We start from the raw sequence: 44,458 nt of genomic DNA on the forward strand, positions 1-44,458 counted from the left end.
CCGGCCTCCGCTGCCGGCTCCGCGACACAAGCCCTCCCGGGCGTGTGCGTGGGAGCTGCGGATTGCCCGCACAGACAGGGCTCCCGGCAAGGGCTGGGGTGAGATCGTGCACCCGAAGAGGACGCTCCACGTTTCCCCAGGCCCCGCACAACGGTCCGGACCACCGCGGGCGTCGCGGTAGCCCAAAACTTCTTTCGGCGTCGGATCGCTCGAGACGGCCAGCGGCCATCGCCCAGGTCTGCGCAGACCCGCGCGGGGTTTCCTAGACCTGGCGGGCGGCGAGCGCGTGAGCGATGTCGACGGTGTCGTGGTAGAGGCGGCGGTAGAGGGCGTAACCCTCGTCGTAGACGGCGGCGTGGGCCGGGTCGGGCTCGACCAGTGTGACCACGGGGTTCCACGCGTCGATGTCCACGTCGGCGCCGGCGGTGAGTGCGGCCAGGTATGCGGCGCCCAGGCAGGCGCCGATCGGCGTGGCGCACAGCGACTGCGGCCGCTGGAGGACGTCGGAGACGATCCGCGTCCAGAGGCCGCCGGTGGTGCCGCCGCCGACCGCGACGAGCCGCCGCGGCTCGGCGCCCGCCTCGGCGAAGGATTCGAGGTTGTGCCGTACGCCGTACGCGGTGGCCTCCAGCGCGGCCCGGTAGACGTCGCCGCGGCCGTGCCGCAGGGTGAGGCCGGCCAGGATGCCACGCGCGTCGGGGTCGAAGAGCGGGCTGCGCTCGCCGGCCAGGTAGGGCAGCATGAGCAGCCCGTTGGCGCCCGGCGGTGACTGGCCGGCCTCCGCGGCGAGACCGGCGAAGTCGGGCTGGCCGGCCAGCCGCCGCACCCAGTCGGCGGTCGCGCCGGAGGTGGCCATGCCGGCCGCCAGGCTGAACGTCCCGGGAAACGTGCCGACCGTGCCCCACAGCGGCGGGCTGACCCGGCGGGCGTCAAGCGCGGCGATGATGAACATCGTGGTGCCGTACATCAGCATCACGTCGCCAGGTCGGCGCACGCCGACGCTGAGCGCCTCGGTCCAGGCGTCGATCGTGCCGGTGGTGACCGGCGTACCGGCCGGGATGCCGGTCTCGGCCGCCGCCGTGGCGGTCACGAGGCCCGCGGTCTCGGCTGGCCAGGCGAGGCGGGGCAGTTCGATGTGCTCGGCGATCGCGGCGGCCCAGCCGTCCGCCCAGTCCAGCTTGCGGCTGTCGTAGAGGGGTATGGCCTGGCTGGCCGAGTGGTGGTCCAGCACGTACTCGCCGGTGAGTCGCCGCACCAGGTAGGAGTTGGCCATGTGGATCCGGCGGGTACGGCGCCAGACCTCGGGCTCGTGGCGGCGCAGCCAGCGCAGCTTGGGGCCGATCGCCTGGGAGGTCAGCGGGGCGCCGGCCCGCTCGGCGATGGCGTCGGCGCCGAGCTCGGCGTTGAGTTCGTCGATCTCCTGTCCGGCGCGGGTGTCGATGCCGTAGAGGATGGCCGGGCGGAGCGGGCGGTCGCGCTCGTCGGTCGGCTGCAGGACCGGCCCGATCCCGCTGACGCCGACGGCGGTGACCGGCTCGGCGAGGGGCGCGGTGAGCGATCTGGCGATCGCGACGAAATCGCCCCACCAGATCTGGTCGGCGTCGTGCTCGGCCCAGCCGGGGCGGGGCAGGTCGAACTCGTGCGCCCGGCTCGCGCTGGCGACGATCTCTCCGTCGGGGCGCACGAGGACACCCTTCGTGCTCGACGTGCCGACGTCGATGCCCAGGAAGAGTGCGCTCATCGTGCCTCCGCTCACGCGCCGTGGCCAGGCTTGACGTTGCCCGCCGCTCTCGGTCTACGATCACAGAAACCGATTTCAGTAGCAAGACCGCGGAGGCAACGAATGATCGACGGCGTGGTGGTCGCCGCCCTGACCCCGTTCGACGAGCAGGGCGCGCTCGACGCCCGCCGCATCCCGCCCTACGTCGACTACCTGCTCGACGCGAGCGTCGGCGGCCTCATGGTCGGCGGCACGACGGGCGAGTTCGTGACGATGACCAGCGACGAGCGGATCGAGGCGGTCGGCGCCTTCGCCCGCGCGGTCGCCGGCCGAGTGCCGGTGATCGCCCACGTCGGCCACGCGGCACCGGCGGAGGCGTGCCGCCTGGCGGCCCGTGCGGCCGAGGCCGGCGCGGACGCGCTCACCGCGATCACGCCCTACTTCCATCCGGTCCAGCCGGCCGCGGTGGAGGCGTACTTCCGGGACGTGGCCGCCGCCGTGCCGACCCTGCCGTTCCACGTCTACAACTACCCGGAAGCGTCCGGCACCCGGATCGCGCCGGCGACCTTCCGCGGGCTGCTCGACGTGCCCAACCTGGCCGGCGTGAAGCTTAGCGTCGCCACGTTCGCCGAGGTGGAGCCCTATCTCGACCTGCTCGGCAAGCTCACCGTGATGAGCGGCAACGACGCGCTGATCGTCCCGTTCGCCGAGGCCGGCGGCACGGCGGTCGTCTCCGGCAACGCCTCGGTCCGCCCGGCGCTGCTGGTCGACCTCTTCGCGGCTGCCCAGGGCGGCCACACGGCCGCCGTCGAGCGCCTGGTGGCCGAGCTCGACCAGCTGCGCGAGCTGACCGCGGCCGCCCCCGACCGCCTGAAGGCCGCACTCCGTGGCAGCGGCGTGGACATCGGCGAGGCCCGCATAAGGACTGTCTAGGAGAGCTTCCGGATCAGGGTCGGGCGTGTCTCAACGTCTCTTTCAGACATGATTTGCCCCGGTCCGCGCCAGCTGCGGACCGTTTGCGCGGGGTCCCCGGGGAAACGTGGAGCGCAGCGGAGCGTTTTCTTGGGGTGCTTTCCCGCGGGCACCGCTGCGGCCGGCGGCGAGCTGGCGCTCGCCGAGATCCCCGGCCTCCGCTGCCGGCTCCGCGGGGCAAGCCCACCCCGGCGCTCGCCGGCTGCCGGGGTGTGCACGCACAGACGGGGCAGCTCGAGAGCTTCCCGCGCGCACACATCCGCCCCGGCGACGGCGCTGTGGAGAGGGGGTCACGGCCGCCGGCTCCCCGCCAGGGGCCGGGGGAGATCGTGGGCTTCCGGACCACCGCGGACGTCGCGGTAGCCCAGATTCTCCTGGACGAGGGCGTCAGGACGGGCGGCGGGAGCTGTCACGGATCTCGAGGCGGGTGGGGAGCACTACGGTCTGAGGGTCGAGGTCGGGGTTTCCGCGGCGCTTGAGCACGAGCTCGGCAGCGGAGCGCCCGATGTCGTAGGCGGGCTGGTGCACGCTGCTCAGCGACGGCCGCACCAGGTGTGACCAGAAGGCGTCGCCGAAGGCCGCCACGCCGATCGCCGGCGGGCGCAGCTCCCGGTCGTACATCGCCTCGAGCGCGCCCGCCGCCATCAGGTTGTTGGTCACCATCACCGCGTCCGGCGGGTTTGCCGAGTCCAGTAGCTCGGCCATCGCCCGGTAGCCGCCGCGGACGCGGAAGTCCGCGTACTTCACGGCGGGGCGCCGGCGCGGCGGGTCGGACTCGCGGTGGGCGCGCAGGAAGCCGCGCAGCCGCTGCACCGCCGCCCACGACTCGCGCGGGCCGGTGATGCAGGCGATCCGGCGGTAGCCTTCGTCGATCAGGTGGCTGGTGGCCGCGTACGCCCCGCGCTCGTCGTCCGAGGCGACGGTGTCGACCTGCGCGGACTCGGGTGAGTGGTCGATGGCCACGACTGGGATGCCCTTGCCGATCAGCTGGGTGACATCGGTTTCGGTCATCGAGGCGGGCGAGATGATCACACCGGCCATGTGCTCCGCCAGGGCCACGTCGAGGTACGCCGCCTCCTTCTCCGGGTCGTCGTCGGCGTTGCACAGCACGACCGACAGCGCCGCCGTGCGGGCCACGTCCTCGACGCCCCGGGCGAGCGCGGTGAAGAACGGGTTTTCGATGTCGGCGATGATCAACCCGAGCACGTCGCTGCTCTGCCGGCGCAGGCCACGGGCCACCCGGTTAGGCTTGAACCCCAGCTCAGCGCAGGCGGCCCGGACGCGAGCCTCGCGGTCGGGGGTGACCCGCGCGCCGTTGAGCACGCGGGACACGGTCGCCGGCGACACACCGGCCGCCTTCGCGACGTCGTAGATGTTGGCCACCGAGAAGCTCCCGGACTCAAGGGGTTGACAGATGTGGCGCCACCAGCGTTAGCATTTGCGAAACCGATCTGAAATCGATTTCAGCAAATCATACCGCCGGTGCACCAGGAGGTACACCCTATGGCCACGATCTCCCTGCTGACGTTCTCCGACGGGCGCGACTTCGTCGCCGCCGACATCGATGACTTCTGCCGGCAGAAGGAGGGCCTGCTGCGGCAGGCGTTCGAGACGGCCGGGCACACGGTCGTCGCCGGCGCGCAGCCGGTGACCAGCAACGAGATCGCGGTCGCGGAAGCGCGGCGGGTCGCGGCGGCCGGCCCCGATCTGACCGTCTTCCACTACCCGGTGTGGGCGTTCCCCCACTTCACGATGCTCGCGGCGACCGCGACGACGGGCCCGCTGCTGCTCGCCTCGACCATCGACCCGGTGCAGCCCGGCATGGTGGGCCTGCTCGCCGCCGGCGGCGCCCTCGACCAGATCGGCCGCCAGCACACCCGGATCACCGGCGACGCGACCGACCCGGCGGTACGCCGGCGCCTCCAGACGACGGTGACCGCCGCGGCCGCCGTCAGCGGACTGCGCGGCAGCACCTTCGGCCGGATCGGCGGCCGACCCATGGGCATGTACACGGCGGCCAGCTCTCCCGAGGTCTGGATCGACACGTTCGGTGTCGACGTCGAGGAGATCGACCAGTGGGAGATCGTCCGGCGGGCCGAGCTCGTCGACGAGAGCAGGGTCGCCACCGCGCGCGCCTGGCTGGAGAAGCACGCCGCCGGCGTGCACTACGACGGTGACAAGCTCACCCCCGAGACGCTCGGCCGGCAGATCCGGTCGTACTACGCGGTCCGCGAGCTGATCGACGAGTGGCACCTCGACTTCGCCGGCATCAAGGGCCAGCCCGAGCTCACCAACCACTTCGCCACCATGGACGTCACCGAGGCTTTCCTCAACGACCCGTACGACTGGGACGGGCCCAAGGAGACCTTCGTCTGCAGCACCGAGTCCGATATGGACGGCGCGCTGACCATGCAGATCATGAAGCTGCTCTCCGGGCTGCCGGTGCTCTTCGCCGACGTCCGGCACTACCACGGCGACCTCGACGTCTGGGACCTGGCCAATTCTGGGCAGCACGCCACCTGGTACGCGGCGCGCAGCGACGACCCGCTGGAAAACCTCGCGAAGACCCACCTCTACCCCGAGGTGTTCTTCTTCCCGGCCGGCGGCGCGTCCGTGCACCACATCGCGGCTGCCGGCGAGGCCACGTTCGCGCGGCTGAGCCGGCTCGACCACCGGTACCGGTTGCAGCTGACCAAGGGCCGCTTCGTCGACCTCGGCCACGAGACGCACGAGCGGCTGGCGCGCGCCTCCACGTACGAGTGGCCGCACGCGTTCAGCCGGTTCGACGCGCCGGCGGAGGCATTCCTCGACCGCTTCGGTGCCAACCACATCCACGCCATTCCCGGCGACTGGACCGAGGAGCTGCGCGCGGTGTGCCGGCTGCTCGACGTCGACGTCGACGACCTGGAATCGACGCGATGACGGTGACCGCTCCGCCGCCGGTACGCGCCGCGCCGCCCGAGGCACCTCCACGGCCGCGGAAGGGCCGCCGCCGCTACGGCCCGGTCGGGCTGTACGTGCCGGCCCTGGTGCTGGTCGCGCTCGTCTCGGTGATCCCGATCGCCTGGGCGGTACGGCTCAGCCTCTACCGGACGCGAGGCCTGCGCACGGTCGAGTTCGTCGGCTGGGACAACTTCGCCACGGTACTCGGTCCGGACGGCTGGGGCGACATCGCCCGCACCTTCGCGTACGTGGTCATTTCTCTCGTCGTGGCGGTGCCGCTCGGTCTCGGCCTGGCCGTGCTGCTCAACAAGCCGGTCCGCTACATACGGGCGTTCCGCGTGGTGATCCTGCTGCCCTGGGTGGTTTCGCAGACGGTCGCGGCGCTGCTGTGGAAGTGGCTGCTCAACGGCCAGTACGGCCCGCTGCACAGCCTCTTCGGCGGGCGCGAGCCGCTAGCCGACCCGATCGGTTCGATGGCGGCCCTGATCCTCGTCAACGTCTGGATCAGCTACCCGCTGGCGACCATCCTCTGTCTGGCGGCACTGCAGACGGTTCCACAGGAGACGGTGGAAGCCTCCAGAGTGGACGGCTGTTCCCCCACCCAGTCGTTCTACCGGATCGTGGTGCCGACGATCAGGTCGACGCTGCTGATCTTGGTGATCATGCTGACGCTGCTCTACTTCAACATGGTCACGCTGGTCTACACGCTCACCGGCGGCGGCCCCTTCTCCGGCACCCAGGTGCTGAGCCTCGACGCGTTCCTGCAGTCGTTCCAGTTCTTCAAGATCGGCGTCGGCGCCGCCTACTCGGTCGTGCTCTTCGCTCTCAACATCGTCTTCGGCATCGCCTACATCCGGGTACTGAGGGGGAGCAGTGACAGCTGACGCGACCCGGGTCAAGCGCCCGGCCAGGCTGCGCCAAGCCGGCATCTACGCCGGGCTGGTGGCGGGCGCGGTGTTCGCCGTCTTCCCGCTCCTATGGGGACTGTCCACATCGTTCAAACCGGAGGCCACCGTACTGGCCACACCGGTGCGGTGGATCCCGGAGCACTTCACGTTCGACAACTACCACGCGGTCCTCTTCGACTCGCAGATCCCGCGCAACCTGCTCAACAGCGTCATCGTCAGCATCATCACGGTCGCCGTCACGCTGCTCATCGCGGTGCCGGCGGCGTACTCGGCCGCGCGCTACCGCTTCCGCGGCAAGGGCGGCCTGCTCTTCTTCATCCTGATGACCTCGATGGTGCCGGGCATCGCGGTCCTCGTCCCGCTCTACTACCTCGCCGTGAAGCTGAGCGTGTACGACACGTTCTTCGTCATGATCGTCATCTACGCGGCCTGGCAGGTCCCGACGATCATCTGGATCCTCCGCGGCTTCTTCGAGTCCATCCCGGCGGACATCGAGGAGGCCGGCCGCGTCGACGGCACCACCACGTTCGGCGCGTTCGTGCGGCTGATCCTGCCGCTGGCCAAGCCGGGCATCGGCGCGGCCGCCATCATCACGTTCGTCTACGTCTGGAACGACTACCTCATCGCCAGCACCTTCGTCAGCGACTCGGACCTGCGGCTCATCTCGGTCGGCCTCTACACCTACCTCACCCAGTACGGGACGGTGTGGGGTCAGCTGACCGCCGCGGTCATGGTCACCCTGCTGCCGATGATCATCGCCTTCGTCCTCTTCGAACGCCGCCTTGTCGCCGGCCTCTCCGCCGGCGCCAGCAAGGGCTGACGTTCCGTCCACTCTGGAGATAGAGCCATGGCCACGAACATGAACAGGCGCCACCTGCTGCGGTTAGGTGCCTTCGCCGCGATCGGCGTGACGACCGGCGGTGCCCTCACCGCCTGCGGTGACGGGGACTCCGGCGGCGACGGCGTCGCGGAGCTGAGCATGTGGACATTCCTCGACCCGGCCGGCACCGACCCGCGCGGCAAGGCGCTCAAGGAGATCGTCGACGGCTTCAACGCCAGCCAGAGTGCCGCCAAGGTCACCGTTACCAGCATGAACTACGCCAAGATCGACGGCGAGGTGATCCGCGCCGCGAACACCGGCGGCGGCCCGGACATCGTCAACATCTACACGCCGCAGCTCGCCCAGCACGTCGAGGGCGGCAGCATCCAGGAGATCGACGAGTACGCCAACGACTGGCTGAGCGAGGCCGGTGCCGACTACCTCTTCCCGATCGACAGCGCCAAGGTCGACGGCAAGCTGATGGCCCTGCCGTGGGAGTCGCGGGTCTGGCTGCTCTGGTACCGCAAGGACATCCTCGACAAGTACAAGGTGAGCGCGCCCACGACGCTCGACGAGGCGATCGCCGCCGGCGCCGCGATCCGCAAGGCGTCCGGCAACAAGATCACCGGATTCGCGATCGGCCTGTCCGAGCAGTCGCTCGGCGCCGACTTCATGGAGAAGTTCGACCCGTTCACCGCCGGCTTCGGCGGCGAGATCATCGGCGCCGACGGCAAGGCGGCGTTCGCCAGCGCGGCCGGCGAGCAGGCCATGGCCCTGATCAAGAAGGCCGCGGACGCCGGGGCGATGGGGCGCGAGGTGCTCACCATGGGCGCCGACGAGGTCGTGAACGGCGTCAAGGCCGGGACGGTCGCGATGGCGATCGAGGGCAGCTACCGGGTCGCCTCCGCCCGGTCCGCCGAGGGCGTCGGCGACAACCTCGTCACGCTGCCGGTGCCGAGCACCACCGCCGGCAAGAACATGCCGACCGCCGTCGCCGGACAGACCCTCGCCATGGGCGCGAACACCGACCACCCCGAGCAGGTCTGGGCGTTCATGAGGTACTACCTGAGCGCCGAGTCGCAGGCGAAGTTCGCCGCCGCCGGCGTGCTGCCGGTACTCAAGAGCGTCTACGACAGCGACGCGATCGCCAAGGCGGCCAACGCCACGGAGCTGCTGCAGTGGCGCGACTACCTCGCCACCGACGGCAAGGTCTCCCGCTTCCCGGCCGACTACAGCGAGCTGAGCACCAACCTCGTCAAGGCCGCCCAAAACATGATCTTCAACGGCGCGGCCGTCCCGGCCGCCCTCAGCGAAGTGCAGACGCAGTACAACCAGAAGGGAAAGTGAGCTCGTGAGCCGATTCGACGTCATCGTGGTGGGCGGCGGCCCATCCGGCTTCATCGCCGCCATCGCCGCCGCCCGGCAGGGAGCCCGCACGCTCGTCATCGAGAAGTACGGCTTCCTCGGCGGCATGGCGACGAGCGCGGCACTCGGCCCGATATCCCCCTTCCACTTCGGCGACGAGCAGGTCATCACCGGCATCCCGCAGGAGTTCGTGGACCGCATGATGGACCTCGGCGGCAGCACCGGGCACCTGCGCACCACCAACCCGCATGGCAGCGGCGCCTACCTGTGCTTCTACGACCGCGAGGCGTACAAGTGGGCGGCGCTGACCCTGGCCCTGGAGGCCGGCGTGACCCCGCTGTTCCACTCCTTCGCCAGCGGTGTCGAGATGGACGGCGACAAGGTCACCGGCGTCCGGGTCACCAACAAGAGCGGCACCCAGCTGTACGAGGCGAGGGTGGTCGTCGACGCCACCGGCGACGGTGACGTGGCCTCGCTGGCCGGCGCCGAGTTCGTCATGGGCCGTGGCGGCGACGACCGGGCCGCCCAGCCCAGCACGATGATGTTCGACATGGCCGGTGTCGACACCGAGGCGGTCAAGTCCTACATGGACAAACACCCCGAAGACTTCGAGTGGGCCTCCGAGCTCGTCGCCGTCCGCCCGTACGCGAAGCATCTGCCGCAGCGACACTTCGTCGGGCAGGGCTTCAAGGCGCTGGTGCGAAGTGGCCTCGACTCCGGCGAGCTCTACCTCGGCCGCGACTCGGTGCTGTTTCTGACCACCACCCACCCGGGCGTGCTGCACTTCAACTCCACCCGGATCAAGGGCGTCGACGGCACCGACGCCGAGAGCCTGACCCAGGGGGAAATCGACGGCCGCAAGCAGGTCATGTCGCTGTCCAGCTTCCTGACAAAGCACATGCCGGGCATGCGCGACGCCCGGCTGATCGCCACCGGCACGCAGATCGGCATCCGCGAGTCGCGGCACATCCTCGGCGAGTACATCCTGACCGGCGAAGACGTGCTGCACGGAGTGAAGCAGGCGGACGCGGTGTCACGCGGCTACTTCCCGATCGACATCCACAACCTCAAGGGCAAGGAGGGGTACGGCGACGACCCCGACGCGGGCAAGTGGACCGACCTGGACGACTCCTACGACATCCCGTACCGCGCGCTCGTGCCCAAGCGCGTCGACGGCCTGATCATCGCCGGCCGCACCATTTCGGCGACCCACGAGGCGCACGGCTCGTTCCGTACCCAGGGCGGGGTCATGGGAATCGGGCAGGCCGCCGGCGTCGCGGCGGCCGTGGCGGCCCTCGGCGGTGTGGAGCCGCGAAAGGTCGACGTGCCGCGCCTGCAGGAGGCGATCGTGGCGACCGGCGGGTCGATCCGCCGGGATCCCGCGCGAGTGGCCCGCGAACGCCAAGCGGCGATCGACGCGGTCAGGCGCGACCTCGCCGCCGGCAAGATCTCCGAGCAGTACCTGGCGGACGCCGGGACCTTCACCGGTAAGGCGCCACGCCTCTGACATAGCTGGGTCACACCGTGCACATCGACTGGTCGACGTGGGCTTCGCTGTGCCGGCCCGGCGGATATCCGCCTTCCACGACGACGTAGCAGGTCTGAAGTGGCGGCGATGGTGGCGGTGACGGGTGTGGACCCGGCCCCACGGCAGAGCGTCCGGATACGACGCGGAGATCGCCAGCACACGCTCGTAGTGGGCCCTGCGGCTCCGCGTCGGCCCGGTCGAGCACCCGGGCGCCGACGCGCAGCGAGTCGGCGCCGCGGCCATCGAACATCGCGACGAGGCCGCGGTACGCCTCGGCCGCCCGCCGACCGGGGTGCGCTGCCCGCCTCGCCACGTGGATACCTCCCCAGGACGGTCAACGACACCAACCACACGTCATTCGCGCGAGCGGAGCGAGTGGATGGGTCACCTCGCCGACAGGGGTCGCTTCGAACGTCGGCCCGGTCAGCCGACGTCGTGGCCGCGTACCCAGCTCTCGGTCCACATCGGAGCCATCGCGGACCCGCTCCTCGTGCGCGCGGGGAGCACTCTCGACGTCCGACCTTGCGGCGAAGCGGTGTGGCGAGGCGATGGGTTGGATATTGGCAAGAGTCGATGTAAGCTGGGAACGCTCCCAGGTTGCGTAGTCCACTCCACTTGCTCGAGGAGCTGAAACATGTCGCGACGGCGTTGTCGCCCAGCCACCATGCTGGCCGGGCTGGTCGTTCTGGCCCTGTCTGCGTTCCTGTTGCCACCGGCGTCGGTGGCCGGCACCGCCGTGGCCGGCGCATCCCGCACCAGCGCGGTGCCACTGGCTGAGCTGACCGTGGTATCCGAACAGGTGGCTTCCGGTCTGCGGCGTCCGATCGCGCTCACCGGGCTGCCGGACGGCCGGATGCTGATCGCGGAGAAGAACGGCACCGTCCGCGCCTACCACCCCGACACCGGCCTGGCGGCTGAGCCGGTGCTCGACCTGACCGCCCGGATCGACACGTCGGACAACGAGCGCGGCCTCCTCGGCATCACGCCCGCGCCGAACTTCGCGCGGACCGGGATCCTCTACATTGCCTACACGAGCCTGCCGGCCGGCGCGCTGACCCTGGCGCGAGTGCCCATCGGCGCTCCTGACCGGGTGCAGGTGCTGCTCACCCAGGAGCACGCCGAGTACGGCAACCACAACGGCGGACAGGTGGCGTTCGGCCGCGACGGCTATCTCTACTGGTCCCTGGGCGACGGCGGCCACGCGAACGACCCGTTCAAGGCCGGTCAGGACCTCGGCACCCTGCTCGGCAAGATCGTGCGGATCGACGTCAACCGCGCCTGCGGGGCGAAGCCCTACTGCGTGCCCTCCGACAACCCGTTCGTCCGCACGCGCGGCGCGCGGCCAGAGATCTGGCTCTACGGGCTGCGCAACCCGTGGCGGTTCTCCGTCGACCCGGTCGACGGCTCGCTGTGGATCGGTGACGTCGGCCAGGGCCTGGTCGAGGAGATCAACCACATCCGCCCGTGGCAGCGTGGGGCGAACCTCGGCTGGTCCTGCCGGGAGGGCACCCCGGTCTTCGACCCGGAGCAATGCCGGTCGGGCGTGCGGTACACCGACCCGGTCTTCGAGTACGAACATTTCCTCACCGAAAACTGCTCGGTGACGGGCGGCGTGGTGTACCGAGGGTCCGCGACCCCGGAGGCATGGGGGACCTACGTCGCGAGCGACTACTGCTCGACCCTCGCGTTCGCCGTGCGCCCCAAACCCACGGGCGGCTACGAGTCCGCCACGATCGGCAACTTCCCCACCCAGCCGACCGCGATCGACGTCGATGTGCACGGCGAGCTCTACGTGCTCAGTGACCTCCCGGGCTGGCTGAGCCGGGTTCGGTTCGAGCGGGTCCAGCCAGCCCCTGACGGCGCGACCGCAAACCGCTGACCCGAAGAGAGTTTCTTGGGCTACCGCGAGTCCGTGGTGGTCCGGCCCCAATGCCACTCAGCCTAAGTCGATCGCGGGGCGATCGTGGTATTTCGGTGCCCCTCCGAGGGCACCTGGATACCACGATCTCAACAACCGCCCGGTGCCCGCCGGCCAAGCCGACCGCGCCCCGTTCGATCGACAACTCCCGCGGGAAAGCTCCCCGGGGACCCCGCGCAAACGGTCCCCAGCTGGCGCGGACCGGGGCAGATCCCGTCTGAAGAAACGCCGGGACGCGCCGCACCCGCCCTCCCCAGAGCCCACCACCCCACTCCGAAAGCCCTCCGGCGGCGCCAGAGTGGCTTCGGGTCCGGCGCGCTGTGGGTTTGGCAGACTGCTTCGCGTGCCGCAGCCAGTGTTCCGCAGCCGACGTCAGCGTTGGGTGACGCCAATGAGGTCACCAAGCCACCCGTTGGCCGCAGCCACGGCGGACGCTCCGTCTATGTGAGGACGAGGATTCCTCTTAGGGTGAGAGCGCTCTCGGGTCTATCGTCCAGGGCACGCGGCGGCGGGTGATCGCCGTGGAGAGTGCAGGCGCCCGATGAGCAAGGTCAAGCCGACGATCGAGGACGTCGCGCGGGTGGCAGGCGTGTCGCGCGCGACGGCGTCCCGCGTGATCAACAATGTTCCAGGCGCGTCGGGTCCGCTGCGCGCGCGTGTCCACGCGGCGGTGGCCGAGCTGGGCTACCAGCCGAACGAGGCGGCCAGGGCGTTGGCTTCCGGTCGGTTGCGGGCCGTGGACGTCATCGCGGTCACCTATGGTCCGGGCGTCGGGTGGCTCGGTACCCATCCGTACTTCAGCCGGGTCCTGGCCGGCATGATGCCGGTCCTGGAGGGTGCCCGCGTGCAGTTGCGGTTGCACGCGGTCGGCCTCGCGGCGGCTGGCGACGCCATCGACGAGATCACTGCCGATGCCACCGTCGGAGCGGTCCTCGCCGACATCACCCCGGATCTCGCTGCCCGGTTCCACCGCCGGTGCCGCCGGGTGGTGTCGATGGTGCCGACCGCGGCGTCGGTCCCGGCGATGCAGGCCGACAACGTCGGCGGTGCGTACGCCGCGGTCGAAGAACTCCATCGGCTCGGCCGCCGCCGCATCGCCGCCATCCACGGACCCGCCTCCAACCCCTGTGCCATCGACCGGCGTATCGGCTACCAGCGTGCCGTCCACGACCTCGCACTACCGCGAGCCAGCGCCGACGGCGACTTCCACCGCGACGGCGGTCACCACGCCGCGCAGCGCCTTCTGCGGGAAGACCCGGACATCGACGCGATGTTCGTCGCCTGCGACCTGATGGCCGCCGGGGCCGTACAGGCCATCACCGCCACCGGGCGGCGCATCCCCGACGACGTGAGCATCGTCGGCTTCGACGACAGCATCGCCGCCGTCTGCACCAACCCGCCGTTGACCACGATGCGGCTGCCGGTCGAGGACATGGCCGCCGCCGCCACCCGCCTGCTCCTCGACGGCGTCCCCGCCGCCGGTCACCGCCAGCGGTTTCCGGTCGAACTCGTCACCCGCGACAGCACCCCCACACCGGCTCGCGCTAAACCGGCTCGATGAGCCTGCCCGATCAGGTCGAGGCCACCGGGCCGGCGCTCGACGCACCCGTAGCGCACCCGTCGGCGCTGCGCGTGACGCTCACCTCGCCGCTTTACCGTGGCGCGACCATCGCGGTGTTTCTCGGCGCCGTCGGGTTTTCGGCCGCCGCACCACAGATCGCCTCCTTCCTCGTCAACGACCTCGGTGCCTCCCTGCGCGCCGCGGGCCTGTTCTACCTCACGAGCCTGACCGCACCGGTCGCCGGCTACGTCGTCGGCCGCCGATCCGACCGCACCGGGCGCCGGCTTGGCCTGTTTCGGTTATGCGCGGTCCTGGGCTTCGTCGGCTGGATCGGCATCGCCTACTCGACACAGCTGTGGATGCCATACCTCATCAGTGCCGTCATCGGCGCGTTCGGCGGCGCCGCCACCTCCCAGCTGTTCGCCGCGATACACGACCAGCTCAAGGCACACCCCAACCCGAACAACGACGGCGTCGTTGCCGTGGTGCGGATGGCCTTGACCGGCGGCTGGGTCATCGGTCCCGTCGCCGGGGCCTTCCTCGCCGCTCACACCTCGCCGCGCACGATGCTGGTCGCCACAGCCTTCTGCACCCTCGCCCAGATCATCCCCCTGGGAACCAGGCGCAGCGCACCCGGCGAGGTCAGCACGCCGCAGTCGCCGAAGCCGCGGCCAGATGCTCCGACCACCACAGCGATGCTGCCTCTGCTCGCGTTCACCGGACTCTTCGCCACCAGCGGCACCGCCGCCGGTCTGTTCATCGGCCAGGTCCTCATGGGCGCGGTGTGGGGCGTGTTCGCCGCTCTCGGAATCATCGTCGCCCAGCGGCTGCTCCCGACGGCCGTCGCAACCGCCTCAGCCATATTCATCAGCTCCACCGCCCTCGCCTCCGCACTGGGCGGCGCCGCCGGAGGACTCGCGGCAGCGGCCATCGGCCTTCCCCTCGTCTTCCTCATCCCCGCCGCGGCCGGACTCCTCGCCACCATCGGCCTCGCCCTGATGGTCCGAACAGACTCGGCCTCGGCCGCCGGCCACTGACCGGCCGGTCAGGCGTTGGCGAGTGCCGCGTGGACGGAGGAGACCGCGCTCGCGCCGTCGCCGACGGCGGTGGCTACCCGTTTGGTCGAGCCTGAGCGGAGGTCGCCGGCGGCGAAGACGCGGGGTGCGCTGGTCTGGAACGGCAGGGGTGTGCCGGACGTGCCGGTGGGCAGCCGGCTGTCGGTGAGGACGAAGCCGTCGCTGTCCTTGGCCAAGCCCGACAGCCAGCCCGACGCGGGGCGGGCGCCGACGAAGCAGAACAGCGCGCGGCAGTCCAGCCGGTCCTGGCGGCCATCGGACCTCTCGGTGACGATCGAGGTGAGGGTGTCGTCGCCGGCCAGTTCGCGGACGGTGCTGCTGGTGTGGACCTGGATCCGCGAGTGCGCGCGGATCCGGTCGGTCAGGTAGGACGACATCCGGGCGCCCAGATCGGGGCCGCGGATGATCAAGTCCACTGTGGCGCCGCGGGTGGCGAGGGACAGTGCCGCTTGCCCGGCCGAGTTGGCGCCTCCGATGACGGCCACGGGCTGATTCTCGTAGCCACGGACGTCCAGTTCGGTCGCGGCGTACCGGACGCAGCCGGACCGCTCGAAGCTTGTCCATTGTGGAATGTCGAGGCGCCGGTAGTGTGCGCCGGTGGCGGCGATCACCGCGCGGCATGGGATGCGTGCGCCGTCTTCGAGCAGGACGGCGGGCTGCCGGTCGTCGGAGAGGTCCAGGCCGGCCACCGCAGCGGGCGCGTGGATCCGTACGCCGAACTTGAGCGCCTGGACCATGGCCAGCCGGGTCAGGTTTTCGCCGCTGATCCCGTGCGGGAAGCCCAGGTAGTTTTCGATGCGGGCGCTCTTGGCGGCCTGGCCGCCGAGTCCGGTGCGGTCCAGCAGGACGGTGGCGAGCCCCTCGGAGGCGCCGTACACGGCGGCGGCCAGACCCGCCGGCCCGGCGCCTACCACGACGAGATCGACCGGGCGGCCGTCGGCGCGGTAGCTGAGTCCGAGCGCCTCGGCGACGGCTTTGGGCGTCGCCCGCCGCAGTACCGAACCGTTGACGGTCGCCGCCGGAAGCTCCCCGTCGTCGAGCCCGGCCAGTGCCATCAGCGAGCGGCCGGGATGAGAGGCCGCGTCGAGCCAGGTGTGCGGCAGGAGCATCTGCGCCACGTAGGTGCGCAGTTCGAGCGTCTGCGCGGCGTCCGGCCGGCCGACGAGTTCCAGGGCATTGCCGGCCGCCGCCCGGATGACCTCCCGCCGCTCCCGGAACGCCTCGATGAGTATGTCGGCGATGTCGACCTGCTCGGCGAGGGCGCGGCGCAGCATCGTCGCGCCGATCCGGACGACTGTCCCGGCGGACACCACCCGGGCGGTCAGGTAGACGTGCTGACCGGTCAGCAGGTTGAGCTCGCCGAGGAAATCGCCGGGGCCGCCCTGGTAGATCAGACGTTCCGGCTCGATCGCCGTCGCGTCCCGGATGATGTCGACGGTCGCCGTTCGGAGCAGGAAGAAGTCGTAGCGGTGGTCTCCCGAGGTGTAGAGGTCGCGGCCGGCCTCGGCGTGTTCCACCTCGCCGTAGTCGGCGAGCCGGCCGAACTGTTCGCCGTCCAGGACCGGTCCGCGCTGCCCGACGCCGTCGTTCACGTGGTACTCAACCGCGGTACGGGGGCCGCCTTCACCCGGGCGACGGTCGCGATGTAGAGGAGCAGGCCGGCGGTGGTGAGGACGAAGCCGGCCCAGACGGTGGAGAGGGTGCCCCAGCCGGCGTCGAGGGTGATCGCGCCGCCGATCGCGCCGAGCGAGTTGGCGAGGTTGAGGGCGGCGAGGTTGAGCGCGCCCATCAGGGTCGGGGCGTCCGGGGCGAAGCCGGTGAGCCGGACCTGGATGGTGGGGATGGCCAGCATCGTGGTCGCGCCGACGCCGAACAGGCAGGGCAGCAGGATCGCCAGGTCGTCGCCGGCCACGCCGATCAGCACCAGCAGGGCCAGGGCGCCGCCGTAGCCCCAGATCAGGCCGCGGTGTTCGTGCCGGTCGGCGATGCGTCCGCCGAGGTGGTTGCCGGCGGCCATGCCGAGGCCGAAGACGGCGAGCGCGATCGGGATGAGGGAGGCGTCGCGCCGGGCGGCGTCGGTGACGAACGGGCCGATGAAGGTGTAGACGGCGAAGATGCTCGAGATGCCGAGCGCCGCGACGGTGACCATCAGCCAGACGTTGACCCGGCGCAGCGCGGCGAGTTCGTTGGTGATGGAGCCGCCGCGCAGGTGGTCGGTGCGGGGCAGCCAGGTCATCAGGGCGGCGCCGGCGAGCAGGCCGACCGCGACCACGGTCCAGTACATGGCGCGCCAGCCGGCGTTCTGGCCGATGTAGGTGCCCAGCGGCGACCCGAAGATGGTGGCGACGGTCAGTCCGCCCATGACGGTGGCGAACGCCTTGCCGCCCTTGCCGGGCCCGTACACGTAGGCGGCGACGACGGCCCCGGCGCCGAAGAACGCTCCCTGCACGCTGCCGGCGACGAACCGGAAGACGACCAGCAGCGCGATGTTCGGCGCCAGCGCGGAGAGCCCGTTGCCGGCCAGGAACAGCGCGATGAGGCCGAGCAGCAGGGTGCGCCGGTTGAGGCGGGCGGCGAGCAGGGTGATGGCCGGAGAGCCGACCATCACCCCGAAGGCGTACGCGGTGATCGCGTACGTGGCGGTCGGGATCGACACGTCCAGATCGGCGGCGAACAGCTGGATGATGCCGTTGCTGCCGAACTCACCGGTGCCGATCGCGAAGGTGCCCAGCGCCAGCGCGAACAACGCCAGTTTCGGGTTTCGGATGAGCGCGGTGTGCCGCTTCTGCTCCGCGCTGCACAGGCCTTCGTACGCGCGCTGGTGCATCAGCCGGACACCGTTCGAGCCGGTGTTGGGTCTGGCGCGGGAGCCGGTGGCGGGTCCGCGCCCTCGCGGAGGCCGTGGCGGGCGTAGAAGCGTCGCAGTGGCGCCGGTGCCCACCAGTTCACGTGCCCGAGCAGGCGCATGGTGGCCGGGACCAGCAGCGCCCGGACGATCGTCGCGTCCACCAGGACGGCGATGAGCATCGCCACCCCGATCAGCTTGATGAACGTGATGCCGGAGATGGAGAACAGTCCGATCACGACCAGGATGAGCAGCGCGGCGCTGGTGATGATCCGGCCGCTGCGCTGCAGCCCGACCGCGACCGCCGCGGTGTTGTCGCCGGTCCGGTCGTACTCTTCGCGGATCCGGGACATCAGGAAGACCTCGTAGTCCATCGACAGCCCGAACACGACCGCGAGCACCAGGATCGGCTGGGTCGCCTCCAGCGTCCCGGTGGAGGTGAAGTCGAGCAGGCCGGACAGGTGGCCGTCCTGGAAGATCAGGACCAGCGCGCCGAACGAGGCGCCGAGCGACAGGACGTTCATCACGATCGCCTTGATCGGCAGCACGAGCGAGCCGAAGGCGAGGAACAGCAGGACGAACGTCGCGCCGACGATGATCAGCGCCATCCAGGGCAGCAGGTCGCCCACGGCGTCGAGTTGGTCGGCCAGCCGCGCGGTCAGGCCGCCGACCAGCACCTCACCGCCGGGCGGCGGCGGTACGGCGCGGATCCGGCTCACGAGGTCGCGGGTGTCCGCGGACATCGGGTCGCCCTGGTAGGTGATCGTGACCCGGGCGACGTCACCGGACATGCCCGTGATGTCGGCTCCGGTCACCCCGTCGAGGGCCCGGACGGCGGTGACGTACCGATCGAGGCCGGCCGGGTCGGGCGTGGTCACGATCGCCTCGATCGGCAGCTGGCTGTTCCGCACGAAGTCGCGGTCGACGGCTTCGGAGACCACCCGGCTCTCGGCGCCCGCCGGGAGCACCCTCGGGTCGATACCGCCGAACTCGACGCGCAGGAACGGCGCTGCCGCCACGAGCAGGACCGCGAGCACCCCGACCGCGTAGAGGACCGGGCGGCGCATGATGCTGTGCGCGAGGCGGTACCAGAACCCGTGCGCGACCTCGCGCCGCGCGATAGCGGGCGGCGGGCGGCGCAGCAGCCGCCGCACCGACAGCGCCTCCACCCGGGGGCCGAGGATGCCGAGCAGGGCAGGCAGCACGGTCAGCGCCGCCACCATCGCCACCACGACCGCGCAGAGGCCGCCGAAGCCCATCGAGCGGAGGAACGTCATCGGGAAGATCAGCAGTCCGGCCAGCGAGACCGCGACGGTGACGCCGGAGACGGCGACGGTACGACCCGCGGTGGCCATGGTGCGGGCGACCGCGTCCTCGACGCCGTGGCCGCGGGCGATCTCCTCGCGGAACCGCCCGACCATGAACAGGCCGTAGTCGATCGCCAGCCCCAGCCCCAGGATCGTCACCACGTTGATCGAGAAGACCGATACGTCGGTCAGGTAGCTCATCACGCGCAACGCGGTGAACGCCCCGAGGATGGCCAGGCCGCCGATCGCGAGCGGCAGGCTCGCCGAGGCCACGCTGCCGAAGACCACCACCAGGAGCAGGAGCAGCACCGGTATGGAGATCGTCTCGGCGAGGGCGATGTCGGCCGCGACCCGCTCTCGGATGTCGCGGCTGACCGTGGTGATGCCGCCGACCTGGGTGGTGAGACCCGGCGCGGCCAGGTCGTCCTCGATCTGTTCGAGTCCTTCGCCGCGCTCGGTCTCGTCGTCGCCGGCCAGGGTCAGCACCGCGTACGTGGCGTGCCGGTCGTGGCTGACCAGGGCCGGGCTGTTGGTGCTCCAGTAGGTGACGGTCCCGGTCACCACGCCGTCGGGGAGCGCGTCGAGCGTGCCGGTGACCGCCCGCTGGAACGCCGGGTCGTCGACGGTCATGCCGGCGCTGGTGTAGAGCACGACCACGTCGTTGCCGGTCCGGCCCAGTGTCGCCTCGGCACGCTCGACCGCGCGGGAGCTCTCGCTGGCCGGGTCGTCGAACCCCTCGGTGGTCAAGGCCCCGAAGACCTGGGTACCCCAGATGCCACCGACGGCCATGAAGGCCGCGGCCACGCCGATCACCCACCACCGCCGGCGGAACACCGTCCGCCCCAACCGCTCGAACATCGCTACCCCTCCGTGGCTTCGTCAGCGCGCGGCGCGCTTGATGAGGTCGGCCGTCGTGTCCGGCCGGGCGATCATCGCGACGTGCGAGGTGCCGGCCTCCCGGACCTGCGCGCCGGCCCGCCGCGCCATGAATCGCTGCGCTGCGGCGGGCAGCACCTGGTCGTCGCGGGCCACGAGATACCAGGAGGGAACGGTCTTCCAGGCCGGGGCGCCGGACGGCTCCTGCAGCGCGCGCACGTCGCTCGGCCGCTGGCCGGCCCACATCAGGTCGGTGGTCGCCCTGGGCACGTCGCCGGCGAAGACGTCGCGGAAGACCGCTTTCTTGATGTATCCGTCGACCCCCTCGCCGTAGGGACGGAAGTCGAGCGCCGCCTCGTCGAGCCGGCTTCCCGGGTACTTCGTCTGCAGACCCAGCAACGTCTCACCCTGATCGGGTACGAACGCGGCCACGTAGACCAGCGCCTTCACGTTCGGGTTGCCGGTCGCGGCGTTCGTGACGACGATCCCGCCGTACGAGTGCGCGGCGAGCACGAGCGGGCCGCTGAGGGTGGCGAGGATGCTGGCCAGGTAGGCGGAGTCGGTGGCCACGCCGCGCAGCGGGTTCGCCGGCGCGAGGACGGGGTAGCCGTCGCGGACGAGCCGGCCCGCGACGCCGTTCCAGCCCGAGGCGTCGGCGAACGCGCCGTGCACGAGTACCACAGTGGGCTTTTGCCGGTCGTGTGCCTGCGCGGCGGGCGCTCCCAGCACGGCCCCGGTCGTGACCGCCGCGGATCCGGCCAGCAGCGTTCGGCGAGTTGTCGTCATCGATATGTGCCCTTCGATCCCGATCTCGAACAGTGATCGCCGGTCAGCGTAGAGACGGGCACTTGACGAGCACTGAACGAAGCCGGAAGCGCATCACGGGCGGGATTCCGTGGTTGTCAAGTGCGCCCACCTAGCGTGCGGGCATGACGTCCAAGAAAAGCGAAACCGCCAAGAAGTGGGGCCTGCGGGTCCATCTTCTCTGCTATGTCCTGGCCAATCTGGCCCAGGTCGTAACGTGGTGGCTCTTCACCCCGGAGCACTTCTTCTGGCCACTGTGGTCGATCGTGGCTTGGGGCATCGGCCTGGTATTCCACGTCTGGGCGGTCTACTCACCGTCCAAAGTGAACGCCCGGTACTGAACTGTCGGTCTTCCCGGAGTCCGCGCGCCGGTGCCGTCACGCCAGGCCGTCCAGCAGCTCCTCGGCGCGGCGGGCGAACAGGTGGGCCTCGCGCTCGACGGAGAGCGCCCGGGCGCGCTCGGCGGCGGCCCGGACGGCGGCGACCGGCTCGCCGCGGGCCCGCATCAGCCGCGCCCGCAGCAGGAGCAGCAGTCCCTCGGGGTAGCGCTGGCCGTACTTGTGGAGGAACGAGTCGGCCCGGTCGAGGGCGGTGGCGGCCTCCTCCAAGTCCCCGGCCGCCAGCCACATCTCGCCGAGCAGCCCGTACCAGGTGGCAAGGCCCGAGCGCGGTGGGTCGGTCAGCGCCGCTGTGATGATCTCTTGAGCCTCGGCCGCGGCGCCGGCCGGGTCGTCGCCGGTCACGGCGCGTGCCCAGCACCGAGCCAGCCGTTGGTAGCTGCCGAGGAAGGCGAAGGAGAACTCGGGGTCCAGGGCGATCCCTCGCTTCGCCGCGCGCAGCGTCCGCGCCGGGTCGCCGGCCACCGCCTCGACCGTTACGGCGAAGGCGGCCCAGACCGTGATCACATAAGGGTCGTCGCCCGCGGCCGCCTCGATCGTGTCGAGCCGCGCCCGGGCGGTGTCGAGGTCACCGTGCAGCGCGGTCATCAGCGCGAGCATCACGGGCCAGAGCAGCCGCAGGTCACGCCGGAGCTGGCCCTCACCACCGTGCGCCGGGTCGTCGAGCACGGTCGAGCTGGCGTGGCTCAGGTACCTGAACGCCTCGCCGACGTTGCCGACGTCCCACTGGTGGATGCCCCAGGCGTGCCGGCCGTACGCGCGGACGATCGGGTCGGCGGACGCTTCGCCCTGCTCCAGCAGCCGGCGTGCCAGGCGGCCGGCGGGGTCGAGCTGAATGCCCTGGGAGTACGCGGCCCAGCGGGAAAAGAGGAAGTCGGCGGCCTCCCGCTCCCGGCCGAGCTCACGTGCCAGGTGCTCGGCCCGCTCCAGCAGGTCAAGCGCCGAGCCGACGTACCCCGCCCGCATCCCGTCCACCGCGGTGAACAGCGACAGGGCGGACAGTTCCAGCTCCACCAGGCCCGCTGTGCGCGCCACCTGAGCAGCCGTGTGCAACTGCCGCGCGGCGGCGTCGAGCGCCGACTTTCCCGCCGCGCAGCGACCCGCGCGTACCAGGGTGGCCGCGGTCCGGGCCGGGTCGGCGAGTGGGCCGGCGGCCCACAGGTGATGGGCGAGGCGCTCGACCACCGGCTCGTCGTCTTCGGCCGTGCCCTCCAGCCCGTCCGCCACCAGAAGGTGCAGGCGGGCCGCGCGACGCGGCGGCGTGGTCTCGGCGACCGACTCGCGGACCAGGTCGTGCGGGAAGCGGAACGAGTACGGATCGCCGGGCGAGGGCTCGAACAGTCCGAGCTCCTCCAGCGGCTCGAGGCCCTCCAGACAGGCCTGCGCGTCGAGGCCGGCGGTGCGCGCGAGCAGCGCGAGGTCGACGTCACGGCCGATCAGCGCGGCGGCCTGCAGCAGGCCCCTGGCATCGTCGTCCAGTCCCGCCATCCGGTCCCGAACCACGTCCCGGACCGTCGACGGCACGGCGGTCCGCGCCGCGGCGTCCACGGTGAGGACGCCGCCATCGGCGAGGAGCCGGGACAGCTCCCGGACGAAGAACGGGTTGCCGGCGGTGCGGGCATGGATGCTCCGGGCCGCACCGGGGCTCGGGTCCTGGCCGGTCTCGCGGCGGACCAGCTCGGCCACCTCGTCCGGGCCGAGCGGACCGAGCCGGATCCGGCGGTGACGGGGCACCCGGCTGGCCGCGGCGAGCATCCGCGCCAACTCCGAGCCAGGCACCGGCGCGCGGTCGCGGAGCGCGCCGATGACCGCGGTGCCGGCCGGGAGCCGGGCCGCCAGGTGACTGAACAGATCCAGCGAGGCCGTGTCCGCCCACTGGAGGTCGTCGACGAAGAGCACCACCGGCCGCCGCACCGACACCGTCCCCACGAGCGCGACCGCCTGCTCGAACAGCCGGAACCGGGTGCCGCTGTCCGGCAGTACCGGCGTCGCCGGCACGCCGCCGTGCGATCCGACGAGGCGGCCGAGCTCGCTGGCGTGCCACTGCTCCCGCGCCGGGGCCGGTAGGCCGCCGAGGATCGCGCCGACCGCCTGCACCCACGGCCACATCGACGGCGTGCCGTCCCCCTCCAGGCAGCGGCCCCAGACGACGAGCGCGCCGCGCCGGCCCGCGCCGGCGGCCGCCTCTTCGAGCAGGCGCGTCTTGCCCACCCCGGGTTCTCCCTCGATGACGACGAGCCCCGTACCCCCGGCGAACGCCGACGCCACCGCCTGCCGCAGCACCCCGAGCTCCTCGGCCCGGCCGACCAGGGCGTCGGCGGCCGGCGTCCCGGCGGGTATGTCCTCGGCCGGTTGTCGGGCCAGCACGTGCCGGAGCGCGGCCACCAGCGTCGGGCCGGGATCGATGCCCAGCTCCTCGGCGAGCCGGGCCCGGACGGTCTGGAACACCGACAGCGCCTCCGCCTGCCGGCCGGCAGCCGCCAAGGTGCGGACGAGACTCGCCTGCACGCCTTCGTGCAACGGCGCCATCCGGGCGGCCAGGTACAGCGCGTGCAGCACGCGCTCAGGCTGCCCGCGCGAGACCGCGAGCTCGGCCGCCGCCACGCAGGCGTCGAAGAACTCACCGTCCAGCGCGGCGAAGATCGCCATCGCGGTCGAGCCGTGGGCGAGTCCCTCACCGGCCGGGCCGTGCCAAAGACCCAGCGCCCGGACGTAGCGGTCGAGCGCCGCATCGGGCCGCTGCTCGGCGACGCCGCCCTTCGCCGCGGCCACGAGCTCCCGGAAGGTCACGACGTCCACCAGGTCGGGATCGGCGGCGAAGAGGTAGCCGTTTCGGTGGCGTTGCAGGTACGAGCCGGTTTCACGCGCCGGAACCGCCGGCTCCAGCAAGCGTCGCAGCGCGCCGACGTACTTCTGGAGAATGTTGACCGCGGACTCCGGAGCGTCGTCGCCCCAGATCAGATCGATCAGCTCGCTCGTGCTGATCGGCTCGCCCGCCCGGGCCAGCAGCACCGCCAGCAGGTACGCTTGCTGCCGGGGCCCTGGGGCGAGCTCGACGCCGTCCCGCCAGATCCGCAGAGGACCGAGGATCTGCAGTCGCGGAGGGGCGGCGGCACTCATCGCGGGCTCCTTCGCGCGAGGACAAGGCACAGAGCATCGCCGGACAGCCGGTGCCCGCTGGTCCGTTGGATGTTTTAGGCTACCGGTCGACGAGCGTGGAATTGGTCGGCATAGCGGGTCGATTCGCCCGGCGGGGAGGTCAGACCGGCCTTGGGCAGACCCGTGACGATCCGCATCCTCGGCCCGTTGCGGCTCTGGCGAGGCGACACCGAGCTGGACCCGGGTCCGCCGCAGCAGGCCTACCTGCTCGCCCTGCTGCTGGCCAGGGCGGGGCAGCCGGTCAGCGCCGGTGACCTCATCGAGCTGATCTGGGGCGAGGACGCTCCCGCCACCGCGCTCAACGTCGTCCAGAAGTACGTCGGCGCGCTGCGGCGGCTCCTGGAGCCCGACCTTCGCGCTCGGGAAACGGGCTCGTACCTGCGCCGACAAGGCAGCGGCTACCTGTTTGTGGCCGGTGCCGGCACGCTCGACCTGGTCGCCTTCCGGGAGCTTGCCGGAGCTGCCCGAGCCGCCGCCGCGGATCAACGCCGCGAAGCGGCTCTGGCCCGGTACCTGGAGGCACTGGAACTCTGGCGCGGTGCCGCGGGTGACGGGTTCGCGAACGGCCCCGCGGCGATGGCGGTCTTCGCCGGCGTGAATGGCGAGTTCTTCGACTCGTGCGTGGCGGCCGCGGAGCTCGCGATGTCGCTGGGCCGGCCGGAACGGGTCCTGCCACCCCTGCGACTGGCCGCCGCGATGGCGCCGCTGCACGAGCCCGTACAGGCATGCCTCGTCCGCGTGCTCGGCGCGGTCGGGCGGCAGGTGGAGGCGGTGGCGGTCTTCCAGACCGTTCGGGCCCGGCTCGCCGAGGAGCTGGGCATCGACCCCGGTCCAGCCCTGGAAGCCGCGCACCGGCAGGTCCTGGATCAGACCGGCGTGCCGCCGGCCGCCGGTCTGGTCGGTCGGATCGAGGAGCTCGGGGTGCTGCGGCAGGCGGTCACACCGGCGCTCGCCGGTGGTACCGGCCTCGTGCTCGTCGAAGGCGAACCGGGGGTGGGCAAGACCCGCTTGCTGGAGGAGATCGCCGCCGAGGCGGATCGGCGTGGCGCGTTCGTCGTGTGGGGCCGCTGCCTGGAGGGGGACGGCACGCCGTCGATGTGGCCGTGGGTGCAGGTGGTCGGCGCGCTCCTGGATGACCTGCCCGCCGTGGCGCGCGACAGTTGGCTCACCGGCGAGCTGAGCCGTCTCGTCGAGCCGCTCAGCGGCGTCCCCGTACGGCCCACGCTGCCCGACCGTGGCGCCCAGTTCCGCATGTTCGAGCGGGTCGTCGACATCGTCGGTCAGACCTCGGCGCGGCGTCCGCTCGTACTCGTGATCGACGACCTGCAGTGGGCGGACGTCGCTTCGCTGCATCTGGCCGGTCACGTGGCCGCTCGCCTGCCCGCGGGCACCGCGATCGTCGGTGCGCTGCGCGACCGCGCGCCAACCCCCGGTTCGGAGCTGTCGCGGATGCTCGCCGCCGCCAGCCGGGTGCCCGGACACCGGCGAATCCAGCTCGGCCCGCTCAGCCAGGCCGAGGTGGCCACGCTCGTGCGGCATGAGATCGGCGAGGTTCTCGCTTCCGGCACCGTCCACAGTATCCACGCCCGCACCGCCGGCAACCCGTTCTTCGTCCGGGAGCTGGCCCGGCTGCTGGCCCACAGCGGCGTGCTCTCCGAGGATGCCGCGCGGCGAGCCGGGGTGCCGTCCACCGTGCGTGACGTCGTCCGCGACCGGATGGCCGACCTCGACGACAGATCCCAGGGCCTGCTGCAGGTCGCCGCGATCATCGGCCGTGACGTCGACCTCGGCCTGCTCGCCCGTGCCGCCGGTCTGGACGGCGACGCCATTCTCGACCGCCTCGAACCCTTGCAGGCGCTCGGACTCCTCGGGCCGGTGCCCGGAGATCCGTACTCAGTCCGCTTCGCGCACGACCTGGTCCGCGAGTCGGTCGCCGAATCCACGTCGCGATCGCAGGCGACCCGGCTGCATCTGCGCGTCGCGAACGCGTTGGAGAGCGACCCCTCCGACGGAGAGTCCGTCGCCGAGAGCCTGGCCCACCACCTCTGGGCAGCCGGCCCGCTCGCGGACCCGGCCCGCACCACACAGGCGCTGGTGCGGGCCGCCCGGCGCGCGGCGAACATGGCCGCGTTCGAAGCCGCCAACCGGCAGCTGGAGTCAGCCGTGCACCTGGCGCGCTCGGCGGGGTTGGCGGCGCTGGAACTCTCCGCCCTCTCGCTGCTCGCCATCGTCATCAGGAGACACGCTCAGTACCGCGGCTCGTCGTTCGACGTGCTGGAGCGCGCCGAGCACCTGGCCCGCCGCCTCGGGCGCGACGCGCAGGCCGCCGACTTCCTCTACACCCGCTGGATCGCGGCCGCCCACGCCGCCAAGGCGGAGCGCGACCAGTTGGCTCACCGGCTACGTGCCCAAGGCGATGAATCCGCTGACCCGGTCGTGCGTGCGTACGGCCGGCAAGCCTGGGGCCTGTATCAGTGGGAAGCCGGCAACATCGGCGAGGCGTTCCGGTACATGGACGGCAACGACCGGACCACGAGCGACGCCTCCTCCCGACCAGACGAGGACGAGCACCGACGGGACGTGCAGTTTCCCTGGCCGTACCTGCACGCGATGGTGACCACGCTGCACGTTGGCGCCGAAGCGGGACGGGCGCTGCTCGACACGCTGGAGGCCGCCGCGGGCGACGACCCCTACGCGATCTCGGTCTGGGCCTACTACACGGGCATCGTCGCGTCGATGGTCGGCGAGCCGGCCTGGGGGCAGCGGGCGGTGAAGCGGTGGCTCGCCGCCGACCCCGAGCATTTCTTCGTCCACGTCGACCCGTACCTGCGCCAGACCCGATGCTGGACGCGGGCCCTGACCGGCGACGACCCGGCCGGCGCCGCGGCAGAGGCCGAACAGCTCCTGACCACGACGCTCCTCGACCCGCCACGATGGGGCGTCGCCTTCTACTGTGGACTGATCGGTGAAATGCTGCTGGCGGCCGGGAAGCCGGCCGAGGCCAGCGCCGCCCTCGACCGCGCCGACCGGTTTCTGGACAGCCACGGCCAGCGCTACGCCGAGGGCCTGCTCCTGCTGCTCCGGGCACAGGTGCTGCACGCTGGCGGCGAGCCCGTGACCGCTGTTCGGGCCGCCGCCGAGCGGGCTCGGCAACTGTCCGTCGAGCGCGAGGCACACCTGTTTGCCCACCGGGCCGAACGATTCCTGGCGGAGTTCTGAGCATGCCGGGTCGGGTCGGGGAGAACGTCGCCAAGGATGCCCCGCTCGGCTCCCGGATGACGTCGACGTCGCACCTGGTGTTGTCCGTGGTCAGTCTGCCTTCGCGGCGCGGCCGAGGCGGATGGCCGAGATGAGGAAGAAGATGGCGCCCGGGATGGCGTAGCCGATCGCGCTGGTCAGCACCGGGTCGTCGGCGGAGGCACCGGCGATGAACGACCCGCCGGCGAGGACGGAGATGCCACCGCTGATGATCATCGGCCACTGGCCGCCCATCCCGCGGCGGGTGACGCCCACGATCAGCTGAACCAGCCCGGCCACGACCGCCCACGCACCCCACACCCGCAGGACCGCCGGGATGCCGGACGCGCAGGCGAAGGCCAAGCCGACCGCGGCGAGCAGGCTGACCGCGACGTTCACGTACAGCAGGGTGGGCGATCCGGTAGCGCGCGACGCGCGGGCGTCGACGACGGCGGCGGCCACGTCGAACAGCGGGTAGAGCACGAACAGCGTCGCGGCGAGCGGACCGAGGTGCTCGGCGGTCGTGAACGCCACGAGCGCCCAGACGATGGCGAACGCGAAGCGGACGAAATACAGCCGCCGCAGGGTGGACGCCGTGGTCGAGATGCCGGGTGCGGTAACGGCGGTCATGGTGAACCTTCCGGTGGTTGGTGAGGCAACCGCGACCAGTGGGGAGTCGCGGCGCTGGGCGGAAGAACGAACGTTCTGTCTCGCTAACGATGACGGTTTCGCGCCGGCCTGTCAAGACCGAACGTTCTGTCACTACGATGGGCGCATGGCACGTAGCGAGACCGGCATCCGGCCGTCCGAGGCGCGACAACGGCTCCTCAACACCGCGACCAGGATTTTCTACGGGGAGGGGATCCACTCGGTCGGCGTCGACCGGATCATCACCGAGGCGAACGTGACCCGGGCCACCTTCTATCGGCACTTCCCCGGCAAGGAGGATCTCGTCCTCGCCTATCTACAGGCGGTCGATCAAGCCATCCGCGGCCAGGTGGAGGCGGCGATCACCGCCGGCCGCCCGGAGCCCGACGCCCTCCGGGCCGTCGCGGAGTCGATCGCCCAGGACATCCGGTCCGCCGGCTTTCGCGGCTGCGCCTTCCTGAACGCGGCGGCCGAGTACCCCGATCCCGACCACCCCGTGCACCAGGCCGTCCTCGCGCATCGGCAGTGGTTCCTCGACACGGTCGGCACCTTGATGGCGAGCATCCAGAAAGCCGAGGCCGAGCCCGCCGCTCGGCACTTCGTCATGCTCCGCGACGGCGCCATGGCGGCCGGCTGCCTCTTCGACCGGGAACTGGTCTGCGAGACCTTCCTTCGCGGCGTCGAGGGACTCGTCCGGACGCACGCCGCACGCCGGCCATCCTGAGCCGCGTTCGAGGATCAGTGCGAGGTCGGTCCGACCGGCGGTGGCAGCGGCGTGGCGGTCAGGACGCGGGTCACCACGATGTCTCGTAGCGTGCCGAGCTGGTGGTCGTAGCGGTAGCGGGTGGTGGTGACTCGGTGTTCGGCCAGGAGTCCCTTGTCGACCCAGACGGTGCCGGTCTTGACGTCGTCGCGGGAGCGTAGCCACAGCCACGGTTGGCCGCCGCGAAGTACCCGCACGGTGCTGGTCAGGTCCTGGCCCGCGTCGGCGCCGGTGATGCTGTAGATCGGGCGGCTTCGGCCGGGGTCGATGTCCAGTCCGCCGTCGGCGCGGACGGTGAGCGTCGCGACGAGCGTGCCGTCGGGAAGGCGGATGGGTGCGGGCACGCCGGGGGAGTAGGTGACCCGCCCGCCGGGCTGGTCCATGCCGTTGGAGGTGTTGCGCCCCCGCGGGTCGAGCATCAGGTGGGGCAGGAAACCGCCGGCGCTGAACGCGGCCCCGGGGTAGTAGGCCAGGTGCCAATGCGGCGGGTTGTCGGGGTGCAGGCGGTTGTTCGTCTCGAACCCCATCAGCGTCCAGGTGTGGCCACGAGCCTGGGCCTCCGCGGCCAGGCCCGAGTCGATGAGCGCGGCCTCCGCGGCGAAGAGTTGATGGTACGCGGCGCGGGACTGGGCGCCGACCCACGGCACGGTGGCGTAGTAGCCGGCCGCTCGGTCCGGATCGTTGTGTTCGAGGCGGAAGTAGGTGCCGCGGGTCCGGTGCACGTACGAGAAGATCTCCAACGTGTCTCGGGCGCCCGCGGCCGAGGTCGCGGTGACCGGCACCGAGAACGTGACGCTCCCGGCCGCGTCGTCGCGGTTGAGCGTAGGCCGGGCCTTCCGGCTCACCACGGTCTCGATGGGCACGCCGGGCCAACGGACGGTCACCGTTACCGCCGAGCTCGACGGCCCCTGGATGAAGGAGTAGAACTCCAGCCGGCTCGCCACCTGGTGGTCCGGGCCGGGCACGAACGAGTACCCGGCGGCCAACTGGATCTCCGGCGCGCTCGGTGTCCCCGGCGCGGTCCGGACGATCCGGAAACTGCCGTAGGCCACCGCCTCCACACCGGTATCGGCGGTGGCGACCGAGCCCATCCCGACGACGGTCGCCAAGAACGTCAGGGTGACGGTGATGATCGCCGACGGTCGAGGCCGCCGTAGGCGCGCTCTGGTCATGGCCCTCTCCTTCGCCTCACCCGCCATCGATGGGCGTATCGAACCCGACCACCGTGCATCGACAACAGCGAGTGGGCATGGAGGGAGTTACCGGACGGACAACGATCGGTACGCCGCCCATATCGGGGCGCGCCGGAAGACCGGCCAGCCGCGGACGCGGCGTTAGCCGCGACGAACGGCGGTCAGCCACGGGTGGCCGGGATGCGCCAGCGCCAGTGCGCCGGCGAGCCACCGGCGCTGCTCGGTGTCGAGGGGGCGGCGTCTCACGGAGCGGACGGTACCTACAAGCGTGTGCCGGCGGCCGGCGGTACATTTGTCCCAGTCTCCTCCTACACGTTCCTAATTGTCGATGGTGGATCTGTATTTACGGGTCGTAAATTCGAGGGTTATTATCTCCAGCAAATGTGGCGGTTTGCCAATTCATTAACGAGGGGACCACGTGCCTTCAGGGCAATGCGCATCTCGTCACGGGACGAGGAGGAGTCGTTCGCCGCCGGCCGAGATCCAGCAATAACGCATCTTGCGATCATGATTCGATCGCCTTGGGGAGAGGCATGAATTTTGTGGCCGGCAACTGCAGATGTTAGAAATGAGGAGGGCTGGCTTGTCGGTCTCACGACGGGGCGCCAGCTACGGAAAGGTCGGTTTAATGGGTAGAACCAGGTACCGCGCCGCGGCGGCGGGTCTCGTCGCCATGTTCGCGACGTCCGTGACGGTCCTCGTCGGCGCGGTTCCCGCGACTGCCGTCGGTGGCGACTGCGTATCCGCCTTCGACGAGCGTCCGGTGATCGGAATGAACCACTACCGGGCTGGTGTGATGTGCTACTCGCTTCAGTCCGACTCTAGGGCTCGGGCCAAGCTGGTCCGCGACGGCGGGCCAGACTACAACAGCTCCTGGTCGAGGTCGCTTAACGTATACACGTGGACAGACTTCTATACTTGCTACGCGGGCTGTCACGACTCCTACGAGATCGCGCACATTTGACGGGGAGGGGCTGTCTCAATGACCAGAAACAGCTACCGGGTCGCCGCAGCGTTCGCCGCCACGACCTTCGCGGCATCCATCGCGCTCTTCGCTGCCGCGGCACCCGCGAGCGCAGTCGGCGGCAACTGTTCCGCCGAGCTGTACAAGAAGAGCGTCATCGGGTTGGACCATTTCCAGTCCCGTGCTATCTGCACCTCCCTGCAAGGAGATTCCAAGGCTCGGCCCAAGCTGGTCCGAAATGGCGGGCCCGATTACACGGGTCCCTGGTTCACGGCACTAAATGTAATAAGGAGTACTGACTTCTATACCTGTTACGCCGGGTGCAGTGCCGCGTACGAAATCGCACCCGTCTGAGCGTGAATCCGTGTGGCGGGCCCGCCGGGTCCGCCACACGGACGTTGTGCGAGGCTGCCCGAACAAGTATCCAATTAGGAGTACCGTGATCACGCTCGCCCATGTGACCGTCGAGTATCCCGACGCCACGCCCCTCCAGGATGTGAGCCTCACTCTTGGGTCAAGCACGACTGCGATCGTGGGGCCGAGTGGGAGCGGCAAGAGTACGCTGCTGCGCATCATTGGCGGCATGCAAGTGCCGACATCCGGCGCCGTCAGCATCGACGACGTTGCTGTGGTCACGGCCTCGTGGCGTTCGGCGGGAGATCCGCGCGTCTCGCTGATCCACCAGGACTATCGGCTGGTGCCGTTCCTGACCGTCGAGCAGAACCTCCTGCTGGCCGCGGAGATGCGTCGCGTACGCCGAACCTCAGCTGACGTCACCTCGGTGCTCGGTAAGGTGGCCTTGCCCGCGTCGATGCGTGGCCGGTTGCCGGCGACGTTGTCCGGAGGTCAGCAACAGCGTGTGGCCATCGCCCGTTCGCTAATTGCCGGAACGTCGGTCATTCTGGCCGACGAGCCGACCGGTGCGCTGGATGTGAAGAACACGGAACGGGTGACCGACATCCTGGTCGACTTGGGTCGCCAGCACGGGTTGGCGATCGTCGTGGCAACTCACGACCAGAGCGTCGCACAGAAACTGGACCATCGTTTCGAGCTGGCTGAGGGAAGGCTGGTCCAGCTCGCATGAGTCCACGTGTCGACGGTCCGCGGTTGGCTGTGGCGTTCCTGCGTCACGCGGTCGCGCAGGTATCCGCGCTGGCGCTGATGGGCTTCGTCCTGGCCGGCAGTGTCGTCGGTCTCGCCACGGTGCGGGACAGCGCGCAGCAGGCGATCCTCGACTCGGTCCGCGCTGACCTCGGCCAGCGGTCGTACGCGCTGCAGACCGGCGATCCCGCCGCCAGTCGGGCCGTGAGCACTGTGGACGGCCCGACGCCCGTGCAGGACCAGATGGGCGACGTAATGGTGGACGGCCTGTCGGTGCCCGTGCTGGTGCGGTCCACCACGAGTGCCTCGCTGAAGCTGGGGGTCGTCACGCGTGGCGCCTGGCCGGAGCGCGTCGGCGAGGTCATCCTCTCGGAATCGACGGCCCGGTCCCTGGGCATCGCGCTCGGTGACACCGTGTCGATCCGTGCCGACGGTGGCGAGACACCCGGACGGGTCGTGGGGCTCACGGTCGACCCGGCCAACCGGACGACGAGCACGCTTGTGCGGCTGGTGTACGACTCGTCGGAGTTCCGACCGACGATGTGGCTCAGCGATTCCGACTTCTACGCCGCGCCCCCGCTGAAGCCCGTCCTCGACAGCCGCTCGGCGACGTACCAGTCTCTGCAAACCCTGCTTGAGGCGGCGGCGGACAACAGACCGCACTTCCTCAGCGCGATGCGGTTCGTCCCGGCCGGCTGTGGTCTGCTGGCCGGTGTCCTGCTCGTGTCGGTCGGGACGGTGTTCTCCCGCAGATGGCGGACCTATGCGGACGCGCTCGTCGCGGCGGGGATGGCACCGGCTGTCGCCTGGCGCCGGATCCTCTCGGTGGCGTTCGGGACGGTATTGGTCGGCGAGATCATCGGCGGCATCGTCGCGGCGGTCGCCCTGTGGCTTTCGCGTGGACCGGTCTCGGCATGGGTGGGGCAGCACTGGGTGCGGATCTCGTTCCCGTGGCAGGAGTCTGCCGTCGTGCTGGGGTTGACCATCGTGGTGGCGCTGGTGGCCGCACCCGTCGTTGGGCTTGCCAGAGAGTGGACGCGGCGCCTCACCCCCCGCCCGGCGCGACGTGGATGGGTCACCCCCGCCGCGGTACTCGCTGCGGTTGTGGGTCTGGCTGGTTGGCTGGTCATGACACGCGTTTCGCTCCAGCAGAGCGGCGACTGGGCAACCACGTTCGCGAAGCTCGCGGCTGCCCTCATCGCGGTTGCCGCACCGTTCCTGATCGCACCGGTGCTCGGCGTGGGCCTGCGTACGGCGACGCGGCCGCTCATGCGACACCTGGTGGCGGCGCTGCGACCGATCGCAGCCGCTGGCGCCTTGGTGGCGATAGCGACCAGCATGTGGTCGGCCCAGACCACCCGCGATGCCAACCTCGGCGAGGCGATGTCGAGCCCGCTCCAGCCGGCCGGTTCCTTCGTCATCAGCGAGATGCCCGATACGGCAATCCCGGCGCTGATCGCGCTATACCGCTCCCACGGCGGCGACGAGGTCATCCAGTTCCGCATACCCGACGAGGCGACGACACAGCTGCGTGCGACGGGGCCCGAGGTCGTCTCCTGTATGTCGGACCGGGGAATCACCGAGCCAGTCAGGGTTGTTGACTGCTTCCCGCAGGACTCAGAGTCACCGATCAACCGGGTGCTCATCGGCCAGCCGGGCTCGACGCCACGCGCCGACCCCGAACTGCTGGATAGCGGACGGGTCGGACTGCTGCTTTTCCACAGCGGTGAAGGCACGGCGGCGCGCCTTGCCGGTACCGACGCCGAGGCCGACCCCGCGTTGGGGGGCAATCTGCCAGGCCTCGTCGTTCCAGCCGACGGCGAGGTTGCCAAGCAGTTCGGACTCACCTCCAAGGGCACCAGCGAGGTCGTGCTCCGTGACTTCCACCGGCTGTCGTCGCACGATCAGTTCCTGATGCGGGCGGCCGCGATACGTCTTGCCCCAAGTGCCGAGACGGCCAGCGGTACCGATCCCACCGCCTACGACCGGCTCCGCTCCCTCGCCAACACGGTCGGCTTTCTCGGCGCGACGGCGACGATGGTGATCGTGCTGGTGGGTGGCCTGTCGTTGGTGGTGGCGCACACACTGTCGAGACGCACACTCGTCGACACCGGCGCCGTACCCGCCGTTCGATGGGGAATCGTCGCCCGATGGACGGCCATCCCCACCCTTACCACGGCGCTGACTGTCCCGCTGGCGATCCTGACGGTCTCGTCGGGCGGCCAGAGTACCGACGCCTCCTACGGACTACTGTGGACACTGCCGGGTGCCCTGGGCGCGCTGGCTTCCCTCATCATCGGGATCGCGTTTCTCCGCACACCGACGAGCGCGGGCGAGTGAGCCGGCGCGGGCTACGATGCCGCTCTGTGCGCTCCGGCAACCCTCCGGCTGCGTCGAGGCAGTGCGATTGGTGGCGATCGATGGCTGTCTGGCGTGTCTGGGGGCTCGGCTAGTGACCACCATCGAAGAGTTGAACGTACAACAAACCTTCCGCGCAAGTCTGGCGACGCGGTGGCGATGCCGCAAAGATGGGGATTGGCCCGGACATGACTCGGACTTTCCCGGAGGATCTGTGAGACCCAGTCATCCCTTCCGCAAGGCACTCGGCGTGCTCGCCGCGCTGCCGCTGATCCTGCTCCTGACGACCGCACCCCCCGCTTCGGCCTCGCCGCCGCCCACCTGGACGCTGTACGACGGCAGCGCCCAGTACGTGTGCCAGACCCCCGGCAACAACCCCGGCAGCTTTGGCTACTACCTGGCTCCGGTGCTCGGTGAGTGGACGACGACCATCAGCCTCGGCATGACCGACCTGCCACCCGGGTCGACCAGCCAGGGTTCGCGGATCCCGCCGGGGTCGAACCACCCGCACGAGGACGGCGGCGTCACGGTGAACGGGTGGATCGGCTACAACGTCACGACCGCACCGCTCGGCCTCTACCACCCGAGGATCTCCGCCACGGACGGAGTGACGTCGCAGAGCTACCTGGTCACGCTGGAGATCAAGCAGCGCTGCTAGAGAGCGTCAGGGTCAGGGTGATCGAAGCTCCCCTGAAGTCGTTAGAACGACGTCAGGGGGGCGGAGCTCACCCGGGGGGGGGGCCCAGCGGGGGCCCAGGGTTCACTTAGGCCACATCAGTCACAGAACTCACCAATTGATCAAGCCACTCGAACCGGAAAGAATGGGCTGTTTGCCATCTACCAGGCATGACAACTCGGCGGGATACTTTCCATTGGCAGGCAGAGCTAGTACCCCGGGGCAGCTGATCGTTGTCGGGAAGGTGGTGCGGCGATGCGGTCGGACACTCTGGAGGTCGTCAGCGAGGTCGCGGCGGTCGCGGCCACACCGGGCAGCGCCGCCGAGCGCGCGGAGGCGTTGCTCGCGCCGATCGGGCGGCTGGTGCCGTTCGTGGCGGCCCGGATCTACCTGCTGGACATGATGCGGCGTGCCGAGCACCCGCTGGTCTGCGTCGGCTACGACGAAAACGTCCGGTCCTACTTGGAGAGCCGGCAGCATCTGGACGAGCTCGAGCTGCACGGCCTGGGCCGCAAGGGCCCGCCGCTGCGGCTGCGCGACATGCCGGTGCCACCGGAGCGGATCCGGAGCTGGACCGAGTACCTGGGACCGGCGGGGTTTCGCGAGGGGATGGTGGTGCGGCTGACCACATCGGACGGACGGTACCTGGGGATCCTGGGCCTCAGCACCGACAGCGTCGCGCATCCGACGGACGCCGCCCGCGACGTCCTCGGCGCGCTGTCGCCGGTGATCGCGGCCGCCGTCGATCCGTTGGGATCGATCGGTGCGGTGACCCGCCTGGTGGGCCGGGCCCGCGCGGGCGTGCTGCTGACCCGCGACGGTTCGATCCGGCCGCTGCCCGGCCTGCCGGGCCACCCGGTGCTCGCCAACGGTTCCCCGCTGCTCGGCGTCGCGGTCGCCCAGTTGAAGGGCATGTCCAGGGCGTCGTTCCTCTGCCCGTACGACCGGGATGGCGCCGGCACCCACCTGCAGGTGACGGTGCTCGCCTGCCCGGCGCTGCCCCCGACGTACGTGACCGCCGCCATCGTCGTCTCGCCCCCGGTGGACCTGCGCCGGCTCACCCGCCGCGAGCTCCAGGTGCTCGGCCTGGTCGTCGAGGGCCACGCCAACCGCCGGATCGCCCGGATCCTCCGGCTCACCGAGCGGACCGTCAACACCCACCTCGAACACATCGGCGCCAAGCTCGGCGCCCGCGGCCGCACCCTGGCGGCGGTCTACGCGCTGCGCGAAGGGGTGTACATACCGCACCCGCTCGGGGTCAGCCAGGTGCAGGTCCGCAGGAGGGCGGCCGCGGTCGCGTAGGGCGGGCGGCGTTCGGCGAGGAGGTACCGGGGAAACCAGCGCGCGTCGGGGTGTCACAAACCGCGCGGCTGTCCGGTCTTCGCTGTCGAGCGGAGCGTCAGCCCGCAAGAAGGGTCGAAGGAAATGAAGATCGCTGTCATCGGTGGGACCGGGCTCATCGGATCGCGGGTGGTGAAGCTGCTGAACGCGGGCGGGCACGAGGCGGTGCCGCTCTCGCCGTCCAGCGGGGTCGACCTGCTCAGCGGGCAGGGCCTGGCCGAGGCGCTGACCGGCGCCGACGTCGTGGTCAACCTGACCAACTCGCCCACCTTCGACGACGCCTCGCCGGCGTTCTTCCAGAAGAGCATGGACAACCTGCTGGCGGCCGCCGACGCCGCCGGCGTCGGCCACGCGGTCATCCTCTCCATCGTCGGCGCCGACCTGGTACCGGACCTGGTGTACTACCGCGCGAAGGTGTTGCAGGAGGACATCCTCAAGGCCGGCCCCGTGCCGTACTCGATCGTCCGCGCCACGCAGTTCTTCGAGTTCGTCGACGCGGTCCTGACCTGGACCGCCGACGAAGACACCGTCCGGCTCCCGGCCACCCTCGTCCAGCCCATGGCCGCGGACGACGTCGCCCAGGCCGTCGCGGACGTGAGCGCGGGCGCGCCGCTGCGGGGGACGCGTGACATCGCCGGACCGGAGGTCTTCGCCCTCGACGAGCTGGGCCGGATCACCCTCGCCGCCCACGGTGACCGGCGCGCCGTCGTGACCGACGACACCGCCGGCATGTTCGCCGCCGCCACGGGCGACGCGCTCATCGCCAAGGAGGGCGCCGTCGTCGCGAAGACCACCTATCGGGAGTGGCTCGCGCGCTGACCCCGTCCCGGGACTGGCAGGCAGAGCTGGGGCCCGCACGGCGGAGGTCGTGCGGGCCCCGGGTCAGGCCCCCGGTCACCGGGGCCCGGCGTCCGGTCAGGTCGGGCACCGTCCGTGACACCGGCGGGTCAGGCCGGCGCGGACACCGCCGCGATCTTCTCCGGGTTGAACATCCACAAGATCTGGTCGATCCCCTCGGTCGAGGCGCCGATCGTGAACACGCAGCGTACGTCGCCGCCGTGCCGCACCACGACGGAGCTCCGTACGGGTAGTCGAACGCCTCGCGCAGCACGTACGCGGCGCGCTCGGTGAGGGTGAGCTTCTCCATCAGCACCAGCGTCGCGAGCTCCAGCGCCGCACCGCGCTCGGCGCCGAGGTAGGGATCGGCGCTCGTGTCGACCGGCTCGGGCAGCCACGGCCCGATGTACGTCTCCCGCCGCGCCCGCGCCGACTGGAGCGCGTTGATGGCCAGCCGGGTGGCGGTCGTCGCCAGGAACGCGCCCGGGTTGACCACCGCCGCGCGGTCGTATGCCTGCCACCGCAGCCAGACGTCCTGCACCAGGTCTTCGGCCTCGCTGGCGCTGCCGAGCATCCGGTACGCGATCCCGAACAGGCGCGGCCGCAGGCTCGTGAAGACCGCCGCGGCCTCCTCGAGGTCGTCCGCTCCGCCCGGCTCGGCGACCACACTCGAATCCGCCACCCCGCGCCCCCCGTCCGGTCGTGCCGCGGCCCGCCACCGGATCCGAACCTACCGCGAGCGCCGGCGTCCCCCGCGGGCCAGCTCGCATACCTCGCCGCCACGGGGGAAGTAGCCCGGTGACGACGCGAACCCGGAAACGCCCGGGTGCGAGGAGGTAAACCGGATGTCCGATTCGCGGGAGCGGGACGACAAGCGACTCTCGGACGAGCCGAACGAGGCGGGCTTCGCCGGCGGTGCCACGACGCCCCAGGCGGTACCCGAGGACCGCGGCACCCAGGAGGCGGAACGGATCGCCATACCCGGCGACGACCTGACCTCGGCGGTCTCGGGTGCCATCTCCGGCGCCACGGAGCGCGACCGGCAGGACGAGAGGTCCACGGAGGACCGCTGAGCGACGGCTCAGGCCTGGCCGCCCGCGAGGCCGACCTCGCACCTCGCCCTCGCCCCGGCACGAACCTGGCCCTGCTGAACGGCCTGCTGCGGCTCGTCATCCACAATGGATGGTACGACGAGGGGTACGTCGCCGCGCACACGGTGGGCGGCTACCCGCCGGAGCGGGTCGCGGAGATCTGCGACCTCAAGGCCGCCGACGTGGAGCGGGCGGCCGAGCTGATCGGCACCTCGCGGCGGCTACTGTCCACAGTGCTGCAAGGGGTCTACCAGCCAGGCGACCGCGGCGGCCTGCCAGGTCGACAACCTGCACCTGCTCCGCGGCATGCTGGGGCGGCCGGGCGCCGGGCTGTACCAGTTCCACATCCAGCTCCAGTGGCTGCGCACCCGGATGAAGCAGGCCGCGCCCCAGGCGCTCGTCGTGGCCGCCTGACGGCGTTCCCGGCGGCGTGCCGGGGCCGCGACGTGCGCGGCCCCGGCGAGCGGGGTGACGGCATCGGTCAGCCGCGGTACCACTTCTGGTTGGCGCCGCCGTGGCACTCCCAGGTGACCAGGCGGGCGCCGTCGGCGGTGTTCCAGCCCGACACGTCCACGCACTTGTTGGCCTGGGGGTTGACCAGGTCACCGGCGGCGCTCAGGACCCACTGCTGGGCCGGGTTGCCGCTGCAGTTCGCGAGCTGCACGGTCGCGCCGTTCGCGGTCGAGCCCCACGCCACGTCCATGCAGAGGCCGAACGCGCGGATCGTGCCGTCACCCGGGAACGTCCAGCTCTGCGCCGCGGTGCCGTTGCAGGTCCAGAGCTGCAGGAACTGGCCGTCGACGCCGTTGCTGCTGGGCACGTCGATGCACTTGCCGACGTACCCGATGAGGCGGCTGGTGCTCCCACCGCCGCCGGTCGTGGTCAGTGACAGGCCGTACGCGCCGAGGATCTCGTTGACCGGCTGGTAGACCGTGGTGCCGCCGGTGCTGCAGTTGCCGCCGGCGCCGGAGGTGACGCCCTGGGCCTGGTTGCCGCTGATGAACGAGCCGCCCGAGTCGCCGGGCTGGGCGCAGGCCGAGCTGGACACCAGACCGTACACAAGGGAGCCCGAGTAGTTGACGGTGACGTTCTTGGCGGTGATCGTGCCGCAGCGCCAGCCGGTCGTGCGGCCGGAGCGGCAGACCGAGCTGCCCACCGCGGCCTCCTGCGAGCCGGCCACGTTGGTGGTGCCGCCGTTGTACGTGTTGACGACCGGGCGGGAGACCCAGTTGGAGTTGACCTGCACCCACGCGTAGTCGTTGTTCGGGAACGAGGAGCCGCGGAAGGTGCCCTGCGCCGCGCCGCTGCCGCTCGTGGTGCTGCCGACGCCGCCGCAGTGGCCGGCGGTCACGAAGCCGCCCGACACCGCGAAGCCGACGGAGCAGAGGACGCGGTTGTCGATGACGTACTCGTCGCCGCCGCGGACGTCGTACACGGGGCGGTAGGGGCTCGCCGTGGCGACGGTGCGGACCGCCCCGGTGACCCCGGCCGCGCGGGCGAAGCGCTCTGCGGCGGCCACAGTGGACGCTTCCACGACCACGCTGTTGGAGGCCGGGTCGACGTACCAGGAATGGACGCTCTTGGCGGCGGTGGCGGTGCCGCGGTCCAGCGCGGCCTTGGCACGGTCCAGTTCGGCCGCGCTGCGGGCGACCAGCCGCGGGCGGGCGCCGGCCGCGCGTACCCGGGCGGCTTGTGCCCCGTCGGTGACCCCGACGACGAGTGCGCCACCGTCGGGGGCGACCCAGGCCCCGCCGTAGGTGGCGCCGAGGTCGGCGCGGAGCCGGCGCTCGACGAACGGTGCGACCGCCTCGACGACGAGGCGGTCGTGGATCTGCGCGTCGGTGAGGCCGAGGTCCCGCCGGAGGGCGGCGACCTGGCCCGCGGGCAGGCCGGCCGGCTGGGCGGCGGCCGCGGGTGCGGCGGGGTCGGGTGCGGGCGCGGCGGCGGCGACCGCCGGCGGGCTGGCCGCGGCGAGGGCGAGCGCGGCGGCGAAGACGAGGACACGGGTGCGACGGACCATCTGATACCTCCCCGGGAGCGCGGAGAGCGCTCTCTGTGAGGAACCTTTACTATTCGCGTGGATGTTTGTCAATGGATTGCTGAGCGCTTCGCTTCGGTTCTGATCGCGCTCCGCCGGGCGGGGGGTGCCATGACGACGGGCGGCGCGACCGGTTCTGATCGGATCTGAGACCGATTCTGATCGGTTGATATTGACTTTGATCGCGGTGAGTGCTTGGTTGGGTCGGAGGAGTTTCAGGAGGGTTTCCATGAGACGCACCGTCGCCCTGACAGCCCTGCTCAGCCTGGTCGCCGCGGCCGCGAGCGCGCCCGGTGTGGCGTACGCCGGCAGCGCCCCCGCGCAATGGCGGCCGGGCACGCCCCCGATCAGCACCCCCTGGACCGCTCAGGTCGGTCCGGACAACGCCCTTCCCGAGTACCCCCGACCCCAGCTCGTCCGCAACAAGTGGCAGAGCCTCAACGGCGTGTGGGAGTTCGCCGGCGCGGCCGAGGGCGAGGCACCCCCGTTCGGCGCGGAGCTCAGCGAGCGGGTGCTGGTGCCCTACCCGATCGAGTCCGCGCTTTCCGGCATCCAGCGCCGCGAGGACCGGATGTGGTACAAGCGCGCCTTCCGGGTGCCGACCCGCTGGCAGGTCGGCGGCGACCAGCGGCTCCGGATCAACTTCGGCGCCGTCGACTACGACGCCACGGTCTGGGTCAACGGCACGCGGGTGGCGACCCACCGGGGCGGCTACGACGCGTTCAGCGTGGACGTGACCGACGCCCTGCGCCCCACCGGGCAGCAGGAGCTCGTCGTCGGCGTCACCGACCTGACCGACCAGACCTGGCAGCCGGTCGGCAAGCAGCGCAACGTCCCGGACCGCGGCATCTTCTACACCTCCGCCTCGGGCATCTGGCAGAGCGTGTGGATGGAGCCGGTCGCGGCCGGCCACGTCGAGCGGCTCCAGCTGACGCCGGACGTCGACGACGCCAGCCTCAAGCTCACCGCGCTGGCGGCCGGCGGCGGCGACCTGCGCGTCGAAGCGATCGCGTACAACGGCAACCGGGTCGTCGGCCGGGTCAGCGGGCCGGCCGGCACCGAGCTGCGGCTCCCGGTGCGCAACCCGAAGCTGTGGTCGCCGGACTCGCCGTTCCTCTACGACCTCACCGTCAAGCTCTTCGACGGCGACCAGCGGGTCGACCTGGTCACGTCGTACTTCGGCATGCGCGAGGTGGGCACCAAGCGGGGCGCCGACGGCAAGCCGTACATGACGCTGAACGGCGACATCCTCTTCAACATGTCCACACTGGACCAGGGCTTCTGGCCGGACGGCATCTACACCGCGCCGACCGACGAGGCGCTCCGCTTCGACCTCGCCGAGCACAAGCGGCTGGGCTTCAACACGGTCCGCAAGCACATCAAGGTGGAGCCGGACCGCTGGTACTACTGGGCCGACAAGCTCGGGCTGATGGTGTGGCAGGACATGCCGTCGATGCGCACCGGCGGTACGCCGCCGGTGGAGGCGCGCCAGGAGTTCGAGCGGCAGCTGCACGAGATCGTCGATGAGCACCGCAGCTGGACGTCGATCACCGTCTGGGTGCCGTTCAACGAGGGCTGGGGCGAGTGGGACCGGGTCGCCACCGGGCGGATCGCCGACGAGGTCGGCGCGCAGGACCCGAGCCGCCTGGTCAACGCGCACAGCGGCGTCAACTGCTGCAACTCGCACGGCGACTCCGGCCGCGGCGACATCCTCGACTACCACCAGTACCTCGGCCCGGCGTCCCCGGTGCCGAGCGGTGACCGGGTGGCGGTCGACGGCGAGCACGGCGGGTTCGGCCTCGAGGTCGAGGGGCACATGTGGTTCGGCGAGGGCCACGGGTACGTGATGACGCCGGACAGCGCCACGCTGACCCAGCGGTACGTGGAGAACCAGCGGGACCTGCTCACCATCGCCAACCGGTGCGGCCTCTCCGCCGGCGTCTACACCCAGATCACCGACGTGGAGCACGAGGTCAACGGCTTCTACACCTACGACCGGCAGGTGGAGAAGATGGACTTCAACCGGGTACGCGACGTCAACCTCGCGGTCATCCGGTCCGTCGACGGCTCCGGGGCGGGCGTGCCGCAGCCGCCGCCCGGCACGCCCGGCCTCACCGGCGTCGGCTACTGGCCGCTCGACGAGGGGAGCGGCACGGTGACCGCGGACGCGGCCGGCGACCACGACGGCACGCTCGTCAACGGTCCAGTGTGGACCACCGGCCGGAGCGGCAACGCGTTGCGGTTCAACGGCACCGACCAGTACGTCGACACCGGCGCGGCGATCCTCGAAACGACCGCCGGCTACACGGCGTCGGCGTGGGTGCGGCTGGACAGCCTGGGCGGCTTCGCCACCGCGGTGAGCCAGGACGGCGACAGCCACAGCGCGTTCTTCCTGCAGTACTCCGGCGCCGACAACCGCTTCGCGTTCAGCTTCGCCGGCGTCCGGGCGCTCGCACCCACCGCGCCGGAGACCGGCCGCTGGTACCACCTGACCGGGGTGCGCGACATGACGAACGGGTCGCTGACGCTCTACGTCGACGGCCAGCGGGCCGGCACCGCCAACTCCTGCCTGGGTGACCGGTCGAGCGGACACACGGTCATCGGGCGCGGCAAGTACAACGGCGAGCCGGTCGACTTCTGGCGGGGCGCCCTCGACCAGGTGCGGGTCTACGACCGCGCCCTGTCGGCGACCGAGGTGGCCCAGCTCTACGCCGCCGGCGGGTAGGCGCACCAGCCGTGGGGGGGGGGGGGGGGGGGGGGGGGGGGGGGGGGGCGGGGCCGGGGCCGGCCCCGCGAGCCCGGGGCGGCCGCCCCGCCGGCGAGGGCGCGGGGCCGGCCCGGGGGGGGCCCGCCCCCCCCCCACAACACCCCGATCGATCCCGGGCCCGGCCACCGGGCTGCGTTCGCTCCCGCGGGCACCGCTCTGGCCGGCGGCTCGCTAGCGCTCGCCGAGTTCCCCGGCCTCCGCTGCCGGCTCCGCGGGACAAGCCCGGACGGATCCACCGGCCGCGTGCGCGGAGCTCTTGAGCTGCCCGCACAGACGGGGCATCCGCATGCCCGGCGCCGTCGCGATGGTCGGAGGCGGTAGAGGGCGACCGTGACAGACGCGGACGGTGAGGCCGCGGGAGCGACGGTCCGGACCCGATGCCACTCAACCTATGACCCCGATTTCGGGCCGACGATCACCGGCCACGCCCAAACCGACCGCCAGCGCCGATCAAGGGACGCACGGCTCGACGGCGGACCGTCCCAGCAGATCGTGGTACGAATCCGCCCGCCCGAGGGCACCTACGTACCACGATCTCGACCGTCGCCCGCCGCTCGGTGGCGATCGCGGCCCGGCCCCGCCTGGCCGGTCAATGGCCTGACGCTCCTGAGCGTGGCCAGTTCACGACCTTGGTCGAATTGGCGTGAGCGGCATTGGGACTGGGCCGCGATGGGTCGCGGTAGCTCATATCTGTGTCTGGATACGCGGTTTGGGCGGCGTCCGGTGTGTGAATCCATGTGCGTCGCGCGCCGGATGTCCGGTCGCCCGGCGGAATTGGCCGGCACCCGGGGTCGTTATGCATGCGGCCCGCGAAGAAGCCCGGCGGTGCCGGGTGGTGGGTCGGAGTTCGGTGGAATGGCCGGCGGCCCGGGGCCGTTGTATAGGCGGCTCGCGAAAGGGTTCGGTCGGGTCGGGGCTCCGGTGGGAATGCCGGGTGGGGTCGGGTCGTTGACTATCCCGCGCCGGTGAGTGTGAGTCCGCCGGGTGCTTGTGTTTTCCCCCCGTTGTTTTCCCTGATTTGTTTTGTGGCGTCGAATTCGGCGTCGGGCGCGTGTGTGCGCGTTTTTCCCCCTGGATTGGAGTGTCGGGTATGAACACGATGCTGCGTAAGACGGTTACCGCGGTCGCGGGTTTCGCCTTCGCTGGTGGTGCGCTGCTCGGTCCGTCCACGGCGGCGCTGGCTTCGCCGGCCCACGGTACGCAGGGTGCGCCGGCGGTGGTGTCGGTGGCGCAGGTGAAGGCGG

31 protein-coding genes are annotated in these 44,458 nt (G+C 71.1%); 19 read left to right on the forward strand and 12 right to left on the reverse strand.

Going from position 1 to position 44,458, the window contains the following annotated elements; all coding sequences use genetic code 11:
* Window positions 1–262: 262 nt before the first annotated feature.
* A complete protein-coding gene (locus RB614_RS16150) occupies window positions 263–1,741 on the reverse strand; it encodes an FGGY-family carbohydrate kinase (protein WP_308713311.1) in 1,479 nt (492 codons plus the stop codon).
* A 102-nt stretch (window positions 1,742–1,843) separates the two neighbouring features.
* Between RB614_RS16150 and RB614_RS16155 the strand changes: the two genes are divergently transcribed.
* Window positions 1,844–2,653, forward strand: coding sequence for a dihydrodipicolinate synthase family protein (locus tag RB614_RS16155; protein ID WP_308713312.1), 810 nt, complete (start codon window positions 1,844–1,846; stop codon window positions 2,651–2,653).
* Between the two features lie 426 nt (window positions 2,654–3,079).
* Here RB614_RS16155 and RB614_RS16160 read toward each other — a convergent pair whose 3' ends face one another.
* Window positions 3,080–4,075, reverse strand: coding sequence for a LacI family DNA-binding transcriptional regulator (locus tag RB614_RS16160; RefSeq protein ID WP_308713313.1), 996 nt, complete (start codon window positions 4,073–4,075; stop codon window positions 3,080–3,082).
* Between the two features lie 120 nt (window positions 4,076–4,195).
* On the opposite strand from RB614_RS16160, the gene RB614_RS16165 reads away from it, so the two are divergent.
* Genes RB614_RS16165 through RB614_RS16185 form a run of 5 tightly spaced genes read left to right on the forward strand, consistent with a single transcriptional unit; the run spans window position 4,196 to window position 10,235 of the window.
* The gene (locus RB614_RS16165; RefSeq protein ID WP_308713314.1) at window positions 4,196–5,614 is read left to right on the forward strand and encodes an L-fucose/L-arabinose isomerase family protein; all 1,419 of its coding nucleotides are present in this window, start codon (window positions 4,196–4,198) and stop codon (window positions 5,612–5,614) included.
* Window positions 5,611–6,519: a carbohydrate ABC transporter permease gene (locus RB614_RS16170; protein ID WP_308713315.1), complete on the forward strand. Its 909-nt coding sequence runs from the start codon at window positions 5,611–5,613 to the stop codon at window positions 6,517–6,519. The genes RB614_RS16165 and RB614_RS16170 overlap by 4 nt, the downstream gene beginning before the upstream one ends.
* Entirely contained in the window at window positions 6,509–7,363 is an 855-nt protein-coding gene (locus RB614_RS16175; RefSeq protein ID WP_308713316.1) for a carbohydrate ABC transporter permease, read from the forward strand. The genes RB614_RS16170 and RB614_RS16175 overlap by 11 nt, the downstream gene beginning before the upstream one ends.
* A gap of 27 nt (window positions 7,364–7,390) precedes the next feature.
* Window positions 7,391–8,710 (forward strand): ABC transporter substrate-binding protein, encoded by a 1,320-nt coding sequence (locus tag RB614_RS16180; RefSeq protein WP_308713317.1) that lies wholly within the window; start codon window positions 7,391–7,393, stop codon window positions 8,708–8,710.
* 4 nt (window positions 8,711–8,714) lie between these two features.
* A complete protein-coding gene (locus tag RB614_RS16185; protein ID WP_308713318.1) occupies window positions 8,715–10,235 on the forward strand; it encodes an FAD-dependent oxidoreductase in 1,521 nt (506 codons plus the stop codon).
* Between the two features lie 10 nt (window positions 10,236–10,245).
* On the opposite strand, the gene RB614_RS16190 is transcribed toward RB614_RS16185, so the two are convergent.
* Window positions 10,246–10,569, reverse strand: a complete 324-nt coding sequence (locus tag RB614_RS16190; protein ID WP_308713319.1) for a hypothetical protein — start codon at window positions 10,567–10,569, stop codon at window positions 10,246–10,248.
* A gap of 321 nt (window positions 10,570–10,890) precedes the next feature.
* Between RB614_RS16190 and RB614_RS16195 the strand changes: the two genes are divergently transcribed.
* From RB614_RS16195 to RB614_RS16205, 3 genes are all read left to right on the forward strand, one after another.
* Window positions 10,891–12,135 (forward strand): PQQ-dependent sugar dehydrogenase, encoded by a 1,245-nt coding sequence (locus RB614_RS16195; RefSeq protein ID WP_308713320.1) that lies wholly within the window; start codon window positions 10,891–10,893, stop codon window positions 12,133–12,135.
* Between the two features lie 580 nt (window positions 12,136–12,715).
* Window positions 12,716–13,735, forward strand: coding sequence for a LacI family DNA-binding transcriptional regulator (locus RB614_RS16200; RefSeq protein WP_308713321.1), 1,020 nt, complete (start codon window positions 12,716–12,718; stop codon window positions 13,733–13,735).
* Window positions 13,732–14,772, forward strand: coding sequence for an MFS transporter (locus RB614_RS16205; RefSeq protein ID WP_308713322.1), 1,041 nt, complete (start codon window positions 13,732–13,734; stop codon window positions 14,770–14,772). The genes RB614_RS16200 and RB614_RS16205 overlap by 4 nt, the downstream gene beginning before the upstream one ends.
* Before the next feature lie 8 nt (window positions 14,773–14,780).
* On the opposite strand, the gene RB614_RS16210 is transcribed toward RB614_RS16205, so the two are convergent.
* From RB614_RS16210 to RB614_RS16225, 4 genes are read right to left on the reverse strand one after another with little or no spacing between them, the layout of a single operon-like run.
* Window positions 14,781–16,403, reverse strand: a complete 1,623-nt coding sequence (locus RB614_RS16210) for an FAD-dependent oxidoreductase (protein ID WP_308713323.1) — start codon at window positions 16,401–16,403, stop codon at window positions 14,781–14,783.
* Entirely contained in the window at window positions 16,400–17,638 is a 1,239-nt protein-coding gene (locus tag RB614_RS16215; protein ID WP_308713324.1) for an MFS transporter, read from the reverse strand. The genes RB614_RS16210 and RB614_RS16215 overlap by 4 nt, the downstream gene beginning before the upstream one ends.
* Window positions 17,638–19,821, reverse strand: coding sequence for an MMPL family transporter (locus RB614_RS16220; protein WP_308713325.1), 2,184 nt, complete (start codon window positions 19,819–19,821; stop codon window positions 17,638–17,640). The genes RB614_RS16215 and RB614_RS16220 overlap by 1 nt, the downstream gene beginning before the upstream one ends.
* Before the next feature lie 21 nt (window positions 19,822–19,842).
* Complete coding sequence (locus tag RB614_RS16225; protein WP_308713326.1) at window positions 19,843–20,625, reverse strand: alpha/beta fold hydrolase; 783 nt, start codon at window positions 20,623–20,625, stop codon at window positions 19,843–19,845.
* A gap of 143 nt (window positions 20,626–20,768) precedes the next feature.
* Between RB614_RS16225 and RB614_RS16230 the strand changes: the two genes are divergently transcribed.
* Window positions 20,769–20,984: a 2TM domain-containing protein gene (locus RB614_RS16230; RefSeq protein WP_308713327.1), complete on the forward strand. Its 216-nt coding sequence runs from the start codon at window positions 20,769–20,771 to the stop codon at window positions 20,982–20,984.
* 36 nt (window positions 20,985–21,020) lie between these two features.
* On the opposite strand, the gene RB614_RS16235 is transcribed toward RB614_RS16230, so the two are convergent.
* Complete coding sequence (locus RB614_RS16235; RefSeq protein WP_308713328.1) at window positions 21,021–24,161, reverse strand: ATP-binding protein; 3,141 nt, start codon at window positions 24,159–24,161, stop codon at window positions 21,021–21,023.
* Between the two features lie 162 nt (window positions 24,162–24,323).
* On the opposite strand from RB614_RS16235, the gene RB614_RS16240 reads away from it, so the two are divergent.
* Entirely contained in the window at window positions 24,324–27,419 is a 3,096-nt protein-coding gene (locus RB614_RS16240; protein ID WP_308713329.1) for a BTAD domain-containing putative transcriptional regulator, read from the forward strand.
* Between the two features lie 90 nt (window positions 27,420–27,509).
* Here RB614_RS16240 and RB614_RS16245 read toward each other — a convergent pair whose 3' ends face one another.
* Window positions 27,510–28,067 carry a hypothetical protein gene (locus RB614_RS16245; RefSeq protein ID WP_308713330.1) on the reverse strand — a complete coding sequence of 186 codons (558 nt, stop codon included), beginning with the start codon at window positions 28,065–28,067 and terminating at the stop codon, window positions 27,510–27,512.
* Between the two features lie 145 nt (window positions 28,068–28,212).
* Here RB614_RS16245 and RB614_RS16250 point away from each other — a divergent pair, with 145 nt between their 5' ends.
* Complete coding sequence (locus RB614_RS16250) at window positions 28,213–28,809, forward strand: TetR/AcrR family transcriptional regulator (protein WP_308713331.1); 597 nt, start codon at window positions 28,213–28,215, stop codon at window positions 28,807–28,809.
* 14 nt (window positions 28,810–28,823) lie between these two features.
* Here RB614_RS16250 and RB614_RS16255 read toward each other — a convergent pair whose 3' ends face one another.
* A complete protein-coding gene (locus RB614_RS16255; protein ID WP_308713332.1) occupies window positions 28,824–30,020 on the reverse strand; it encodes a hypothetical protein in 1,197 nt (398 codons plus the stop codon).
* A 1,424-nt stretch (window positions 30,021–31,444) separates the two neighbouring features.
* Here RB614_RS16255 and RB614_RS16260 point away from each other — a divergent pair.
* The 5 genes from RB614_RS16260 (at window position 31,445) to RB614_RS16280 (ending at window position 37,300) form a co-directional block, all read left to right on the forward strand.
* Window positions 31,445–32,089 (forward strand): ABC transporter ATP-binding protein, encoded by a 645-nt coding sequence (locus tag RB614_RS16260; protein ID WP_308713333.1) that lies wholly within the window; start codon window positions 31,445–31,447, stop codon window positions 32,087–32,089.
* Window positions 32,090–32,118: 29 nt separating this feature from the next.
* Complete coding sequence (locus tag RB614_RS16265; RefSeq protein ID WP_308713334.1) at window positions 32,119–34,446, forward strand: hypothetical protein; 2,328 nt, start codon at window positions 32,119–32,121, stop codon at window positions 34,444–34,446.
* 232 nt (window positions 34,447–34,678) lie between these two features.
* Window positions 34,679–35,122 carry a DUF5980 family protein gene (locus RB614_RS16270; RefSeq protein WP_308713335.1) on the forward strand — a complete coding sequence of 148 codons (444 nt, stop codon included), beginning with the start codon at window positions 34,679–34,681 and terminating at the stop codon, window positions 35,120–35,122.
* A gap of 273 nt (window positions 35,123–35,395) precedes the next feature.
* Window positions 35,396–36,442 (forward strand): helix-turn-helix transcriptional regulator, encoded by a 1,047-nt coding sequence (locus RB614_RS16275; protein WP_308713336.1) that lies wholly within the window; start codon window positions 35,396–35,398, stop codon window positions 36,440–36,442.
* Between the two features lie 123 nt (window positions 36,443–36,565).
* Complete coding sequence (locus tag RB614_RS16280; protein ID WP_308713337.1) at window positions 36,566–37,300, forward strand: SDR family oxidoreductase; 735 nt, start codon at window positions 36,566–36,568, stop codon at window positions 37,298–37,300.
* On the opposite strand, the gene RB614_RS16285 is transcribed toward RB614_RS16280, so the two are convergent.
* The gene (locus RB614_RS16285) at window positions 37,239–38,000 is read right to left on the reverse strand and encodes a sigma factor (RefSeq protein ID WP_308713338.1); all 762 of its coding nucleotides are present in this window, start codon (window positions 37,998–38,000) and stop codon (window positions 37,239–37,241) included. The genes RB614_RS16280 and RB614_RS16285 overlap by 62 nt on opposite strands.
* Window positions 38,001–38,163: 163 nt before the next feature.
* Between RB614_RS16285 and RB614_RS16290 the strand changes: the two genes are divergently transcribed.
* A complete protein-coding gene (locus RB614_RS16290; RefSeq protein WP_308713339.1) occupies window positions 38,164–38,391 on the forward strand; it encodes a hypothetical protein in 228 nt (75 codons plus the stop codon).
* Window positions 38,392–38,890: 499 nt separating this feature from the next.
* On the opposite strand, the gene RB614_RS16295 is transcribed toward RB614_RS16290, so the two are convergent.
* On the reverse strand, window positions 38,891–40,429 hold the full coding sequence (locus tag RB614_RS16295) for a ricin-type beta-trefoil lectin domain protein (protein ID WP_308713340.1): 1,539 nt from the start codon (window positions 40,427–40,429) through the stop codon (window positions 38,891–38,893).
* Between the two features lie 247 nt (window positions 40,430–40,676).
* Between RB614_RS16295 and RB614_RS16300 the strand changes: the two genes are divergently transcribed.
* Window positions 40,677–43,172 (forward strand): LamG-like jellyroll fold domain-containing protein, encoded by a 2,496-nt coding sequence (locus tag RB614_RS16300; protein WP_308713341.1) that lies wholly within the window; start codon window positions 40,677–40,679, stop codon window positions 43,170–43,172.
* Window positions 43,173–44,458 lie beyond the last annotated feature (1,286 nt).

The organism is Phytohabitans maris (assembly GCF_031085175.1).
Taxonomy (GTDB): domain Bacteria; phylum Actinomycetota; class Actinomycetes; order Mycobacteriales; family Micromonosporaceae; genus Phytohabitans; species Phytohabitans maris.

What these genes read in the sequence shown, in the direction of transcription:
- RB614_RS16220 (WP_308713325.1), bottom strand. Translation starts at nt 19,821, where the DNA reads ATGTTCGAGCGGTTGGGGCGGACGGTGTTCCGCCGGCGGTGGTGGGTG.
- RB614_RS16290 (WP_308713339.1), top strand. Translation starts at nt 38,164, where the DNA reads ATGTCCGATTCGCGGGAGCGGGACGACAAGCGACTCTCGGACGAGCCG.
- RB614_RS16170 (WP_308713315.1), top strand. Translation starts at nt 5,611, where the DNA reads ATGACGGTGACCGCTCCGCCGCCGGTACGCGCCGCGCCGCCCGAGGCA.
- RB614_RS16150 (WP_308713311.1), bottom strand. Translation starts at nt 1,741, where the DNA reads ATGAGCGCACTCTTCCTGGGCATCGACGTCGGCACGTCGAGCACGAAG.
- RB614_RS16155 (WP_308713312.1), top strand. Translation starts at nt 1,844, where the DNA reads ATGATCGACGGCGTGGTGGTCGCCGCCCTGACCCCGTTCGACGAGCAG.
- RB614_RS16225 (WP_308713326.1), bottom strand. Translation starts at nt 20,625, where the DNA reads ATGACGACAACTCGCCGAACGCTGCTGGCCGGATCCGCGGCGGTCACG.
- RB614_RS16230 (WP_308713327.1), top strand. Translation starts at nt 20,769, where the DNA reads ATGACGTCCAAGAAAAGCGAAACCGCCAAGAAGTGGGGCCTGCGGGTC.
- RB614_RS16295 (WP_308713340.1), bottom strand. Translation starts at nt 40,429, where the DNA reads ATGGTCCGTCGCACCCGTGTCCTCGTCTTCGCCGCCGCGCTCGCCCTC.
- RB614_RS16180 (WP_308713317.1), top strand. Translation starts at nt 7,391, where the DNA reads ATGGCCACGAACATGAACAGGCGCCACCTGCTGCGGTTAGGTGCCTTC.
- RB614_RS16275 (WP_308713336.1), top strand. Translation starts at nt 35,396, where the DNA reads ATGCGGTCGGACACTCTGGAGGTCGTCAGCGAGGTCGCGGCGGTCGCG.
- RB614_RS16255 (WP_308713332.1), bottom strand. Translation starts at nt 30,020, where the DNA reads ATGACCAGAGCGCGCCTACGGCGGCCTCGACCGTCGGCGATCATCACC.
- RB614_RS16250 (WP_308713331.1), top strand. Translation starts at nt 28,213, where the DNA reads ATGGCACGTAGCGAGACCGGCATCCGGCCGTCCGAGGCGCGACAACGG.
- RB614_RS16200 (WP_308713321.1), top strand. Translation starts at nt 12,716, where the DNA reads ATGAGCAAGGTCAAGCCGACGATCGAGGACGTCGCGCGGGTGGCAGGC.
- RB614_RS16195 (WP_308713320.1), top strand. Translation starts at nt 10,891, where the DNA reads ATGTCGCGACGGCGTTGTCGCCCAGCCACCATGCTGGCCGGGCTGGTC.
- RB614_RS16245 (WP_308713330.1), bottom strand. Translation starts at nt 28,067, where the DNA reads ATGACCGCCGTTACCGCACCCGGCATCTCGACCACGGCGTCCACCCTG.
- RB614_RS16165 (WP_308713314.1), top strand. Translation starts at nt 4,196, where the DNA reads ATGGCCACGATCTCCCTGCTGACGTTCTCCGACGGGCGCGACTTCGTC.
- RB614_RS16235 (WP_308713328.1), bottom strand. Translation starts at nt 24,161, where the DNA reads ATGAGTGCCGCCGCCCCTCCGCGACTGCAGATCCTCGGTCCTCTGCGG.
- RB614_RS16215 (WP_308713324.1), bottom strand. Translation starts at nt 17,638, where the DNA reads ATGCACCAGCGCGCGTACGAAGGCCTGTGCAGCGCGGAGCAGAAGCGG.
- RB614_RS16300 (WP_308713341.1), top strand. Translation starts at nt 40,677, where the DNA reads ATGAGACGCACCGTCGCCCTGACAGCCCTGCTCAGCCTGGTCGCCGCG.
- RB614_RS16280 (WP_308713337.1), top strand. Translation starts at nt 36,566, where the DNA reads ATGAAGATCGCTGTCATCGGTGGGACCGGGCTCATCGGATCGCGGGTG.
- RB614_RS16205 (WP_308713322.1), top strand. Translation starts at nt 13,732, where the DNA reads ATGAGCCTGCCCGATCAGGTCGAGGCCACCGGGCCGGCGCTCGACGCA.